At 38.1% G+C, this 55,669-nt stretch carries 58 protein-coding genes and 1 pseudogene; 52 read left to right on the top strand and 7 right to left on the bottom strand.

The features are described from left to right. Positions 1-104 precede the first annotated feature (104 nt). The 8 genes from I215_RS12305 (at position 105) to I215_RS12270 (ending at position 7,932) form a co-directional block, all read left to right on the top strand. A complete protein-coding gene (locus I215_RS12305) occupies positions 105-626 on the top strand; it encodes a DUF4136 domain-containing protein (RefSeq protein WP_008992302.1) in 522 nt (173 codons plus the stop codon). A gap of 83 nt (positions 627-709) precedes the next feature. Continuing rightward, the gene (locus I215_RS12300) at positions 710-2,065 is read left to right on the top strand and encodes a UDP-N-acetylmuramate--L-alanine ligase (RefSeq protein WP_008992301.1); all 1,356 of its coding nucleotides are present in this window, start codon (positions 710-712) and stop codon (positions 2,063-2,065) included. A 138-nt stretch (positions 2,066-2,203) separates the two neighbouring features. After that, positions 2,204-2,902 carry a RadC family protein gene (gene radC, locus I215_RS12295; RefSeq protein ID WP_008992300.1) on the top strand — a complete coding sequence of 233 codons (699 nt, stop codon included), beginning with the start codon at positions 2,204-2,206 and terminating at the stop codon, positions 2,900-2,902. A 49-nt stretch (positions 2,903-2,951) separates the two neighbouring features. Next, complete coding sequence (locus tag I215_RS12290; protein WP_237738962.1) at positions 2,952-4,217, top strand: polysaccharide deacetylase family protein; 1,266 nt, start codon at positions 2,952-2,954, stop codon at positions 4,215-4,217. Beyond that, entirely contained in the window at positions 4,201-4,893 is a 693-nt protein-coding gene (locus tag I215_RS12285; protein WP_008992298.1) for a YjjG family noncanonical pyrimidine nucleotidase, read from the top strand. Before I215_RS12290 ends, I215_RS12285 begins: the two co-directional genes overlap by 17 nt. 37 nt (positions 4,894-4,930) lie before the next feature. Then, a complete protein-coding gene (locus I215_RS12280; RefSeq protein WP_008992297.1) occupies positions 4,931-5,593 on the top strand; it encodes a hypothetical protein in 663 nt (220 codons plus the stop codon). Positions 5,594-5,678: 85 nt separating this feature from the next. Then, positions 5,679-7,100, top strand: coding sequence for a DUF5723 family protein (locus I215_RS12275; RefSeq protein ID WP_008992296.1), 1,422 nt, complete (start codon positions 5,679-5,681; stop codon positions 7,098-7,100). A gap of 13 nt (positions 7,101-7,113) precedes the next feature. Then, positions 7,114-7,932 (top strand): hypothetical protein, encoded by an 819-nt coding sequence (locus I215_RS12270; protein WP_008992295.1) that lies wholly within the window; start codon positions 7,114-7,116, stop codon positions 7,930-7,932. A gap of 20 nt (positions 7,933-7,952) precedes the next feature. On the opposite strand, the gene I215_RS12265 is transcribed toward I215_RS12270, so the two are convergent. Beyond that, a complete protein-coding gene (locus I215_RS12265; protein WP_008992294.1) occupies positions 7,953-9,230 on the bottom strand; it encodes a replication-associated recombination protein A in 1,278 nt (425 codons plus the stop codon). A 100-nt stretch (positions 9,231-9,330) separates the two neighbouring features. Here I215_RS12265 and I215_RS12260 point away from each other — a divergent pair, with 100 nt between their 5' ends. Beyond that, the gene (locus I215_RS12260; protein ID WP_008992293.1) at positions 9,331-10,134 is read left to right on the top strand and encodes a rhomboid family intramembrane serine protease; all 804 of its coding nucleotides are present in this window, start codon (positions 9,331-9,333) and stop codon (positions 10,132-10,134) included. Positions 10,135-10,157: 23 nt separating this feature from the next. Here I215_RS12260 and rlmB read toward each other — a convergent pair whose 3' ends face one another. The 4 genes from rlmB to I215_RS12240 all read right to left on the bottom strand — a co-directional run bounded on the left by rlmB (position 10,158) and on the right by I215_RS12240 (position 16,452). Beyond that, the gene (rlmB, locus tag I215_RS12255; RefSeq protein WP_008992292.1) at positions 10,158-10,895 is read right to left on the bottom strand and encodes a 23S rRNA (guanosine(2251)-2'-O)-methyltransferase RlmB; all 738 of its coding nucleotides are present in this window, start codon (positions 10,893-10,895) and stop codon (positions 10,158-10,160) included. Positions 10,896-10,963: 68 nt separating this feature from the next. Beyond that, positions 10,964-11,806 (bottom strand): hypothetical protein, encoded by an 843-nt coding sequence (locus I215_RS12250; protein ID WP_008992291.1) that lies wholly within the window; start codon positions 11,804-11,806, stop codon positions 10,964-10,966. A 35-nt stretch (positions 11,807-11,841) separates the two neighbouring features. Next, entirely contained in the window at positions 11,842-13,272 is a 1,431-nt protein-coding gene (locus I215_RS12245; RefSeq protein WP_237738961.1) for a SusD/RagB family nutrient-binding outer membrane lipoprotein, read from the bottom strand. 9 nt (positions 13,273-13,281) lie between these two features. Further along, the gene (locus tag I215_RS12240; RefSeq protein WP_008992289.1) at positions 13,282-16,452 is read right to left on the bottom strand and encodes a SusC/RagA family TonB-linked outer membrane protein; all 3,171 of its coding nucleotides are present in this window, start codon (positions 16,450-16,452) and stop codon (positions 13,282-13,284) included. Positions 16,453-17,843: 1,391 nt separating this feature from the next. On the opposite strand from I215_RS12240, the gene I215_RS12235 reads away from it, so the two are divergent. The 42 genes from I215_RS12235 to I215_RS12035 all read left to right on the top strand — a co-directional run bounded on the left by I215_RS12235 (position 17,844) and on the right by I215_RS12035 (position 53,798). Next, entirely contained in the window at positions 17,844-25,091 is a 7,248-nt protein-coding gene (locus tag I215_RS12235; RefSeq protein ID WP_083852507.1) for an Ig-like domain-containing protein, read from the top strand. A gap of 51 nt (positions 25,092-25,142) precedes the next feature. After that, positions 25,143-26,072, top strand: coding sequence for a PorP/SprF family type IX secretion system membrane protein (locus tag I215_RS12230; RefSeq protein ID WP_008992287.1), 930 nt, complete (start codon positions 25,143-25,145; stop codon positions 26,070-26,072). Between the two features lie 11 nt (positions 26,073-26,083). Further along, on the top strand, positions 26,084-28,012 hold the full coding sequence (locus I215_RS12225) for an OmpA family protein (protein WP_008992286.1): 1,929 nt from the start codon (positions 26,084-26,086) through the stop codon (positions 28,010-28,012). A 216-nt stretch (positions 28,013-28,228) separates the two neighbouring features. After that, positions 28,229-29,074, top strand: a complete 846-nt coding sequence (locus tag I215_RS12220; protein ID WP_008992285.1) for an immunoglobulin domain-containing protein — start codon at positions 28,229-28,231, stop codon at positions 29,072-29,074. Positions 29,075-29,104: 30 nt separating this feature from the next. Next, positions 29,105-29,986 carry a hypothetical protein gene (locus I215_RS12215; protein ID WP_008992284.1) on the top strand — a complete coding sequence of 294 codons (882 nt, stop codon included), beginning with the start codon at positions 29,105-29,107 and terminating at the stop codon, positions 29,984-29,986. Positions 29,987-30,064: 78 nt separating this feature from the next. Then, positions 30,065-31,237 carry a T9SS C-terminal target domain-containing protein gene (locus I215_RS12210; RefSeq protein WP_008992283.1) on the top strand — a complete coding sequence of 391 codons (1,173 nt, stop codon included), beginning with the start codon at positions 30,065-30,067 and terminating at the stop codon, positions 31,235-31,237. Positions 31,238-31,451: 214 nt separating this feature from the next. After that, positions 31,452-31,826, top strand: coding sequence for a 30S ribosomal protein S12 (gene rpsL, locus I215_RS12205; RefSeq protein WP_008992282.1), 375 nt, complete (start codon positions 31,452-31,454; stop codon positions 31,824-31,826). Positions 31,827-31,848: 22 nt separating this feature from the next. After that, positions 31,849-32,325 carry a 30S ribosomal protein S7 gene (rpsG, locus tag I215_RS12200; RefSeq protein ID WP_008992281.1) on the top strand — a complete coding sequence of 159 codons (477 nt, stop codon included), beginning with the start codon at positions 31,849-31,851 and terminating at the stop codon, positions 32,323-32,325. Positions 32,326-32,333: 8 nt separating this feature from the next. Beyond that, on the top strand, positions 32,334-34,463 hold the full coding sequence (fusA, locus tag I215_RS12195; RefSeq protein WP_008992280.1) for an elongation factor G: 2,130 nt from the start codon (positions 32,334-32,336) through the stop codon (positions 34,461-34,463). A 12-nt stretch (positions 34,464-34,475) separates the two neighbouring features. Further along, on the top strand, positions 34,476-34,781 hold the full coding sequence (rpsJ, locus tag I215_RS12190; RefSeq protein ID WP_008992279.1) for a 30S ribosomal protein S10: 306 nt from the start codon (positions 34,476-34,478) through the stop codon (positions 34,779-34,781). Between the two features lie 237 nt (positions 34,782-35,018). After that, positions 35,019-35,633 carry a 50S ribosomal protein L3 gene (gene rplC / locus I215_RS12185; RefSeq protein WP_008992278.1) on the top strand — a complete coding sequence of 205 codons (615 nt, stop codon included), beginning with the start codon at positions 35,019-35,021 and terminating at the stop codon, positions 35,631-35,633. Continuing rightward, the gene (gene rplD / locus I215_RS12180; protein ID WP_008992277.1) at positions 35,633-36,262 is read left to right on the top strand and encodes a 50S ribosomal protein L4; all 630 of its coding nucleotides are present in this window, start codon (positions 35,633-35,635) and stop codon (positions 36,260-36,262) included. The genes rplC and rplD overlap by 1 nt, the downstream gene beginning before the upstream one ends. Positions 36,263-36,269: 7 nt before the next feature. Continuing rightward, positions 36,270-36,560 (top strand): 50S ribosomal protein L23, encoded by a 291-nt coding sequence (gene rplW / locus I215_RS12175; RefSeq protein ID WP_008992276.1) that lies wholly within the window; start codon positions 36,270-36,272, stop codon positions 36,558-36,560. 13 nt (positions 36,561-36,573) lie between these two features. Next, positions 36,574-37,398, top strand: coding sequence for a 50S ribosomal protein L2 (gene rplB / locus I215_RS12170; RefSeq protein ID WP_008992275.1), 825 nt, complete (start codon positions 36,574-36,576; stop codon positions 37,396-37,398). Positions 37,399-37,409: 11 nt separating this feature from the next. Continuing rightward, the gene (gene rpsS, locus I215_RS12165; protein ID WP_008992274.1) at positions 37,410-37,688 is read left to right on the top strand and encodes a 30S ribosomal protein S19; all 279 of its coding nucleotides are present in this window, start codon (positions 37,410-37,412) and stop codon (positions 37,686-37,688) included. A gap of 9 nt (positions 37,689-37,697) precedes the next feature. Beyond that, on the top strand, positions 37,698-38,105 hold the full coding sequence (rplV, locus tag I215_RS12160; RefSeq protein ID WP_008992273.1) for a 50S ribosomal protein L22: 408 nt from the start codon (positions 37,698-37,700) through the stop codon (positions 38,103-38,105). Between the two features lie 12 nt (positions 38,106-38,117). Then, complete coding sequence (rpsC, locus tag I215_RS12155) at positions 38,118-38,837, top strand: 30S ribosomal protein S3 (protein WP_008992272.1); 720 nt, start codon at positions 38,118-38,120, stop codon at positions 38,835-38,837. Positions 38,838-38,857: 20 nt separating this feature from the next. After that, positions 38,858-39,277: a 50S ribosomal protein L16 gene (gene rplP, locus I215_RS12150; protein ID WP_008992271.1), complete on the top strand. Its 420-nt coding sequence runs from the start codon at positions 38,858-38,860 to the stop codon at positions 39,275-39,277. Positions 39,278-39,289: 12 nt separating this feature from the next. Next, on the top strand, positions 39,290-39,481 hold the full coding sequence (gene rpmC, locus I215_RS12145; RefSeq protein ID WP_008992270.1) for a 50S ribosomal protein L29: 192 nt from the start codon (positions 39,290-39,292) through the stop codon (positions 39,479-39,481). Between the two features lie 16 nt (positions 39,482-39,497). Then, positions 39,498-39,755, top strand: coding sequence for a 30S ribosomal protein S17 (rpsQ, locus tag I215_RS12140; RefSeq protein WP_008992269.1), 258 nt, complete (start codon positions 39,498-39,500; stop codon positions 39,753-39,755). 2 nt (positions 39,756-39,757) lie between these two features. Further along, a complete protein-coding gene (gene rplN / locus I215_RS12135) occupies positions 39,758-40,126 on the top strand; it encodes a 50S ribosomal protein L14 (protein ID WP_008992268.1) in 369 nt (122 codons plus the stop codon). An 11-nt stretch (positions 40,127-40,137) separates the two neighbouring features. Next, positions 40,138-40,452, top strand: a complete 315-nt coding sequence (gene rplX / locus I215_RS12130; protein ID WP_008992267.1) for a 50S ribosomal protein L24 — start codon at positions 40,138-40,140, stop codon at positions 40,450-40,452. Positions 40,453-40,454: 2 nt separating this feature from the next. Then, entirely contained in the window at positions 40,455-41,006 is a 552-nt protein-coding gene (gene rplE / locus I215_RS12125; RefSeq protein WP_008992266.1) for a 50S ribosomal protein L5, read from the top strand. A gap of 3 nt (positions 41,007-41,009) precedes the next feature. Further along, on the top strand, positions 41,010-41,279 hold the full coding sequence (rpsN, locus tag I215_RS12120; protein WP_008992265.1) for a 30S ribosomal protein S14: 270 nt from the start codon (positions 41,010-41,012) through the stop codon (positions 41,277-41,279). A 65-nt stretch (positions 41,280-41,344) separates the two neighbouring features. Then, on the top strand, positions 41,345-41,743 hold the full coding sequence (gene rpsH, locus I215_RS12115; RefSeq protein WP_008992264.1) for a 30S ribosomal protein S8: 399 nt from the start codon (positions 41,345-41,347) through the stop codon (positions 41,741-41,743). Between the two features lie 19 nt (positions 41,744-41,762). Further along, entirely contained in the window at positions 41,763-42,305 is a 543-nt protein-coding gene (gene rplF, locus I215_RS12110) for a 50S ribosomal protein L6 (protein ID WP_008992263.1), read from the top strand. A gap of 11 nt (positions 42,306-42,316) precedes the next feature. Next, positions 42,317-42,673 (top strand): 50S ribosomal protein L18, encoded by a 357-nt coding sequence (rplR, locus tag I215_RS12105; protein WP_008992262.1) that lies wholly within the window; start codon positions 42,317-42,319, stop codon positions 42,671-42,673. 6 nt (positions 42,674-42,679) lie between these two features. Continuing rightward, on the top strand, positions 42,680-43,204 hold the full coding sequence (rpsE, locus tag I215_RS12100) for a 30S ribosomal protein S5 (protein ID WP_008992261.1): 525 nt from the start codon (positions 42,680-42,682) through the stop codon (positions 43,202-43,204). A gap of 12 nt (positions 43,205-43,216) precedes the next feature. Continuing rightward, complete coding sequence (rpmD, locus tag I215_RS12095) at positions 43,217-43,396, top strand: 50S ribosomal protein L30 (protein WP_008992260.1); 180 nt, start codon at positions 43,217-43,219, stop codon at positions 43,394-43,396. 13 nt (positions 43,397-43,409) lie between these two features. Continuing rightward, positions 43,410-43,862, top strand: coding sequence for a 50S ribosomal protein L15 (rplO, locus tag I215_RS12090; RefSeq protein ID WP_008992259.1), 453 nt, complete (start codon positions 43,410-43,412; stop codon positions 43,860-43,862). Positions 43,863-43,875: 13 nt separating this feature from the next. After that, the gene (gene secY, locus I215_RS12085) at positions 43,876-45,231 is read left to right on the top strand and encodes a preprotein translocase subunit SecY (RefSeq protein WP_008992258.1); all 1,356 of its coding nucleotides are present in this window, start codon (positions 43,876-43,878) and stop codon (positions 45,229-45,231) included. A 2-nt stretch (positions 45,232-45,233) separates the two neighbouring features. After that, a complete protein-coding gene (gene infA / locus I215_RS12080) occupies positions 45,234-45,449 on the top strand; it encodes a translation initiation factor IF-1 (protein ID WP_008992257.1) in 216 nt (71 codons plus the stop codon). A gap of 3 nt (positions 45,450-45,452) precedes the next feature. Then, a complete protein-coding gene (ykgO, locus tag I215_RS15950; RefSeq protein WP_008992256.1) occupies positions 45,453-45,569 on the top strand; it encodes a type B 50S ribosomal protein L36 in 117 nt (38 codons plus the stop codon). Positions 45,570-45,571: 2 nt separating this feature from the next. Next, on the top strand, positions 45,572-45,946 hold the full coding sequence (gene rpsM, locus I215_RS12075; RefSeq protein WP_008992255.1) for a 30S ribosomal protein S13: 375 nt from the start codon (positions 45,572-45,574) through the stop codon (positions 45,944-45,946). A 14-nt stretch (positions 45,947-45,960) separates the two neighbouring features. Further along, positions 45,961-46,353 carry a 30S ribosomal protein S11 gene (gene rpsK / locus I215_RS12070; protein ID WP_008992254.1) on the top strand — a complete coding sequence of 131 codons (393 nt, stop codon included), beginning with the start codon at positions 45,961-45,963 and terminating at the stop codon, positions 46,351-46,353. An 81-nt stretch (positions 46,354-46,434) separates the two neighbouring features. Then, entirely contained in the window at positions 46,435-47,040 is a 606-nt protein-coding gene (gene rpsD, locus I215_RS12065; RefSeq protein ID WP_008992253.1) for a 30S ribosomal protein S4, read from the top strand. 21 nt (positions 47,041-47,061) lie between these two features. After that, positions 47,062-48,054 (top strand): DNA-directed RNA polymerase subunit alpha, encoded by a 993-nt coding sequence (locus I215_RS12060; RefSeq protein ID WP_008992252.1) that lies wholly within the window; start codon positions 47,062-47,064, stop codon positions 48,052-48,054. A 71-nt stretch (positions 48,055-48,125) separates the two neighbouring features. Beyond that, a complete protein-coding gene (gene rplQ / locus I215_RS12055) occupies positions 48,126-48,641 on the top strand; it encodes a 50S ribosomal protein L17 (protein ID WP_008992251.1) in 516 nt (171 codons plus the stop codon). 92 nt (positions 48,642-48,733) lie between these two features. Continuing rightward, entirely contained in the window at positions 48,734-49,855 is a 1,122-nt protein-coding gene (gene carA, locus I215_RS12050) for a glutamine-hydrolyzing carbamoyl-phosphate synthase small subunit (protein ID WP_008992250.1), read from the top strand. Continuing rightward, complete coding sequence (eno, locus tag I215_RS12045) at positions 49,852-51,141, top strand: phosphopyruvate hydratase (RefSeq protein ID WP_008992249.1); 1,290 nt, start codon at positions 49,852-49,854, stop codon at positions 51,139-51,141. The genes carA and eno overlap by 4 nt, the downstream gene beginning before the upstream one ends. 308 nt (positions 51,142-51,449) lie before the next feature. Continuing rightward, positions 51,450-52,733 (top strand): citrate synthase, encoded by a 1,284-nt coding sequence (locus tag I215_RS12040; protein WP_008992248.1) that lies wholly within the window; start codon positions 51,450-51,452, stop codon positions 52,731-52,733. A 150-nt stretch (positions 52,734-52,883) separates the two neighbouring features. After that, positions 52,884-53,798, top strand: a complete 915-nt coding sequence (locus I215_RS12035; RefSeq protein ID WP_008992247.1) for a dimethylarginine dimethylaminohydrolase family protein — start codon at positions 52,884-52,886, stop codon at positions 53,796-53,798. A 4-nt stretch (positions 53,799-53,802) separates the two neighbouring features. Here the strand turns inward: I215_RS12035 and I215_RS12030 are convergent, their stop codons facing one another. Beyond that, the gene (locus tag I215_RS12030) at positions 53,803-54,717 is read right to left on the bottom strand and encodes a LysR family transcriptional regulator (RefSeq protein WP_008992246.1); all 915 of its coding nucleotides are present in this window, start codon (positions 54,715-54,717) and stop codon (positions 53,803-53,805) included. 103 nt (positions 54,718-54,820) lie between these two features. On the opposite strand from I215_RS12030, the gene I215_RS12025 reads away from it, so the two are divergent. Continuing rightward, on the top strand, positions 54,821-55,249 hold the full coding sequence (locus I215_RS12025; RefSeq protein WP_008992245.1) for an aldo/keto reductase: 429 nt from the start codon (positions 54,821-54,823) through the stop codon (positions 55,247-55,249). Between the two features lie 16 nt (positions 55,250-55,265). Here the strand turns inward: I215_RS12025 and tnpA are convergent. Then, positions 55,266-55,592: pseudogene (gene tnpA, locus I215_RS15940) on the bottom strand (IS200/IS605 family transposase). Positions 55,593-55,669 lie beyond the last annotated feature (77 nt).

Raw genomic sequence — 55,669 nt, 5'->3', positions numbered from 1 at the left:
CAACTCGATGAAGCCCGAAGCCCATCATGTCATTAGCGTGTGGGTGGTTCACTAAGGTGAATGTTTTATATCGGTTAAAACGAAGTGCCTTAAAATTAAAAACGATGAAACCACATATTGTAATTATTGTTCTATGTTTTCTTGTTTCCAGCTGTGGGGTTCAGGTAGCCTATGATTATGACAGGAATTTTGATTTTTCAAAAGCACAGACCTATAATTACTTCCCTGCCATGAATAGCGGGATGAATCAATTGGATGAAAAACGTCTTCTAAGAAGTATAGATAGTTTAATGCATTCCAGAGGTTATCGCAGTAGTGAGTCTCCTGACTTGTTTATTAATATCAAAAGTTCTAATCGACCTAAACCAGTCAACAGCGCCGTTGGAATTGGAATAGGTGGAACCAACCGAAATATCGGTGGTGGGGTTTCCGTTGGAATTCCTATAGGTCAGCCAGACCAATACCGTCAAATCATCTTTGATATTATAGATGTTATGAACGATGAACTCATTTGGCAAGCCGTTAGCCAGAGTACTGTGTCGGAGTCAATGACTCCAAAGGCAAAAGAGGCTAAAATAAAATCCATAGTCAATAAGGTGTTCTCTAAGTATCCGCCACGTAAGTGAAATTGTTTTTTTGAACTCTTTGTCTAAGGGTCTTGAATGTGTATCTTTGTTTATTGAGAAAACATCAGTAGAATTCCGATACTTTGAAGATACATTTTATAGCTATAGGAGGTAGTGCTATGCATAATTTAGCTTTAGCATTACAACAAAAAGGACATCACATTACTGGTAGTGATGATGTTATTTATGAACCTTCTAAATCCCGTTTAGAAGCTGCTGGACTTGCTCCAGAGAGTTTCGGTTGGTTTCCAGAAAAAATAGATCATTCTTTAGATGCAGTTATCCTTGGAATGCATGCCAAGCTTGATAACCCAGAGCTTTTAAGAGCGCAGGAATTAGGTCTTGAGATCTATTCTTATCCAGAGTTTATTTATCAGCAAAGTAAGTATAAAACGCGTGTGGTTATTGGTGGAAGCCATGGTAAAACAACCATTACTGCGATGATTCTACATGTTTTGGATTACCATGATAAAGAGGTGGATTATATGGTTGGAGCTCAATTGGATGGTTTCGATACCATGGTAAAACTAACCGATGAAAATGATTTTATAGTCTTAGAAGGGGATGAGTATTTGTCTTCGCCTATTGATCGTAGGCCTAAATTCCATTTATATAAGCCTAATATAGCTTTACTCAGTGGTATTGCATGGGATCATATTAATGTATTTGAAACCTACCAAGACTATGTTGAGCAGTTCAAAATATATGTAGATTCGATCGTTGAAGGGGGAAGTATTACCTATAACATGGAAGATCCTGAAGTGGTCAAGGTAGTGGAGGAATCCGAAAATCAAATTCGAAAAATCCCCTATTACACACCTGAGCATTATATAAATGATGGAGTTACCTATTTAGAAACACCAGAGGGTGCTATGCCTATCGAAGTTTTTGGTAAGCATAATCTTAGCAATCTAGCTGGTGCCAAATGGATATGTCAGCATATGGGCGTTGACCAAGATGATTTTTACCAGGCAATTGCTAGTTTTAAAGGAGCCTCTAAACGATTAGATAAACTTGCTCAAAATAATAATACGGTTGTTTATAAGGATTTTGCCCATGCTCCAAGCAAAGTAAAAGCGACCTTAGGTGCTGTAAAAGAACAATATTCAAATAAGACTATTGTTGCCTGTTTAGAATTGCATACCTATAGTAGTTTAAATGCAACTTTTATAAAGGAGTATAAGGACAGTTTGAATGCTGCTGATACTGCTGTGGTATATTATACACCAGAAGCTTTAAAAATTAAAAAGCTCGAATCTCTTAGCATAGAACAAATCAAAGAGGCTTTTGGACGTGAGGATTTAATTATTTACACCGATCCTCAGGATTTTAGTGATTTCATATTTGACCTTGGACTTGATAACACGGCCCTTCTACTAATGAGTAGTGGTGCATATGGAGGTTTGGATATCGAAAAGTTAAAGGAAAGAGTTAAGTAAGATAAGAAATTAAAGAAGTCGATTCTATTTATAGCAATTAGGCTTTTATGCTAATAAAATGTAAAAAGTACTTTTTATTTGTTGATAACTAAGCTTGTACAAACTAAAAGGGAGATGGATCTTTAATAACTTTAGGACATGAAAGTGAATACTCCAAAAACTACAATCAAAAACTGGAGTGCAGATGATCGACCTAGAGAAAAGATGCTTTTGAAAGGTAAGGATGCGCTGTCAGATGCTGAACTAATTGCCATATTAATTGGTAGTGGAAATCGAAGAGAAAGTGCTGTTGATTTATCAAAGCGCATATTGACAACTTCGAGTAATAGTCTAAGTGTACTAAGTAGGCTGTCGGTTGAACAACTCATAAAATTTAGAGGTATTGGAAAAGCAAAGGCAATTGCTATTGTTGCGGCCTTAGAGCTTGGTAGAAGAAAACGGTTAGCAAAGGCTCTTCCAGATAATGGTTTATCACATAGTGCAGATGTCTTTGAATATATGCAACCTAGGATTGGTGATTTGTCCCATGAGGAATTTTGGGTTATTTATTTAAATAATTCCAATAAGGTGGTTAATACTGTTCAGCTCAGTAAAGGGGGGATTACAGGGACTTTGGTGGATATTAGATTGCTTTTAAAAGAAGCTGTGCTCACCAACGCCGTTGGTCTGATTTTGGCACACAATCATCCATCTGGAACCCTAAGACCCAGTGAGGCGGACAGAAATATTACCGAAAAAATAAATAATGCTTGTTATTCTATGGATATAAAAGTCTTAGATCACATTATTGTAACTGAAAAATCTTATTTTAGTTTCAAAGACGAAGGAATCCTTTAATATGTTATTAGTTTATACCTATAAAATCACGCCCAGGGTTAATTATATCATGAAGCATATCATTTCAAGAATGCTGAATGTGGATATACGCATTACCACCAAGGTGGAAGATTTTATCGCCCATAATGGTCCCAAGATTACCTATACTAGGCAACCACTGCAGAATGAATTTTTTATTAAAAGTCATGAACTGCTGTTCGAACAAGGTATATCGGATGTAGAAATCACCATATATGACTGGGAGGGTGTGCCGTGTTTTTTTCCAACCACTGAAAACTGTGCCCTTCCATTTGATGTTTTTGCTGCGAGCTTTTATCTACTTAGTCGGTATGAAGAATATTTGCCTCATGTTAAGGATGAGCATGGGAGATATCCTGTTACCGAAAGCTTGGCTTATCAGAACAATTTTCTAGAAATACCCGTCGTGGATCTTTGGGTGAAGCGCCTAAAAAGCGCTCTTCAAAGGCGTTTTCCTGAACTCCAATTAAAAAACAAGGAGTATCAGCAGACTTCAGTTATGGATATTGCTGTGGCCTATGCTTATCGTAAGAAAGGAGTTATCAGAACTATAGGCGCCACTCTTATTGATGTTTTTAAATTTAAGTTATCCAAGATACTTGATAGGTATTTGGTGTTGTTAGGTTTTAGGGAAGATCCATATGATTTTTTCTTTCGGGTAAATCAACTTCATAAGCAATACCAGTGTGAAGCGGTATTTTTCTTTTTAATGGCTGATTATTCGAATTACGATAAGAATATTTCGGTGATTAACTCTAGTTTTAAAACCTTAATCAAATCGGTGGCGGATTATAGCATCGTTTCACTTATGGCTTCTTATCGCGGTTTTGATGATTTAGCGGTTTTAAAAAAAGAGCGTAACCGGCTCATAAATACCATTAATAGGCCCGTTAAAAGGGTGCGTCAGCGCTTTAATCGACTGCATATTCCAGAGACTTATAGGCTCATGGTTGATGCTGGTTTTAATGAAGACTACACCATGGGTTATACCAACGAAGTAGGCTTTAGAGCAGGAACATGTAGTCCCTTTTATTTTTACGACATTAGTTTTGAAGAGCAAATTCCAATCCTTATCAATAGTTTTTGTGTTCAGTACACTAGTTTGTATAAGTTCAAAAGCGTTAGTAAAGCAGAGGAGAAGCTTCAAGAACTTTCTGAGCGGGTTCAAGAGGTTAATGGTGATTTCAATGTGGTATTTTCTAACGAGATCCTACAGCTTAATCAACGGAATTCTTGGAGGGACTTGTATATAAAATATTTAAAAATGAACCCTAATTATGATGAACAAGTCTCTTGATATAACCGATGTCTTTTTTGATTTAGATCACACACTTTGGGATTTTGAACGAAATTCCGAACTCACTTATCATAAAATATTTAAGAACTATAATCTGAAAATCCATCTTCCTGATTTCCTTAAGGTATACGTGCCCAATAACACCAAATTGTGGGGGTTGTATCAATTGGATAAAATCAGTAAAGAAGAGCTGCGTTATCAGCGGTTAAAAATGAGTTTTGATCAGATCGGATTATCGGTAACAGACCACGATATAGATTTGCTTGCGGATGATTATATTAAACACTTACCTAGCTTTAATCATTTATTTAAAGATGCCACAAACATTCTTCAATATTTAAAACCCAAATATAACCTTCATATTATCACTAATGGATTTGCGGAGGTTCAGGAGGGAAAACTGAAAAACTCTGGAATAGCTCATTACTTTGATGTAATTATGGATTCAGAAAAAGCAGGGGTTAAAAAACCAAATCCTTTAATTTTTCAAAAAGCTATGGATCTTGCTAATGCTGTCCCTAAGAAGTCAATTATGGTGGGTGATAATTATGAGGTAGATATATTAGGGGCCAAAAATGTAGGTATGCATACCCTGTATTTTAATCCTTTAAAACCAGAAACGGACGGGACCATTAATCAAATCAAAGGGTTGATTCAAATAAAAAATCACCTTTGATCTATACTAAAACAACCTACTTAGCCGTTATGTAATTATGAGAAAACTTGCCCAAAATCACCATTTTTATATCTTTCTCGCCGTTCTTCTGGTGTTAACTTCATGTGTCAAAGAAATGGACTTCGATGGAGTGAAAGATATTACTTTAGAGCCACAAATTGAGATTAAGTTGTTGAAGGGAGAATTCACCCAAGACTTTATGGTTCAGGAATTTGAGAAATACCTGCCATCTGGGGTGCCACTACAAGGGTATATTCCTGCTTCGATTAATTTTTCTTTACCAGAACCACATGAGAGACCTATCAGTTTAACTTCAGAAGAGCGTATTTTGGAGTATTTGGTTGATGGTACAAATGACGAAAGTGGCGAACCTACACCAGTATTGAAATTTGAATTCACAAACACTATCGACAGTTCTTTTGATTTTGATATTAAGTTGCTCGACAAAGATGGGGATCCAATAGAAGAGGATGGTGTAGAAGGAGATAGTGAAGTTCAAGCCTCTAGTGGTGGTGTCATTGAGAAATCAAATATCAGTTATTTTTATAGTGCTGAAAAGATCAAAAACGCAACAGATGTTTTCATAAGCTTTACAATGAGTACTGTCTCAGATCTCCACAAGGGGACGGATAATAGTTTGACTATTGATGCTAGTGGAGTCTTTAATTTTAATTATGATATAAGTAATGGATTACCCTAAATAACCGAATATTAGAACCAAAATTTCGATATAATTTCGAAAAAGAGTCGCCCTAACTCCTACTAGAATTTTAATTTGTATTATCATGCTAAACAAACGATCAATCGCTTGTGCTTTTGCCTTTATGTCTGTGGTAAGTCTATTTGCGCAAAATAAACAGCTTCTTTATAATTTTTCTGAGATACCACAATCATTAATGTTAAATCCCGGAGGTAAACAACCTGGAAGGGCCTATATTGGGGTTCCAATGTTATCTGGATTTCACGCAGGCGCTTCAAGCAGTGGGATTTCGGTCTACGATGCTTTTAAAGAAAATGGATTTGAAAATATGGATCGGCGATTGGATTATGTGATTAATAAGCTAGATCGCAATGATACACAAAGAGCTACTGAACAAATAGAATTTCTCAATGCAGGTTTTGAAATCGGTAACCTGTTTAATAAATATTTTTTAAGTTTTGGCCTCTATAAAGAAATTGACTTTTTTAACTATTGGCCAGATGATATGGCTTATTTAGCACATCACGGTAATAGAGTACCTGGAAGACGCTTTAATATGGCTGATGCGAATATTAAGGGGGAGGTTGTTACTGTATTACATGTAGGTTTACAGCACCAGCTCAACGATAAATGGACAATCGGTGGACGCCTAAAATTTTATTCTAGTAATATGGATGTTACTTCTACAAACAATAAAGGGTTTGTTGGAAGTGGTACGGAATCGGATCAAATTTTTAACGGTGATGCTGAGGTGCTTACCTCTAGTAATGCTAGATTAAAAGAAATCTATAGATATCTTCGAGATGATGTTTTTGACGGAGATATCAATCCTGTTCGTGATGCAATTGATATGCATAGAAAAGTTTACGCCGAGGGACCATTTATAACAGGTAATATAGGGGTGGGTATTGATCTAGGATTTACCTATGAGCCCAGTAGAAATTGGGCCTATTCTGCCAGTATAGTTGATTTGGGATTTATTAATCACAGCGATGATGTACTTAATTATGAGGTGACAGGTTCCTACGGCTTTGATGGAACGGGATCGGGGACCACAGCCGGTGATCTGCTGCAGGTTATTGAAGGTGATTTTGATAAAACCAACAATACAAATTCCTATACTACCATGCGTCCTGTAGAGTTTTATGCCTCAGCTATGTATCGTTTTGGATACTTTAGATCCAATAAACCATGTAATTGTCCTACAAGTAAAGAGCCGCCTTCTGCTATAGGATTGCAGTTATTTGCTGAGAAGAGACCACGAAATCCTGAGGTTGCTCTAACGGCCTTTTATTACCAAAAAATTTGGGAACCACTTAGAATCAAGGCAACATATACGGTAGATAAATATTCAAAAACGAATCTAGGCCTTGGATTGTCGTCACATTTTGCTAACTTTAACTTCTATTTATTGGCGAATAATTTATTGGAATATGGTAATTTAGCAGACGCCAATACATTATCCCTTCAGATGGGGTTAAATTATGTATTTCCAGTAAAAAGGTAAACCTGTATAAGTTATGAAGAAATTAATACTATTGGGACTGTTTTTAATTACAGCTTCCATCAGCGCTCAAGAAAGCCTAAATCAATACAAATACATTATCGTTCCTAAGAAGTTTGACTTTTTAAAAGAACCGAATCAATACAGGGTGAATACCTTTACCAAGTATTTATTTGAGAAAAATGGATTCACAGCTGTATATGATGATTCACAGCCTCAAGACCTACGCGTAAATCCATGTTTAGGACTAAAGGCTAATGTAGTGGATGAATCCAATCTTTTTACCACCAAGATGTTTATCACCCTTGAGAATTGCCAAGGCGTTACTGTATTTACATCAGCGGAGGGGAGAAGCAAGATCAAAGACTATGAAAAGGCCTATCACGATGCTATCGAAGAAGCCTTTGTTTCCATAGGTGCATTAAATTACTATCATGCTCCTGCTGAAAATAATATGGCCTTAATGCCAGCGGCTTCAGCTTCTACAAGTCCTATGGCTACTAAGGTTTCTGAAACTTCTGTAGCAACTCCTGTAGAGGATGCCAGTCAATCTGCTGAGAGTATGGCAAATTCAGCCTCATCTCAAGTAGAGGTTGCAACTGCTAGCACTGTTGATCAGTACAAAGATGTGCTATATGCACAACCAACATCAAATGGGTATCAACTTGTCGATAGTAGTCCAAAGGTTGTATTTAAACTAACCAAGACAACACAGCCAAATTACTTCCTAATTCAAGGAGGAAATGGTTTTGTATATAAGAAGGACGGTCAGTGGATTGCAGAATACTACGAAGGAGAGACTTTAAAACAAGAAGTTCTAAATATTAAATTTTAGTACTCAAATACAACTATGGGCTAGTACCCATATTTGTCTTTCCATCTTCTTTTCAAGAAATCACGCAGTGCATTTTCCCGTTGGTTGTTCCCTGGGCTATAAAAAGTAGTGTTGGAAATTTCTTTCGGGAGAAATTCCTGTTCCACAAAGTTATTATCATAACTGTGGGCGTATTTATATTCATCCCCATATCCTAAATCCTTCATAAGCTTTGTAGGAGCGTTTCTCAAATGTAAAGGTACACTAAGGTCACCTGTTTGTTTGACACATGTTATGGCCTTTCCGATGGCTTCGTAGGAAGCATTGCTTTTAGCTGAGGTTGCTAGATAAACTGCGCATTGGCTTAAAATAATTCGAGCTTCGGGATAACCTAGAGTAGTAACGGCCTGAAAAGTATTGTTTGCCATTATGAGTGCTGTAGGATTGGCATTTCCAATATCTTCAGAAGCTGATATTAACATGCGGCGAGCTATAAATTTCACATCTTCGCCACCTTCAATCATACGAGCCAGCCAATATAGTGCTCCGTTAGGATCACTACCACGAATGGATTTAATAAATGCAGAGACGATATCATAATGCTGCTCCCCAGTTTTATCATATAGCACAGTATTCTTCTGAATCTTCCTTGTGACTAAGTCGTCTGTGATTGTGATTTTATCTGATCCTTCAGAATTTATAAGTAATTCGAAAATATTGAGAAGTTTTCTTCCATCACCTCCGGATAAACGTAGTAGAGCTTCTGTTTCCTTTAGAGTGATTTCTTTTTTGGACAGCTCAGCATCCTGCTTTATTGCACGATGTAATAGCTGTTCTAAGTCTTGTTTCCCAAAAGCATTTAAAATATATACCTGACAACGAGACAATAGGGCCGGAATGACTTCAAAGCTAGGATTTTCTGTGGTGGCGCCTATTAAGGTCACCCATCCTTTTTCTACAGCACCAAGTAACGAGTCCTGTTGGGATTTACTAAAGCGGTGAATCTCATCAATAAAGAGTATCGGATTTTTAGTGGTAAATAAACCACCGCTTTGTTTAGCTTTATCGATCACTTCTCTGATATCCTTCACTCCACTATTAATGGCACTAAGGGTGTAAAATGGTCGTTTACTCTCCTGGGCAATAATATTAGCGAGGGTTGTTTTACCAGTCCCTGGAGGACCCCATAAGATTAAAGAAGGGATGTTGCCACTTTTGATTTGATGTGTCAGTGATCCTTCAGCTCCAACAAGGTGACTTTGGCTGATATAATCCTCTAGGGTTTTGGGTCTAATACGTTCTGCTAAGGGTTCATTCATATTTTCAAAATTACGGAATTTTACTAGGAAGTAAGACAGTCGGTTTCTGACAAATTATCAGTATTTTTAAATTGGACTTGTTTTTGAACAGTAGCATTTTATGGATAGATATGAACCTTTTAAACTTTCCCTTAATGTACTCATTTTCCCAATGCTATTCGGGATCTTGATCTGGAGTGTTTATTGGTTTGAGTTGACCTTTGGCTACGACTTCAACAAATGGGGAGTTTATCCTAGAACACTTTTAGGCTTAAGAGGGGTTCTTTTTAGTCCATTTATTCATAGTACGGTAGACCATCTTTATAGCAATACGCTGCCTTTAATGATTCTCAGCGCAGCACTTTTTTATTTTTATGAAAAAATTAGTTGGAAGGTGCTACTTTATGGTGTCTTATTTAGTGGTTTTTTAACCTGGGTCATAGGACGTTCTTCGTATCATATCGGTGCAAGTGGAATAATTTATGTCCTAGTAAGTTTTCTGTTCTTTAAAGGGGTTTTTGCAGGTAATCGGAGATTGATAGCCCTATCCCTTGTTGTAGTATTTGCCTATGGAAGTATGTTTTGGTATATGTTTCCTATCGAAGATAGAATATCCTGGGAAGGTCATTTATCTGGTTTTATATCTGGACTTCTTTTGGCGATTTATTTTAGATCTGCTGTATTACCTAAGGAGAAATATACTTGGGAAAATGAAGACTATAATGAATCAAATGACCCTTTTCTTAGGCAGTTTGATGAGAATGGAAATTTTATACCCTATAGTGAGTTACAAACTCTTGAGGAGAAAGAAATGGATACCCCAGAGGAAATAGAACAATCACCCAAAAATACCCAAGGAAGGTCAGATGAGTTTAAGATCATATATCACTATAAACCTAGCTCCACGGATAAGCGCGGCTCTTAATTAAAAAATATTGGTAAAGAGTCTTAAGACATGCGTTGTCTTAGAGTTTCATATAGGAATACACCACAAGCAACCGAAACATTTAAAGAACCAATTTCTCCAAGAAGGGGTAATTTAGCCTTTTGGTCAACTGCTTTTAATACTGATGGGGCGATACCCACATCTTCCGAACCCATAACTATTGCTGTCGGCGTCGTTAAATCTACGCTGTAGATGTCATTATCCGTTTTTTCTGTTGCTGCTACTACCTGAATTCCGCTAGCTTGCATGTGGAAAACGGCATCTTTAATATGGTCAATTTTACATATAGGAACTCTAAATACCGCGCCAGCAGAGGTTTTAACGGTATCTGCTGTCACTGAAGCGCTTCCTTTTCTTTGGATTATTATTCCATGAACTCCACAGCACTCTGCGGTACGAATAATGGCGCCAAAATTACGCACATCAGACAATTGATCAAGTAAAAGGAATAGGGGAGTGACATCGGATTCAAGGGTTTGATTAACCAGATCATCCAAATCGTAAAACTCGATTGGCGAAATATTGGCAACTACTCCTTGATGATTGTTTTTAGTTAAGCGGTTAAGTTTTTCAATAGGAACATAAGAACTGCCGATCTCATGTAGTTTTAAAAGGGAATTAAGCTGCTGAAATAAATTGCCCTGCAGTCCTTTTTGAATAAAAACTTTATCAATGGTCTTTCCTGATTGAATAGCCTCAATAACGGCTCTTATTCCAAAAATTTGATACTTGTCTTCCATGGGGTAAAGGTACATAAAAAAACCACCTCGAATTGAGGTGGTTTAATATAAGTTGGTTATAATTATTACTACTGTCTTGTATATGTGGCAGTGTAACCCCCAATACCGAAGAAAGTGTCGTCTAATTCTAAAGTTAGTACACCTGTTTCTTGATCCCAGGATCCTCCAACAATACAACCAATACCATTACTTCCACAGAAATCAGTAGTACCAGATACTTCACCACAAACTACAGAAATTGTACCTGCATTTGTAAGGGTTGTATTTTGAGTACAGTACTGTAACAAACCTCCATCTGCAGTTTCTAGATTCCAATTTCCATCTGGAGTTTTTGTTATTTTAACTGATGGAATTGTGCCTGTTGATCCTGCACCGCAATATGAATTTGTTACCGTGTAAGTCCCAGATAAATCAGCAAAACAGTTTACCTGAACATTAAAAGCATGGTTGTTGTATATGTAAGACTTCCCGTTAGCGTGATGTACCTTAACTGCAAATTTGAATATGTCACCGATTTTTAAATCATCTGCACTTATACCAGTACCTTCTGTAAACTGACTTAATTCAGTTAAGCTAACATCAAATGGTAAACTTTCATAAGTTGCAACTGAAGTTTCTTCACCACCATTAAATTGTTTAACTAATTCAAAATTTGATATAAGACTTTCGTCTTCTACAGAAGCCTTATCTACGTGCATCTCTAGTGTGCTTACAGTGAAATCTACAGGAGAATTGGCAAGATCCTCTGGATTTAATGGAACACCTTGGATTGCGCCCTCGCCTTCGATGGATATTTCCACTCCAGCAATTACCCTATTCTCGAAGATTGGATGCTCTTCACCATCTTTATCACAACTTGTTGTAAAGGAAGCAATGAAAAGTGAAGCTAAGAGTATATTTATTTTTTTCATTTTAGTTTATTTTAATTTAAACCTAGAGTATGTTATTAGTTTTTATCCCACCAAATCTTGGTTGTTAGCTTGTCTTCGCCTTGCTCAGCAATTGCAGCTTCCACATTTTCACCATTTAATGCTACTTCATCGTTAGGATAAGTGAATCTTGTAGGAATGCTACCAACGCCAGGTTGTGGGTCAATAGCTAAAGGTAAATTCGCTGGAATGTCAGTTCTACGCCATTCTGCATAAGATTCATAACCTTGCATGAATGTACCAACCCAAAGTTGTTCACCAATAGACTGTAGGCCATTATACGTTGGAGTATAATCACCTGGCTCTAATCCGTTTTGCTCCAATGAAGCATCGATTCCAGCTTGGAAATAAGTAGCAGCATCACCACTAGCTCCAAACCTTTCAATTGCCTCAGCAATCAATAAGTTTACTTGGACTGCATTGATAAAGTAGAGTTCAGCGTCACTAGCCATGTAATGGTCACCTATATTAGAAACGTATGCTCTAGGGAATCCTGAAGTTTCAGGATTCAGATAACCTGCAGGTTTTCCGATGTATTCCCCGTCTGGATTTGGTTCCGCGTATACTTCTAATCTTGGATCACTTTCCGCTTTCATGAACTCAACTAAGGATTCTCCAACACACCATTCTTCTTGGCGGCTATTAAGAGCAATTCCATAGACTGGGTTGATATTAGGTGAACTTTCTCCTGTATAGGAAATAAAAGCATTATCTGTTACACTTGTAATAAGATTTCCTGAAGCAATCATGGATTGTATCGCAGAAGCACTAAATAAATCAGTATCTGATACTCTCATCATAGCTCTGAATTTAACTGAAGTGGCGAATTTAATCCATTTAGATATGTTTCCACCATAAATTAAGTCTTGGTCACTATTAATAGTTCCACCTGCGTTGAACTTGGCAATAGCTTCATCCAAAAGCTCAAATATTCCAGCATATACGTCACGCTGACTGTCGTATTTAGGATTGTAGTTCCCATCACTAAGCCCCTTGTTAGCTTCGCTAAACGGGATGTTTCCAAATACATCTGTCAATGTTTGATAAGCAACTGCCTTAAGAGTTAAAGCTGTACCTTGGATAGCTGGGTTGCCAGCTTCTTCAGCCAATCTGTACATTTCATCAGCATCAGCTATAACATTTATATATAGATCGATCCAGAGGTTGTCAATCGAACCTGTACGAGGGAAGTATCTATCAGCATCGTTATATACAGGCTGGGATGTGTGTTGTACCCAGTTCGAAGCCGCTTCGTTTGCTAAGAAGTAATCGTATCGTCTATTTATTAACGTACGCTCTATTGCTCCAAGTTGTAGGTCTTCAGAGATGACGGTTGGTCTATCAGGATCTGTATTTATTTCTTCGAAATCGCTATCACAGCTAGTGGCGAAAATCATTCCACCCAAAATAGCCATAAAAGGAAGTGTTTTAAATATTTTTTTCATCATTTGTTTTCTTTAGAATTTAACATTTAGACTAACACCAATCGTGCGAGTTGATGGAGTTTGTGCGTACTCCAACCCTTGTTGTCCAACACCAACCCCGAATGCGGTTTCTGGATCAATGTGGGGAGCTTTTTTGTGAAGTATTGCTAGGTTTCTAATGTTAACCCCTAAATCAATAGATTGGATACCCATATCGCTAAATAAATGCCCTGGAAGGGTATAACCTACAGAAAGTTCTCTCCATTTAACAAAGGATGCATCATAGATGGATGATTCTGCAATGTTCTGGCTATATGCAGTAGAATAAAAGGCTTGAGCACTAGGTGCTATCACATTGTTAGGTACATAGCCTCCATTTCCGTCAGCCATAACACCGTCACCAATAATTCCAGATTCCCGTCCTTTTAAAGTTTGTTCTAACACACCAGTTAACATACCCCAAGTATTGGTTTGAGAATATACTTCTCCACCTTGTTTTATGTCGAATAATGTGCGGAAGTGAAACCCTTTATAAGAAGCGTTAATTCCTAGACCTCCAACCCAGTCAGGCTGAGAATTTCCTAGTATTTTATTTTCTCCTCTTACTGGTAATCCACCATCATAAATAATTTCTCCGCTAGCTTCGTCTCTAGCGAAGGATGGACCATATATGGCTCCAATAGACTCTCCATTTCGTGCTTGGGTATAAACATTCCATAAATTACCTCCGTCTAGATTAATTACACCATTACCTTCAATGTCTGACACTAGGTTGTCATTTTTAGCAAAGTTAATATCCAATCCTAAGTTAAATCCATCGGGATTTCTTAGGACATCAATTCCAGCTACTACTTCAAAACCTTTATTAGTAATAGTAGCAGCATTCTTCCATACTGATCTGAAACCAGATGAAGTAGAAACATCTAAAGGCATGATAACATCTTCAGCTTCTCTATGATAATAGGTGAGGCTTAAATCAAGACGGTTGTTGAATAATCTAGTTTCAATACCTGTTTCAATTGCAGTTTCTGTCTGTGCGGTAATATCTGAATTCCACGCAGTGTTGGGATACTGAGCAGTTGGAGTTTGTCCATTAAGCCCAGAAGATGCAAGGTTATACGCAGGATTTACATTGTATGGTGAAAGCGGTCCTGCACTACCTGTCTGAGCCCATGACCCTCTTAGTTTTAAGAAGTTTAACACATCTGACTGAATGTCGAACATTTGATGCGGTAAAACACTCAATGAAACTGATGGGTAGAAAATACTGTTGTTTTCTGTAGGTAGTACACTAGCCCAGTCATTTCTTCCAGAGAAGTTTAAATACACATAGTTATTATAACTCAATGATCCAGTTGTAAATATACTGTTGATTCTTTGTTCACTACTATCATCACCTAATTCTGCTGGTTGTGCCGAGTTTGCTATGTTGAATAAGCCGTTGATCACAAGATTTTGTGCTACAGCATCAAATAATCTGTAGTGACTTACCATTGTAGCACCACCCACAGTTAAATTTAGGTCAAATTGATCATTTGAGCCAAATGAATCCGTATAGGTAAAAAGGGCTTGAGAGTTAATTTCATATCTATTTCTCTCTGTCATTCTATAGTATCCATTTAGATTCTCTATAGTTCCAAAATGGTATTGTGTTTCTTGGATATCGTTGAAATAATCAATACCTGTTTGCATATCTAAACGAAACTTATCACTTATTTTATAACCAATGTTTGCCCCTCCCATAAATCTGTTTCTTTCCCATGGGTGAAGGTTATTATCAAGTGCCCAGAAAGGATTGTTGTTATATGCAGTGTTCCAGTTGATTGGCACCATTCTTGGATCTCCTGAGTTTGCCATGTTAATGGTTGGAAGATTTCTCCAATCCCTTAATATTCCCCAGTCTGTCTGACGAGCACTCCATACCAACTGTCCAATTTGATTCGCTGGTCCACCGTAGCCAACTCCATTTCTCTGGTCAGAATTACTTCTGATATATCTAACATTAAAACCAACCGACCATTTGTCACTTAAGTCAAAATCAACATTACCCCCAATATTGTATTTTCTCAAATTTGTATTGTAAACAATACCTTGAGCATCTGTTAATCCCATTGAAAAGCGATAGGAAGCTGAATCAGTACCTCCTGCAAATGAAACTGTGTTGTCAGTAGTTAAACCAGTTTGATAGAAATCATCTTTAACACTGTTTCCGTGTGAAACCCATGGCAGTGGTTGCGGGTTATTTGGATTTGCTATATAAGATCCGTATTGTACGAACTCTAAACCAGCATCTAAGCGTGGTCCCCAACTTTCATCAACACTTCCACTTCCATTACGTCCATCAATAAAGAAAAAATTGTCTGGATCATATCCCTGTCCATACGAGTTTTGATAGTCGGGGAAGATGTAAGGATTAGAGAAAGATACAGTGCTGTTGATTGAGATCCCTAATGCTTGATTCTTTTTACCAGATTTTGTGGTAATTACAATTACACCGTTAGTACCTCGCATACCGTAGAGTGCCGTAGCTTCACCTCCTTTTAATACGTTCATTGATTCCACATCTTGCGGGTTGATGTCTGCAAGACCATTAGGGACATCTGTTCCAGTATTACCACTATAGGTGTATGAGCCATTGTCCATTACGATTCCATCTACTACAATTAGAGGCTGTGAACTACCAAAAATTGTAGAAATACCACGAATAGTAATACGGGAAGAAGATCCTATATCCCCTGAAGATTGAGTGATATTTACTCCAGCAATTTTCCCAGAAAGTGAATTCACCACGTTTGTAGTTGGGACATCCGCAATACTTTCACTTCCTAATTGTTGGGATGAATAACCAAGTGATTTTTCTTCTCTAGTAATACCTAGAGCTGTCACCACAACCTCATCGAGTGCCTGAGCATCTAATCCCAAGGTAACATTTATGCTGCTTGCAGCACCAACAGTTCGTTCTTCTGTTGTTTGACCTACAAAGGAATATACTAATACATCTCCTGTGTTAGCTTGGATGGTATAGTTACCATCAAAGTCTGTTTGAGTACCATTAGAAGTACCTTTTACTAGGACATTCGCTCCAGGAAGCGGAAGACCATCTTGGTCTGTAACCACCCCTGTTACGGTTTTGTCTTGTGCAAAAGTAAATTGCACAATCAACGCTAGTAATAGCGTCAAAAATCCACTAAACTTTGTTCTCATTTTATAAATTTATTTGAATTAGCTAGTGCGAAAATGATAAATTCATGTTAATAATCCAATTTTTTTATCATAAAATGCTAATTCAATGTTAAGAAAAATTAAAAAATCAATAAGCGAGCCTTTAAATTAAATATAAAACTGAATAGACTAGTTTTTTTCTTAAATTGGTATTAATTTCATAATCCTTCGACATTACAAATTATATTAGGTTAGACTACTGGTGAGTTGAGAAGGTATTTAGTGTTGATTATATTATTGTGAACTTGATCAATGATAATCATTGGCTATTAATGAATTTCTTGCAATTAAATACGTAATGTGGGGTGCCTTTTTTAAGTTTAATTTTTATTTTCGATTATTTGATTTAAATAATCTTCTAGTTATCATCAAAACCGTTTCAAGTAGTTATCATCAAAACCGTTTCAAGCAGGCTAATGAAACTAATAAAGATTAACATTCAAATATATTTTACTTTAGAATCCTTCGAATTACACTTAGTAAGTAAAATTTATTTGGCTACTGTCATATTTACTTGGTCAGAATTTATCTAGTTAGACTTTGGTGTGTGTCTAAAGATGATTGATTTGAAAATGCTATTGATCTTAATAGCCTCCTTCAGAGTGCGGTCATAATACTAGGTGACATATGTGAAAAAGTTACTACTTAGTGTGGATTATTTGTTTTTTATTTTACCTTGGGATTTTGGCAATTCGCTTATTATAACCTTACAGGTTATTGTCCTTTAGACTATTAGGTTTTTAAAATTTTAATTTAATGTTTTTTGGTTTTTGTTAATATTTTAATTAAATTTCCTCACTGTTAAGTTTAATTTCCTATTTAGCGTAGGTTTTATATTGCAAAATATTTACTAACTTTTTGAAATATTATAACGAGAAACAACATACATTGATTTTAGAGTAAGTAATAATAATATTTTCTCCCCATTCCTCTTTTTTTAGACCTACATAATACTATAGTTGATCTTTGTCAAAAATGAATTTGACATCGATTTGATTTAGAACATATATGTTTTGATTTATAAACTTCCCTCAAGTTTACGTTAGGTTGTCGGTTAAACAACCTTAATTAAAATATTTATAAACTAGATTAATAGCCTATGTCAAAAACTACTTTCTCCACGCCTAAACGCGTTTTACATAACAATCAATTTTTTAGGAAGACATCTATGATTGATGGATCAAACTCTTTGCTACTCGCATTGAAGTAAGGCTTCACTACATAGATATTACCGACCTCTATCCATTTGCATGGTGTAGAACAGGATTAGTGTGCTCTTAGTTTAGCTAAAGAAATCATCATTAACTCCTGATTATTAGGTGATTCAGTTTATTTAACTGCGTCACCCTGGACATCAATTTTCAAATATATGCATGATGAAACAAAAACTACCATCTACATGTAGGGCTCCCCGTACCTTAGATTTTTATGACCCCGGCACTAATTCTTTAACCGGTATATTACCTTATAATTCAAGAATTCATTTGGGTTTCGACCCAAAACTATCCATTACATTACTATTAGCTTGTATTTTTAGTTTAGTGTTAGGGCTAAACACACTACAAGCTCAAATTGGTAATGCACCACCCAATGAACTTTCTCCTTGGACCACTGATACATATTCTGATTTGGTGGTCAATATTGTTGATGATGTATCTAGTACTATACCCGTTTGTCTAGGAGGTGTTAATAATGAGGAGAGGATTATAGATGATAATTTAGGTGAACCAGGGACTATAACCTTCGGTGCCGCATTATTAGGTTGTAACGCCACCTTGAGTGTGGCAGATCCAGTAAATGATTATCCTGCAGGAACCTGGGCTGGATTTCGTGTAGGTACAGGAGGTCTTTTAGGACTAAATGTCGGTTTAGAAATTACAATTACCACTTATATGGACGGAGTTAATCCAGTTCAAAGTCAAACCTTCGATGCTGGATTAATTAGTGCAAGTTTGCTTTCAGACAACATAGCAGATGTAGGATTCATAACTACTGGGGATTTCAATGAAATAAGAATCACTTATCAAACACTCGTTGGAGTAGCTCAATTAGCTGAAATATACCATGCAAGTATAGTTTCCTTTGAAGAAGGGCCTGCTTTAGCATGTAATACTACCACTTCAATGATGCGTCCTGCTTACCCAATGAGTATATCAGAGGACAATACAGATTTGGGTAGTATTCTAGCTATAAACGGAAGTTCTGCAAGTAATAATGTCATTGACAGCGATCCTAATAACTTTGCAACATTAGATTTTACTTTAGGGTCTGGTTCTCTTTCAGTCAAAGATGAAGTAACCGACTACGATGCAGAAACCTTTGCAGGTTTTGATATCGAATCCACTTCACTTCTAAGTGTTGGATTATTGGATGCTATTACAATAACAACCTACCTTGATGGAATTGAACAAGAAACTGCCGATGGAACTTCAGGCGGAATTTTAGCACTTAATACAAGTATTTTAAATTCTGGAAATGAAAGGAGTCAAATAGGTTTTATCACAAGCCAACCTTTTGATGAAGTTCAGATTACTGGATCAGCGGTAGCTCTTGGAAGTATGAATGTATATGGTCTTAGCTTAAAAGAGTTTTGCCCAGCTGATCCATCCGTATTGGCGTGTAACACTCCAGTGATGGCTACAGAACCAGACTTCCCTTTACTTATTAATGGTGTCAATACAGGGGTTAGCGGAATAGGCGTTGGTGATGTAACCAACATTAATGCTGTGATTGATGCTGATGACACGAATTTCGCAACCATTGACTTAGCTTTAGGCGTATTGGGAACAGCATCGTTATCTGTTCAAAATCCTCTTGATACGTATCCTGCCAATACCTATACAGGTTTTGATTTAGAAACTGGCGGTATTCTCAGCTTAGATCTACTCAATAATGTTACACTGACAACTTATTTGGAAGGCGTTGAACAAGAGTCTATTGATGGTAGTTCTGAGGCCTTGTTAGCGGTTAATAGCGGACTTCTTTTTGGAGATCCTGGCCGTTATCAAATAGGATTTGTTGCAAGTACTCCATTTGATGAAGTACAAATTTCGATGGAGCAAATAGCCGATGTTGATCTTGGGGTTACAAATATCTATGGAGTTATTCTTCAGACCTTATGTGAATCACCCATTACCTGTGATATTACTCCTCTTTCCAATCCAGGCCAACCAGTGATAATTAATAGTGCAGCAACCGGAGCCAGTGGCGTTGGTGGAGTAGGAACCTCTTTAGAAAATGTTCAAAATGTAATTTCAGAAGATATTACCGATTTTGCAACTGTAAGCCTTGGTGTTGGTGTTGGGGAGTCTGTATCAATTTCTGTTCTAAATCCGATCGGTGAATTCCCTTCAGGTAGCCAAGCTGGATTCCTGGTAAGAGATGTTAATGATTTCCTTGAGGTTGGATTGCTTGATCAGATCACCGTTTCAACTTATTTGGATGGAACTCAAGTCGACTCATTTTCAGGTGGTGGTCTGCTTTTACTCCAAGCGTTGGGGCTAATTAATTTAGATCTTATAAACGAACCAGGTTCAGAAGATTTTAGTTTTATTGGAGTAACTACAACTGGTGATTATGATGAAGTTAGACTAGAAATAGGAGCGGTAGTTACTGCGTTAAATGAAATGGAAGTTTATGGCGCGTATGTAAATCCTCGAACCATAGAGGGACTTGATAACAATCCTACAATCGCGATCACAAGTATAGGTGAGGATAATATTATTAATGCTACAGAAAGTGAAGGTTCAGTTATCATTGAGGGAACAACTGGAGGGGATGCCGCAGAAGGAGATGCAGTGGTAGTAACAGTCAACGGGGTTAATTATAACACTACTGTTCAATCTGGTGGCACTTTTACTGTTGATGTTCCAGGTAGTGGACTTGAGGCTGATGCTTCCTTAACTGTTACCGCTGTCATTACACATGTGGGAGGTGACTGTACCTCAACGGCGGAAACATCCTTAGCTTATACATTAGATCTTGATGCGCCGACAGTGCCAACGGTGGAGGAACTTATCACCAATGACACTACTCCTGAATTAACCGGTACAGCAGATTCGGTAGATGAATTAACCATCGAAGTTAACGGTATAACCTATAGCGAAGTAGGCGGAGATGTTATTGACAATGGAGACGATACCTGGACACTTCAAATTCCTGATGGAAATGAAATTCCAGAAGGTGTTTACGATGTGGTGGCTACCGCGACTGACGCCGCTGGAAACACTGCTGTGGATGTTACCGTGGATGAACTCACCATTGATACCACGGATCCAACGACTCCTACGGTAGATGAACTTGTCACCAATGATACTACTCCCGAATTAACCGGTACAGCAGACTCGGTAGATGAATTAACCATCGAAGTTAACGGAATAACCTATAGCGAAGTAGGTGGAGATGTTATTGACAATGGTGACGATACTTGGACACTTCAAATCCCTGATGGAAATGAAATCCCAGAAGGTATTTACGATGTGGTGGCCACCGCGACTGACGCTGCTGGAAACACCGCTACTGATGGAACAGTTGATGAACTCACCATTGATACCACGGATCCAACGACTCCTACGGTAGATGAACTTATCACCAATGATACCACGCCCGAATTAACTGGTACAGCAGATTCAGAGGATGCATTAACCGTAGAAGTTAATGGAGTGACCTACGTTGAATCAGATGGGTATCTTACAGATAATGGTGATGGCACCTGGGTGCTACAAATCCCAGTTGGAAATGAAATTCCTGAAGGGGTGTATGATGTGGTTGCCGTAGCTACGGATATAGCAGGTAATACTGCATCTGATACTTCGCTCGATGAACTTACTATTGACACGACTAATCCTACAGTACCAACTGTAGATGAACAAATTACTACGGATACCACCCCTGAGATTACCGGGACAGCGGATTCAGAGGATGAGTTGACCATAGAGGTGAATGGAATAACGTATACCGAGGGTGATGGAAACCTTATTGATAATGGTGATGATACCTGGTTGTTACAAATCCCTGATGGAAATGAGCTTCCAGATGGCATTTATGATGTGGTAGCGACGGCGACAGATATAGCTGGTAACGCATCTTCGGATGATACAATAGATGAACTTAGGATCGATACTACAGCACCTACTGTTCCGACAGTAAACGAGCATATCACAAATAGTAATACGCCATTGTTAACGGGAACGGCAGATTCCATAGATGAATTAACCGTAGCGGTTAATGGTGTAACGTACACAGAAGGGGATGGAAGTCTTACGGATAACGCAGACGACACTTGGTCGCTCCAAATTCCCGATGGAAACGAAATTCCTGATGGCGTTTACGATGTGGTTGCTACCGCAACTGATCTAGCAGGTAATATTTCTACTGATACCACTGTAGATGAGCTAACAATTGATCAAAACGCTGTTACCACGCCAACAGTTGATAAATTGGTGACTAATAATCGAACCCCTGAAATAACAGGGACAGCAGATTCCGAAAATGATCTCACAGTAGCTGTAGATGGTGTTACTTATACCGAGGGAGATGGAAATTTAATTGATAATGGTGATGATACTTGGACACTACAAGTACCTTCTGGAAATGAAATAGCAGACGGGGTATACGATGTGGTGGCTACCGCTACCGATGGAAGTGGAAATACTTCTTCCGATACTACCACAGATGAATTGACTATTGATACCGTCGGGCCAACAATACCTACTGTAAATCCAGTAGTTACCAACGACACAACCCCTGAAATTACTGGAACGGCAGATTCCATTGATGCATTAACTGTAGCTGTAAATGGAGTTACTTATACCGAGGGAGATGGAAGTCTTTTTGATCATGGTGATGATACTTGGTTCCTACGTGTGCCTATTGGTAATGAAATTCCAGATGGTATTTATGACGTGGTTGCCACCGCTACTGACATGGCTGGAAATAATTCCATTGATGCCACCGTTGATGAATTAACCATCGATACGGTAGCACCAACCCCACCAACGGTAGAGGCACAAGTGACCAATAATCAAACCCCTGAAATTACTGGAACGGCAAGTTCAATTGATGAACTATCAGTTGCTGTCCATGGGGTAGTTTATGCTGAAGGGGATGGTAATTTAACAGATAATGGAAATGATACTTGGACACTTCAGATCCCAGCAGGGAATCCTATACCAGAAGGGATATACAATGTAGTTGCAACGGCAACAGACGCTGTGGGGAATACCTCTAATGATACTACTACGGACGAATTGACTATTGATCTTACGGCTCCTACGGTGCCAACAGTCAATCAACACACTACCAGTAATCATACCCCACTACTGTCTGGAACAGCTGATTCAGTAGACGATCTGACCGTCGAAGTGAATGGAGTGACCTACACAGAAGGTGATGGAAGTTTAACGGATAACGGAGATGGAACCTGGGCACTTCAAATTCCTGTTGGAAATGAAATTCCAGATGGGGTCTATGATGTCGTTGCTACAGCCACTGATGTAGCAGGTAATACTTCTAATGATGCCACGGTTAATGAATTAACCATTGACCCTGCGGCACTAACTACTCCAACGGTAGATAAAGTTATAAGTAATAGTTCAACTCCAGAAATAACAGGAACAGCAGATTCAGCAGATGATCTAACTGTGGAAGTTGATCAGGTAACCTATGCTGAGGGCGATGGTAATTTAACTGATCACGGTGATAACAGATGGACACTCCAAGTTCCAGACGGAAATGAAATTCCAGATGGCATTTACGATGTAGTGGCCACGGTTACTGATGGCGGTGGAAGTTCTTCTACCGATGTCACCACAGATGAATTAACCATTGATACAGTAGCTCCAACAGCACCTACTGTGGATGTCTTAGTTACCAATAGTCCCACTCCAGAAATAACTGGAACAGCAGATTCAGTAGATGAATTAACTGTGGGAGTTAATGGAGTTGTTTACACAGAAGGAAATGGTGAATTAACAGACAATGGGAATAATACCTGGACACTTAAGGTGCCTTTGGGTAATGAAATTCCAGATGGTGTTTACGATGTGACGGCTACTGCGATGGATACTGCTGGAAATGTATCTACAGATGATACAGTGGATGAATTGACGGTAAATTCAGCTTCGCCTAACACACCGACAGTGAATACAATAGCAACACCAGACCCTACACCACATATCACTGGAACAGCTGATTCAGAAGATGATTTAACTGTAGAGGTAAATGGAGTTGTATACACGGAAGGCGATGGTAATCTAACGGATAATGGAGATAATACATGGATGCTTCAAGTTCCAGACGGAAATGAAATTCCAGATGGTGTTTATGATGTTATTGTAACGGTAATAGATCAGTTCGGAGGAACCGCAAATGATACTACCACCGACGAGCTGACAGTAAATTCAGCTTCGCCTAACACGCCAACTGTGAATCCTATAGCAACGCCAGATCCAACACCACAAATCACAGGAACAGCTGATTCAGAAGATGATTTAACTGTAGAGGTTAATGGAGTTGTTTACACGGAAGGTGATGGTAATCTAACCGATAACGGAAATAATACCTGGACGCTTCAAGTTCCTGATGGAAATGAAATCCCAGTTGGTACTTATGATGTTGTGGTCACGGTCACAAATGACACAGGAAATACTTCAACGGATACCACTACGGATGAGTTAACTATAGATTCTAGCGCTCCGACCACTCCAACAGTGGACCCAATAGCGACGCCAGATCCAACACCTCAAATTACTGGAACAGCCGATTCAGAAGATGATTTAACTGTTGAAGTTGATGGGGTAGTTTATACAGAAGGCGATGGGAATCTTGTCGATAACGGGGATGGTACTTGGACTCTTCAAGTTCCTGATGGAAATGAAATCCCAATTGGTACTTATGATGTTATAGTTAAAGTAACAGATGATAGCGGTAACACTTCAACGGATGCCACTACAGATGAATTAACCATAGAAACTCCACCAGTGTCTGATATCAGTATTACCAAAGTAGCTGATCAACTGAATCCACTTGTAGGTGATTTAATCAAGTTTACTGTAACGGTAAGCAACGGTGGGGCAACGGAATTCAGTGAATTACTTATTGATGAGGTAATAACTAGTGGTTTCACCTATCAAAGACATACTGCGTCCATCGGAAATTATCAGCCAACAGTAGGACAGTGGAAATTAGAGGAACTTGCTGCAAACCAAACAGCAACCTTGGAAATCTGGGTTGAAGTTAATCCAACAGGTAACCATACTAACATTGCTTCAATTCGAAGCTCAGTACCTCAGGATGACACTTCAAATAATTCCGATGAAGTGACTATAGAGCTAAATTGTTTACAAGTGTTTAATGAATTCACGCCGAATTTTGATGGCTACAATGATTACTTCAGGATAGAATGCATTGAGCAATATCCTAACAGTGTTTTAAAGATCTTTAATCGATACGGAAATAAGGTATACGAGGTTGTAGGATATCAAAATGACTGGACAGGAATAGCCAATGTAAATGGTGCAGTTAACAGAGGGAAAGAGCTCCCTGCTGGAGTTTACTATTACTCACTTGTTGTGAGAGAAATAGGAGTAGATAAATCTGGATGGTTATATATCGCCAAATAACTAAAAACGTATTAATCATTCATTTAAAAATGCTTATTAAAATATAAACTCATGAAAATTATAAACACATATACAACAAACGCACTGTTACTGTTATTAGCATTTTTCGCTAGTGTGGAACTAGTTTCGGGACAGCAACAACATCAGTTTACTCAATATATGTACAATCCGTTGAGCTTGAACTCAGGATATGTCACGGACAATAGACTAGAGGCTGGACTTATTCACCGTTCACAATGGGTAGGTATAGATGGAGCTCCATCCACACAATCTTTGACAATTGCAGGTAGAACTGGTCGAAGAATTGGAGTAGGGCTCACGATGATCAATGAGAACATTGGACCTTCTAATGATCTCGATATCAACGGGGTGTTTTCCTATAGTATTCCGCTTTCTTACAGAATGAATTTGTCATTTGGGATGAATTTTGGAGTAGACATTTTAAATGTAGATTGGTCTGAGGGTTCCTATGCGAACCCTAATGATCCAATCCTCAATAATAACTTGTCAAACGTTACGCCAATTATTGGGGCTGGAGCTTATTTATATGGAGATCGTTGGTATGTTGGGCTTTCCACGCCTAATTTTATAAAGACAGAAACCTTTGATAATGACCAAGAGCTTGTGATCGATAAGACCACTCAGTTCTATTTATTAGGGGGGTATGTCTTTGATATATCACCTGATTTTAAACTCAAGCCATCCACTTTGCTTAAATACAATGATGGAGCTCCAATTACAGTAGACTTGTCTTTAAATGTGCTTTTACAAGAACGATTTACAGCTGGTGTATCCTATAGATTTAACGATGCGCTTAGTGCCTTGTTAGGGTTTCATATATCTAGGAGTTTCTTTGTGGGCTATGCCTATGATTACTCCACTACGGAACTCAATAAGTACAATGACGGTTCACATGAAATCATGTTGAAATACACTTTGCCACTGTTTGATGCACGTGCAAGATCACCAAGATTCTTCTAATACCAAAGACGATGAGAAAATTTTTAATATTAATTCTATTTATACAACTAGGCCTGTATGGGCAAAATAGTAGTTGGAAAGCCGATCAATACTTTGAAGATTTCCATTTCAAAGAAGCCGCAGCAATGTATGAGAAATCTATTGCTGAAGCCGATGCCATTGATGAAATTACTCTTGAAAGACTAGGAGATAGTTATTTTAATCTCAATGATTATCAAAGAGCCTATAAATGGTATGAAGAGCTTTATCACCTCAAGCACGGGGATATTAAGGAAAGCACATTGATCAAATATGTTCAAAGCGCCAGAGCTAGTAGAAAATACGATAGAGCGGATAAGTTAATTACGGAGTTTTATGCTGATAATTACGATCGCTTAGAGGTAATTGCTACCCAGAAGCGACATTTGGATAAGATAAAAGAAAGTGATTCTTTGTATAAGATCTACAATTTGGATATCAATACAAATAAATCAGATTTTGCACCTGCCTATCACGGTGATTATTTGTTATTCACCTCTTCAAGGGATACTTCCGTTACAAAGGACCGTTATTATCAGTGGAACAATCAACCATTTTTAGACCTTTATATCGCAGAGCGAAATAAGCAAAATGGTGAGCTTAGCAAGCCAAAAAAATTTGGGGCAAATACTCGTACTAATTTTCACGATGCAACACCAAGTTTTAGCAGGGATGGCAAATTCGTTTATTTCACTAGAAACTATTCTAGTAAAAAACATCTTAAAGCAAACAATGACGGAGTTTCCAATATTGAAATTGTAAGGGGTTATGTCAGCGGAAATCAAATCACTAATATTGAGTCGTTAGCTTTTAATGATAGTGATTATTCCTGTGGGCACCCCGCGGTATCGGCAGATGGTAAGTATCTTTATTTTGTATCTGATATGCCTGGGGGCTTTGGATCTTCCGATATTTATGTAGCAGAGATTTTCCAGGATGGGATGGCAGATAATCCCGTGAATCTTGGTCCGACGATCAATACTGCTGGAAGAGAAATGTTTCCATTTGTCACCGATAGCGTTTTGTATTTCTCCTCTGATTCACATTATGGATTAGGTGGACTCGATGTCTTTTCTAGTGTAATGACTTCCAATACTACTTTTGAGGTTCCTTTAAATATGGGACCTGCACTGAATAGTAATATGGATGATTTTAGTATGATTTTAGATCCGAAGGAAAATACGGGCTATTTTGCATCCAATCGAAGTCTAGGAAAAGGAGATGATGATATCTATTTCTTTAAACGGAAAGAACCTATGCAATATCAACTTTTCTCTGGTAGGGTGCTTGATAAGAAAACAGAAGAGCCTATTGCTCTTGCCGACATTGTGGTGGAAGATATATTAAATGACACTGTATATACAAATGCTCAGAGTGACCAGGATGGCTACTATCAGCTCAGATTGCCTTTTAAAAGAACGCACGAATTAACCTTTTCAAAGCCGCAATACACCTCAGAAACGCTATTGGCAAAAACTAATGATCAGCCCGATAAAGAATTAACAGATAACAATGTTTATCTGACCTCTCTTGAGAGCTTAACGGTCAAAGAAGGTGATCTATTAAAGATCGATGTTGATCCTATTTATTTTGAATACGACAAGTCCGATATTACCCCTAAGGCTGAATTAGCTTTAGAAAAGGTGTTCTACGTCTTAAAGGAATTTCCAGAGATGAGAATTCTCATAGAGTCTCATACAGATAGTAGGGGATCGGATGACTATAATCTAAGTCTTTCCAATGCAAGGGCAGAGAACACCAAACGTTATCTGATTGCCAATGGGGTTGATAGATCAAGAATAGAAGGCGCGAGAGGTTTTGGAGAAAAAAGACTTCTTAACAAATGCTCTAACGGGGTCAAATGTAGCGATGGAGATCATGCATTAAACAGGAGATCGAATTTTATCATTATTCAAGAATAAACTAATTAGAGAATTCTTAAATGATGAAAATTAAAAAATAAGCGATATGCGCTTCTATTATGTAATGTAGTTTTTGTTACCTCATATCATTTTTTGAGAGTAATTGGTTGTCTTTCAGTAGTATGGTTAACCTAAACAATACCTATTACGGAAGGCAACCTTTTATTAGGAAAACCGCAGTGCATTTTGAAACCTCCCTTAAAACCTTTTTAAAAGATGAAGTCAGTTTGTCTTGCTTTAATTATTGTTTCAATTTTTGCTGTAAGTATTCAAACTACTTATAGCCAGAGGGTGTATGCGAATTTTGAAGAAGACAGCTATACCATATTATTAGCAAATGTAATTAATCCAAGTTTTGCTTCAGATCCTGATCTAACTAATTATTCGAGATTACAAGTAAACGTAGGATTAATAGGTTCTATTGGGACTGCCAGGCAAAACTTACAATTTACAGGTACACTTAAGCCAGAGCCAACTGCTCCAATAATGATAAGGTTTAGGTACGGAGGAGCGCTTCTAGGTCTTTCCAATGTTTTTAATGTTCAACGTACTGATGGTGGATTGAATCAGACTGAGGGAGACATATATACTGGTTCAACATTGTTAGGACTATTAGGGTTGGATGAAGCTGAGGACTCTGGGGAAGTTATTGTTCCAATACCAGCTACTAGCGTTCCTACTGATGGAGTGCAAATTAGATTAAGCGCTCTTATTGGTATAGGTCCTTTTGCGGAATTGTTCTACGCCTTTTTTATCACACCACCTACCGTGGAATTTACTACAGTATATGTATGTCAAGGTGAGTCCGCTTTGATTAGTATTTCTAATTTCCAGTCAGGTTATACTTATAGAGTTTATGACGCTCTTACCGAAGGTAATCTTATCTATAGTGGTACCACGGATGTACTTTCAATTCCAGAGGAAGATTTGACTACTGGAACTTATTATTTAGAAGCTGTGGAAGGAGGTACAGCGTTTACCTCTTCTAGAACAGCATTTGACATTGTGATCTATCCCAAACCGGGATACCCAGAAATTGATTTAAACGTCAATGAAAATTAAATAAACTCAATAAATTCAAAATCTATCATTATGAGAACAAGTACCATCTTATTCAGTCTTTTAGCGGCCGCGCTATTATTTGTAATTGCACCGGCTAGCGCGCAAGCCCCAACCTTTACTTCGCCCATTAGTACACCTGCTGATTTAGACGTAGGAACTATAAGTAGCGATGCAACTGATGTGACCATTGTAGATCAGGCAGTGTTGTTTTACAATCCTACCACAAACGGTCCTTCTATTACTTTGAATGCTTCTACAGATGATGGAGCTGGAAATACATTTTCTTCTTATGAGTGGAATACGGTCTCTTTTGATGGAACCGAAACTCTTATCACTGGTGAAACTACGATAAATCTAACTGCTACTGGGTTAGCTCCAGGATATCATAAATACAGAGTTTATGGTTTGGTGGATAATGGTGATGGAACGGTAACTTGTCAATCTAGCCAGTATGAGGATATCATTTTATTTGTATTGCCTGAGCTTGAGGTGACCTCCGCAGCGGCACTCAATGGAAATCCAGCAGGATATTGTGTGGATGATATTCCAGCAACTCCAATCCAGTTGTCAGTAGATAATATTACAGCAGACTACACAGGTAATTCAAATGGTTATACTAATCCAGCTGGAAGTGATTTTACAGTTAATTATAATTGGTATGCCAATTTAGATGGAGGTACGGCTAATCCAATTGATCTTGGGGACACTGCAACCTATGATGTTACTCTTGCTGAGGAGGGAACCTATACATTTTATGTCGAAGTTACCTATGCCGTAAAAGCAGATGATGGAACCAGAGAATACGTGGTATTTACCGATGCAGTTGACGATGAAACTGGAAACCCATTAGAAGTAGTAGTTACTCCAATACCTGGTGCACCTACCATTACTATAGGTTCCGCTACAGAATAAACTTAGCCTAGTATTAAACTTGAATGAGGAGGGTACTTAGTTGCCTATAGGTTTTATGAGTCTTTACATTAAAGGAGTATGCAGGGCAATTGTTTTTATAATTATCTCAGAATAGCTCTGGGGTTTATGATGGTCTTTGTTGCGGTTGTCGGGGATGTTTATGGGCAATCCAACATGCAACAAGTTCAAGTAAACCCTGGAGAATCTGTACGTTTAAATGTCTTCTCAGAAGGAGCCACCAGTTATGTTTGGTTACAAGATGATCAAATTATTGACCATGCTACAGATTCCTATTATATGGTTACAGAGCCAGGGATATATAGCGCCATTGCATATAATGATTTTCAATGTGCCTCGGTGCAATCCAACCTTGTTGAGGTAATCTTTCGAGCTACAGACACTGAGCATAGTATCGAGCATTTCTGTGAGCTATCAACTCCCACTGTTTTAGATATTGATATCGGCGTGGATGATTTGATTTGGTTCTCGGACAAGGGAGGGCAAAACAGCCTGTCAGCTGATGCGCCACTAATAGATGGTGTAACATATTATGCAAAGAGTATGTCAACTGGCTTAAATTATTCCGTACAAATCATTATGGATGCTTGTCTGGATATCGCTATTGATAAAAGCGTTGATGCGGTAGAAGCTGCCATGGATACTCAAGTAAACTTTACCATAATTGTTAGCAACAATTCAAAAGTAAAGGGCGAGAATCTCGTTATTAAAGAACAGCTTCCAGACGGATACCTCTATGAGGATCATCAGTTGACTTCTGGTCGCTATAGTAGTGTATCTGGTTTATGGGAAATCGTAGAGTTAGCCCCAGAGGCTAGTGAGCAGCTAAAACTTCGAGCCCGCCTTGTGGAGGGTCAGGTTTATCAAAACACGGCAGAGTTGATACATTCAGAGCCAGAGGATTTTAAAGCCAGTAATAATGTATCAAGCGCATCAGTAGAGGCAACATGCGTAAAGGTTTTTGAGATCTTCACACCTAATAATGATGGAAATAATGATACCTTTGTCATTCGCTGTATAGAACAGTATCCGAATAATATATTAAAGGTCTATGATAAAGATGGATCTTTGGTATACTCAAAACAAGGCTACGATAATAGTTGGAGGGGATACAGTAATTCAAATTGGACCCTTAATAAAAGTGATCCCTTACCAGCAGGAGTTTATTTTTACATTTTAGATTTAGGAAATAATACAAAAGCAACCACGGGGTGGATATTCTTAGGATACTAATGAAATTGTCGATTTTTCCATTTTATACAAAATCGTACTTCATTGATACCGAAGAGATTTTATTGAAAATTAATCAATTATGCGTTTGATTTATAAATAAATATATTTACCTTTGCCACCCTTTTAAATCAAAAGTGTGTCTAGTCGATAACTGGAAACCATTGATTTATAGGGATTTGATTAATAAAAAAACATAATTATTGTTAAGTAGATTATGCCAACAATTTCACAATTAGTACGAAAAGGAAGAACCACACTTACTAAGAAGAGTAAATCGGTTGCTTTGGATTCGTGTCCTCAAAGAAGAGGGGTTTGTACGCGTGTTTATACTACTACACCTAAGAAGCCTAACTCTGCAATGCGTAAAGTTGCAAGGGTTCGTCTTACCAATGGTAAAGAAGTGAATGCTTACATTCCTGGAGAAGGACACAATTTACAGGAGCACTCGATAGTATTAGTTAGAGGCGGAAGGGTAAAGGATTTGCCAGGAGTTAGATATCACATCGTTCGCGGTGCATTGGATACTGCTGGAGTTCAAGGAAGAACGCAACGTAGATCAAAATACGGTGCAAAACGCCCTAAAAAGTAATTAAAACTTTTAAAAAGAAGAAATGAGAAAAAGACAGGCCAAAAAGAGACCTCTTTTACCAGATCCGAGATTTAACGATCAGCTAGTTACACGTTTTGTTAACATGATGATGTGGGATGGTAAAAAGTCTGTAGCATTCAAGATTTTCTACGACGCAATGGATATTGTGGAGGAGAAAAAACAAGATGAAGAAAAAACTGCTTTGGAAGTTTGGAAAGATGCGTTGTCAAACGTAATGCCACATGTTGAGGTGAGAAGTCGTCGTGTGGGTGGTGCCACATTCCAGATTCCTATGCAGATCAGACCAGATAGAAAAGTATCAATGGCTATGAAGTGGTTGATTAGTTATTCTCGTAAGAGAAATGACAAATCAATGGCTCTTAAATTAGCTTCTGAGGTGTTAGCGGCTTCTAAAGAAGAAGGTGCAGCAGTTAAGAAGAGAGTTGATACTCATAAGATGGCTGAAGCAAATAAAGCATTCTCACACTTTAGATTTTAATACGTAAGATGGCACAAAGAGATTTAAAATATACAAGAAACATAGGAATTGCAGCGCACATTGATGCTGGTAAGACAACAACCACAGAGCGTATCTTGTTCTACACAGGGGTATCTCATAAAATTGGAGAAACTCACGACGGTTCAGCAACGATGGACTGGATGGAGCAAGAGCAAGAGCGTGGAATTACTATTACTTCAGCAGCAACGACTTGTACTTGGAATTTCCCTATGGAGAATGCGGAGCCAACTCCGGATACACACAGTTATAACTTTAACATTATCGATACTCCCGGTCACGTGGATTTCACCGTTGAGGTGAGTCGTTCATTACGTGTATTGGATGGGTTAGTTTTCTTGTTTAGTGCAGTTGACGGTGTTGAGCCTCAATCTGAAACTAACTGGAGATTGGCAGACCAATACGATGTGCCTCGAATTGGGTTTGTTAACAAAATGGACCGTCAGGGATCTAACTTCTTAAGCGTGGTTAACCAGGTGAAAGAAATGTTGGGTTCTAATGGAGTTCCAATTGTTTTGCCAATCGGTGACGAAGCTGATTTTAAAGGTATCGTTGACTTAGTAAAAAACAGAGCTGTAGTATGGCATGAAGATAACTTCGGTTCTACTTTTGACGTAGTGGATATCCCTGCTGATATGGTAGATGAGGTGAAAGAATACAGAGCAATGCTTATCGAGCAAGTTGCTGAGTATGATGAAGCCCTTATGGAGAAGTTTTTCGAAGACGAAGACTCTATTACAGAAGAAGAAGTACACGCTGCTCTAAGAGCTGCTGTTATGGATAGAGCTATCATCCCAATGGTATGTGGTTCTTCCTTTAAAAACAAAGGAGTTCAATTCTTATTAGACGCAGTTTGTCGTTATTTACCTTCACCAGTAGATAAGGAAGGTATCGTAGGTACACACCCTGACACTGGAGAAGAAATCGTACGTAAGCCAAGTGTTGATGCGCCATTTGCTGCATTGGCTTTCAAAATTGCTACCGATCCTTTCGTTGGTCGTTTAGCATTCTTCCGTGCATATTCAGGTAGATTAGATGCTGGATCTTATGTGTTAAACAACAGATCTGGTAAAAAGGAGCGTATTTCACGTATCTACCAAATGCACTCAAACAAGCAAAATTCTATTGACTTTATTGAGGCTGGAGATATTGGAGCTGCAGTTGGATTTAAGGACATCAAAACTGGTGATACCTTATCTGATGAAAAGTCACCAATCGTATTGGAAAGCATGGATTTCCCTGACCCAGTAATCGGTATTGCAGTTGAGCCTAAAACAAAGGCTGATGTTGATAAGATGGGTATGGCACTTGCTAAACTATCTGAAGAAGATCCAACATTTACTGCAAGAACAGATGAGGCTTCAGGTCAAACAATCATCTCTGGTATGGGTGAGCTTCACTTAGACGTTATTATCGATCGTCTTAGACGTGAGTTTAAGGTAGAAGTAAACCAAGGACAGCCACAAGTTGAATACAAAGAGGCTATTACCCAAAGAGCAGAACACAGAGAAGTTTACAAAAAACAATCTGGTGGACGTGGTAAATTTGCTGATATCGTATTCGCTCTTGAACCTGCGGAAGAAGGTAAATTAGGTCTTGAGTTCGTATCTGAGATCAAAGGAGGTAACGTACCAAAAGAATTTATCCCTTCTGTAGAGAAAGGATTTAAAGAAGCGATGAAAAACGGACCTTTAGCAGGTTACGAAGTAGACGCTATGAAAGTTACTTTACTTGATGGTTCTTATCACGATGTGGATTCCGATCAATTATCATTCGAATTGGCTGCAAAACTAGGATTCAGATCTGCTGCTAAAGCTGCAAAATCTGTGATCATGGAGCCAATTATGAAATTAGAAGTATTAACTCCTGAGGATTACATGGGAGATATCGTAGGTGACCTTAACCGTCGTCGTGGTCAAGTTAATGACATGAGCGACAGAGCAGGTTCTAAGGTGATCAAAGCTATTGTGCCACTTTCTGAAATGTTCGGTTATGTAACTTCGTTACGTACCCTTTCTTCAGGTCGTGCGACTTCAACTATGGAGTTCTCACATTACGCTGAAACACCATCTAATATTGCAGAAGCTGTTATTAAGGAAGCAAAAGGAGTTGAAGCTTAAACTTTTAAGAAAATGAGTCAAAAAATTAGAATAAAACTAAAATCATACGATTACAATTTAGTAGATAAATCTGCTGAGAAAATCGTAAAAACGGTAAAAAGTACCGGAGCTGTAGTAACAGGTCCAATACCTTTGCCAACACATAAAAAGATTTTTACTGTATTGCGTTCTCCACACGTAAATAAGAAATCAAGAGAGCAATTTCAATTGAGTTCTTATAAGAGATTACTTGACATTTACAGTTCTTCATCAAAAACTATTGATGCTTTGATGAAACTTGAATTGCCAAGTGGTGTAGAGGTGGAGATTAAAGTATAATCTTTATAAGGGACTAAGAAGTTCTTTTGAACTTTACAGACCAGTGTGGTTTCACTCAAAGATTTTGAGTAAAGACATGTCCTAAGCGTTACGCGAAGGAAAAACGGATAAAAATACATTTCAGGGTTGGAAGTATTTTTTCAGCCCTGAAGTTTTTTTAATAATTGAATAATTAATTAAGTATTAACAATGTGGTCGAAGGTTATTTAAAACCGGAGATCCTTAAACGTAAATTAAATGTCTGGGTTAATAGGAAGAAAAATTGGTATGACCAGCATTTTCGATGAAAACGGGAAAAACATCCCATGTACAGTAATCGAAGCTGGACCATGCGTAGTTACCCAAGTCAGAACTCTAGAAGTTGACGGGTATGAGGCTCTTCAGCTTGGTTTCGATGACAAGGCAGAAAAACGTGCTAACAAGGCCGAAGTAGGTCATGCAAAAAAAGCAGGCGTTTCTCCTAAGAAGAAAGTTGTTGAATTCCAATTTGAAGGTGATTACAAATTAGGAGACACTATTACTGTTGAGGAATTTGTAGAAGGTGAATATGTTGATGTTACTGGTACATCAAAAGGTAAAGGATTCCAAGGAGTTGTTAAACGTCATGGTTTTGCCGGAGTTGGTCAATCTACTCACGGTCAGCACAACCGTTTAAGAGCGCCAGGATCTATTGGTGCAGCATCCTATCCTGCTCGTGTATTCAAAGGAATTCGCATGGCTGGACAAATGGGATCAGAGAAAGTAACAGTTGATAACTTGCAAGTGTTGAAAGTAGTTCCAGAAAAAAATCTTTTAGTAGTTAAAGGATGTGTACCTGGTCACAAAAACGCTTATGTAATCGTTAGAAAGTAATGGAAGTAGCAGTTTTAGATATTAACGGAAAAGAAACTGGAAGAAAGGTTAAGCTTTCTAAATCAGTTTTCGGTGTAGAGCCAAGCAATCACGCTGTATACTTAGACGTGAAACAATTTTTGGCGAATCAGCGTCAAGGGACTCATAAGTCTAAAGAAAGAGCTGAGATCGCTGGTAGTACACGTAAGATTAAAAAACAAAAAGGAACAGGAACAGCTAGAGCGGGGAGTATCAAATCTCCAATCTTCAAAGGTGGTGGTAGAATTTTTGGACCAAGACCTAAAGATTACACGCAAAAGCTTAACAAAAACGTTAAGCGTTTAGCTAGAAAATCTGCCCTTAGTTTGAAAGCACAAGACAAGTCAATCATTGTTGTTGAGGACTTCAATTTTGAAACTCCAAAAACAAAAGAATTCACTAATGTTTTGAAAGCTTTAGGGTTAGAGAGTAAAAAATCCCTGTTCGTGTTGGGAGATTCAAATAATAACGTATATTTGTCGTCACGCAATTTAAAGACTTCTGAGGTCGTAACTACTTCAGAATTAAATACTTACAAAATTGTTAACGCAAATAGTATTGTTCTTTTTGAAGGGTCTATAGAAGGAATTGAGTCGAATTTAAGTAAATAAGAAACCAATGAGTGTGTTAATTAAACCAATTATTACCGAAAAAGCGACCGCTGATAGCGAGTTGAATAATCGTTATGGTTTCATTGTTGATCCTAGAGCAAACAAAATCCAAATTAAGGATGCTGTAGAGGCTACTTATGGTGTTTCTGTTGAACAAGTTCGAACAATGAATTACGGACCAAAAAGAAGCGTTCGTTACACAAAAACGGGTATCCAGAACGGTAAAACTAACGCTGTTAAAAAAGCAATTGTTAGCGTAGCCGAAGGGGATATTATTGATTTTTATAGTAATATATAACTAAAGACGAGAGATGTCAGTTAGAAAATTAAAACCGATAACTCCTGGTCAGCGATTTAGAGTAGTAAGCGGATTTGACGCGATTACTACTGATAAGCCGGAGAAAAGCTTGCTTGCTCCGATAAAAAAGACAGGAGGTAGAAACAGTCAAGGAAAAATGACCATGCGCTATTTAGGTGGTGGTCATAAAAGAAAGTATCGTATTATCGACTTTAAGAGAGCTAAAACAGGAGTTGAGGCTACAGTTGAATCTATCCAATACGATCCAAACAGAACAGCATTTATCGCATTGATAGTTTACACAGATGGAGAGAAGAGCTATATCATAGCTCCAAACGGTCTTCAAGTTGGACAAAAAGTTCGATCTGGAGCTGAAGCTACTCCAGAGATTGGTAATGCAATGCCTTTAAGTCAGGTTCCTTTAGGTACAGTTATTTCATGTATTGAACTACGTCCAGGACAGGGAGCTGTTATGGCTCGTTCTGCTGGTGCTTTCGCTCAGCTTATGGCTAGAGAAGGTAAGTATGCGACAATTAAACTTCCTTCTGGTGAAACCAGATATGTTTTAGCAGATTGTTTTGCAACAATTGGAGCAGTATCCAACTCGGATCACCAATTGTTAGTTTCTGGTAAAGCGGGTAGAACTCGTTGGTTAGGAAGAAGACCTAGAACTAGACCTGTAGTGATGAACCCAGTCGATCACCCAATGGGTGGTGGTGAAGGTAGAGCATCTGGAGGTCACCCAAGATCTAGAAATGGTGTTCCAGCTAAAGGTTACAGAACCAGAGCTAAAGCCAAAGCGAGTAATAAGTATATTGTAGAACGTAGAAAGAAATAAAGTATTAAGAGATGGCACGTTCACTGAAAAAAGGACCTTACGTTCACTATAGTTTAGAGAAAAAAGTTCAACAAAATGTTGAATCAGGTAAGAAGTCAGTTATTAAGACTTGGTCTAGGGCATCTATGATTACCCCTGACTTTGTTGGTCAAACAATAGCTGTGCATAATGGTCGCCAATTTGTTCCTGTATACGTTACAGAGAATATGGTAGGTCATAAATTAGGAGAATTTTCACCAACAAGATCTTTTAGAGGTCACGCTGGTGCGAAAAATAAAGGTAAAAAATAATAAGTAGCCATGGGAGTTCGTAAAAGATTAAGAGCAGAGCAAATAAAAGAGGCTAAGAAAAGCTTAGCATTTGCAAAGTTGAATAACTGCCCAACCTCTCCAAGAAAAATGAGGCTAGTTGCTGATTTAGTTCGTGGTAAGGATGTTGAAAAGGCACTTGCTATTTTGAAGTTTAGTCAAAAGGAGGCATCGCGTCGTTTGGAGAAATTGGTAGTTTCTGCAATTGCAAACTGGCAATCCAAAAATGAAGATGCTGATCTTGAGGCAGCAGAATTATTTGTTCAGGAGATCAAGGTGGATAGTGGAAGTATGTTAAAAAGACTTCGCCCAGCACCACAAGGTCGCGCACACAGAATTAGAAAACGTTCCAACCACGTAACGGTGGTAATCGGAGCTAAAAATAACACACAAAGTTAATAGATAGATAGTATGGGACAGAAAACAAATCCAATCGGTAATCGCCTAGGTATCATCAGAGGTTGGGAGTCCAACTGGTACGGAGGTAATGACTATGGAGATAAACTTGCTGAAGATGATAAAATCAGAAAGTATATCCATGCTCGTTTGTCTAAAGCTAGTGTGTCTAGAGTAATTATTGAGCGTACTTTAAAGCTTGTAACCGTTACTATCACCACCGCCCGTCCTGGTATTATCATCGGGAAAGGAGGTCAGGAGGTAGACAAGTTAAAAGAAGAGCTTAAGAAAATTACTGACAAGGAAGTTCAAATCAACATTTTTGAAATCAAAAGACCTGAGCTTGATGCAAATTTAGTTGCTGCTAGCATTGCTCGTCAAATTGAAAATCGTATTTCATACAGACGTGCAATCAAAATGGCTATTGCTGCAGCGATGCGTATGAATGCTGAAGGTATTAAAGTAATGATTTCTGGTCGTTTGAACGGTGCTGAAATGGCACGTTCAGAGCACTATAAAGATGGACGTATTCCTTTGTCGACATTTAGAGCTGACATTGATTACGCTTTACATGAAGCTCATACTACCTATGGTAGATTGGGAGTTAAAGTGTGGATCATGAAAGGTGAGGTTTATGGTAAGAGAGAGCTTTCTCCACTTGTAGGAATGTCCAAAAAACAATCTGGCAAACAAGGAGGAAATTCAGGAGCAAGAAAATCTCGTCGTAGAAAGTAATTTTTTAAAGTAAAAGAAAAATGTTACAGCCGAAAAGAACAAAATACCGCAAGCAGCAGAAAGGCCGTATGAAAGGTGTTTCTCAAAGAGGACACGAACTTTCAAACGGTATGTTTGGGATAAAATCAATAGATTCTTCATTCATCACAGCGCGTCAAATTGAAGCAGCTCGTGTTGCCGCAACTCGTTATATGAAAAGAGAAGGGCAATTGTGGATCAAAATTTTCCCAGATAAGCCTATTACCAAAAAGCCTCTTGAGGTTCGTATGGGTAAAGGTAAAGGTGCTCCAGAATATTGGGCAGCGGTAGTCAAACCAGGTAGAATTATGTTTGAAATAGGCGGAGTGCCTATGGATGTTGCTAAAGAAGCATTGCGTTTAGCAGCTCAAAAGTTACCTGTTAAAACGAAGTTTATTGTAGCTAGAGATTATTCAGCTTAATCAAAAGAGATTATGAAACAATCAGAAATTAGAGAATTATCTACAGCTGAGCTACAAGAAAAGCTTGGTGTTGTTAAAAAGCAATATGCAGATCTAAAATTGGCTCATGCTGTTTCGCCATTGGAAAATCCACTTGAATTGAGAAGTACAAGAAGAACTGTGGCAAGATTAGCAACTGAGCTTACTAAAAGAGAATTACAATAATTCGATTCTGCTAAAGATGGAAAATAGAAATTTAAGAAAAGAGAGAATAGGAGTTGTTACAAGTAACAAAATGCAGAAATCAATAGTGGTTTCTGAAGTTAAACGTGTAAAACACCCTATGTACGGTAAGTTCGTGTTAAAAACCAAGAAATACGTTGCGCACGACGAAAAAGACGATTGCAACATCGGTGATACTGTAAAGATCATGGAAACAAGACCTATGAGTAAAACCAAATGTTGGAGATTAGTTGAAATTATTGAAAGAGCGAAATAATTATGGTACAGCAGGAATCAAGATTAAAAGTAGCAGATAACACGGGAGCTAAAGAAGTTTTAACTATCCGTGTTCTAGGAGGTACTAAAAGAAGATACGCTTCTGTTGGTGACAAAATTGTCGTTACCATTAAAGATGCCACTCCAAACTCTAACGTTAAGAAGGGACAGGTATCTACAGCAGTTGTAGTTCGTACCAAAAAAGAAGTGAGAAGACCTGATGGTTCTTACATTCGCTTTGATGATAATGCTTGTGTGCTCTTGAACCCAACAGGTGAAATGCGTGGTACACGTGTTTTCGGTCCTGTGGCTAGAGAATTGCGCGATAAGCAATTTATGAAAATTGTATCATTAGCACCTGAGGTGCTTTAATTCATCTGAAAATGATAAAACTAAAGATCAAATCAGGAGATACTGTTAAGGTTAACGCCGGAGAGAACAAAGGTGCTCAAGGGAAGGTCCTTAAGGTAGATCGTGAGAAAAATAAAGCGATTGTCGAGGGAGTTAATATGGTGAAAAAACACCAAAAGCCTAGCGCTAACAACCCTCAAGGAGGAATCGTTGAAAAAGAAGCTTTTATCCATATTTCTAACCTATCATTACTTGATCCAAAATCTGGAGAGCCAACAAGAGTTGGTTTTGAAGTAAGAGATGGTAAGAAAGTGAGATTTTCTAAGAAATCTAATGAAGTAATTTAATTATGGCTTACGTTCCAAGATTAAAACAAGAGTATAAGGAAAGAGTAATTTCTGCTCTTACAGAAGAATTTGGGTATGCAAATGTTATGCAGGTTCCTAAATTAGAGAAAATTGTTATTAGCCGTGGAGTTGGTGCAGCTGTTGCAGATAAAAAGTTGATCGAATACGCAGTAGACGAGTTGACAAAAATATCTGGACAAAAAGCTGTTTCTACTATATCTAAAAAAGACGTTGCGTCTTTCAAACTTCGTAAAGGGATGCCAATTGGGGCAAAAGTAACCTTAAGAGGTGAGCGTATGTTCGAATTTTTGGATAGATTGATTACTTCTGCCTTACCACGTGTAAGAGATTTTAATGGTATCAAAGCCAATGGTTTTGACGGAAGAGGAAACTATAACCTTGGGGTAACCGAGCAAATTATTTTCCCTGAAATCAATATCGATAGGGTGCATAAAGTTTCAGGTATGGATATTACCATCGTAACTTCAGCTCCAACCGATAAGGAAGCAAAATCATTATTAAGCGAATTAGGATTACCTTTTAAAAAGAATTAAGACATGGCTAAAGAATCAATGAAAGCCCGTGAAAGGAAAAGAGAAAGAATGGTAGCAAAGTATGCTGAGAAAAGGAAAGCTTTAAAAGAAGCTGGAGATTACGAAGCACTACAGAAACTTCCTGCTAACTCATCTCCAGTACGTTTACACAACCGTTGTAAACTAACTGGTAGACCTAAAGGGTACATGCGAACTTTCGGTCTTTCTCGAGTAACATTCAGAGAAATGGCAAATCAGGGATTGATCCCAGGTGTAAAGAAAGCTAGCTGGTAATTAAAAATTTTTAACTGGTTGTAAGTTCGGAATTATCCGAAAACTATGACCGCAAATAAATATAGATGTATACAGATCCTATAGCAGATTATTTAACAAGAATTAGAAACGCGAACAGCGCTGGTCACAGAGTGGTAGAAATACCTGCTTCTAACCTTAAAAAAGACATTACTAAAATATTATTCGAACAAGGATATATTTTAAGTTATAAATTTGAGGACGACAAAGTGCAAGGTACAATCAAGATCGCTTTAAAATATGACAAGTTCACAAAAGAGCCTGTTATTAAAAACCTAAAGCGTGTTAGTACACCGGGATTGCGTAAGTATGTCGGAAAAGACGAACTACCACGAGTTCTTAACGGACTTGGTATTGCTGTTGTGTCAACTTCTCACGGAGTAATGACCTCTAAGCAAGCTCAACAAGAAAGTGTTGGTGGAGAAGTATTGTGTTACGTTTACTAATATATAAAGACAAGAAGAAATGTCAAGAGTAGGTAATAGTCCCATAGCGATTCCAGAAGGAGTTACTATAGATATTAAAGACGACGAAGTTACCGTAAAAGGTAAACTAGGAGAACTTAAACAAACTATTTCTAATATCGCTGTAAAAGTGGAAGATGGAACGGTTGTTTTAGAGCGTCCAACAGAAGATAAAAAAGATAAATCCAAACATGGTCTTTACAGATCTTTGATCAACAATATGGTCATTGGCGTGTCTGAAGGCTTTACGAAAGAACTAGAATTAGTTGGTGTTGGGTATAGAGCTAGCCACCAAGGTCAAAAATTAGATTTGGCTGTTGGTTTCTCTCACAACATTGTTATGGATTTAGCTCCTGAAATTAAAGTAGAGACGGTTTCGGAAAAAGGTAAAAACCCGATTGTAAAGTTGACCTCTACCGACAAACAATTAGTTGGTCAGGTTGCTGCGAAAATCAGATCTTTCCGTAAACCTGAGCCTTACAAAGGTAAAGGAATTAAGTTTGTAGGAGAAGAACTAAGAAGAAAAGCAGGTAAATCAGCTTAATAACTAGCATTATGGCATTATCAAAGACTGAAAGAAGACAAAGAATAAAAAACAGAATCCGCAAGGTGGTTTCTGGAACAGAAGCTAGACCTAGATTAGCTGTTTTTAGAAGTAATAAAGAAATTTACGCTCAATTGGTAGATGATGTAACTGGAAAAACTTTGGTTGCAGCATCATCAAGAGACAAAGAAATTAGTTCTGAGAAAGGTACTAAATCAGAAATAGCTACCCTAGTTGGTAAAGCTATTGGGGAGAGAGCTAAGAGCGCCGGATTTGAAACTGTTTCTTTTGACAGAGGTGGTTATTTGTATCACGGTAGAGTTAAATCATTAGCAGAGGGTGCTAGAGAAGCAGGACTTAAATTCTAAGAAAATATGTATCAAGATTATAAAAACGTAGAATTAGTAAAGCCTGGAGGACTTGAGCTTAAAGATCGTCTGGTAGGTGTACAAAGAGTTACTAAAGTTACTAAAGGAGGTAGAGCCTTCGGTTTCTCTGCAATTGTAGTTGTAGGAGATGAGAACGGTGTAGTTGGTCAAGGATTAGGGAAGTCTAAAGAGGTAGCTGATGCTATTTCTAAAGCGGTAGAAGACGCTAAGAAAAACTTAGTTCGTATCCCTCTTAACAAAGGTACATTACCTCATGAACAAAAAGGAAAATACGGTGGTGCTCGCGTTTACATCCAGCCTGCCTCACACGGTACCGGGGTTATAGCCGGTGGTGCTGTTCGTGCGGTATTGGAGTCAGTTGGGGTACAAGACGTACTTTCTAAGTCTCAGGGTTCATCTAACCCGCACAATGTAGTTAAAGCTACTTTTGACGCTTTATTGCGTCTAAGAGATGCTAAAACTGTTGCTGCGCAAAGAGGAATTTCTCTAGAGAAAGTTTTTAAAGGATAAATCAAGGGTATCATGGGAAAAATTAAAGTTACACAAGTAAGAAGCAAAATAAAACGTCCTGAATCACAGAAGAGAACGTTAGAAGCGCTAGGCCTAAAGGGTATTGGTCAAGTTGTGGAGCATGATGCAACACCAAACATCCTTGGTATGGTAAAAAAAGTAGAACACTTAGTTTCTGTAGAAGAAGCTTAATAACAAAATAGTGATGAATTTAAGTAACTTACAACCCGCTAAAGGTTCAGTACATAAAGACGGAAAAAGAGTCGGTCGTGGTCAAGGCTCCGGTAAAGGTGGTACAGCCACCCGTGGACATAAAGGAGCTAAGTCACGTTCTGGTTACTCTAAGAAGATTGGTTTTGAAGGAGGTCAGATGCCACTTCAAAGACGTGTTCCTAAATTTGGATTTAACAACTTCAATCGTAAAGAATACGTAGGTATCAATTTAAATAAGTTACAAGAATTGGTTGATAAAGGTGTTGTAAAAGACACTGTTGATTTAGATGTTTTAGTAAGCAACAATGTTGTAAAATCAACTGACTTAGTTAAAATACTAGGTGGAGGAGAACTAAAAGCTAAATTAAAAATATCAGTACATAAATTTACCGCCAGTGCAAAAGCAGCTATTGAAGCAGCCGGAGGTGAAGCAGTAAGTTTATAACCAACACGTAACCATGAAGAATTTTATAGAGACATTACGCAATATCTGGAAAATCGAGGAACTAAGATCTAGAATCATAGTAACTCTAGGGCTTTTATTAGTTTACCGTTTTGGAGCTCAGGTTGTTTTACCAGGTATTGATACACAACAATTGGCAGAATTATCCTCCAGAACCGATGGAGGTGGTCTATTGGGAATACTTAATGCATTTACAGGTGGAGCATTTGCGAATGCTTCCTTCTTTGCCTTAGGTATTATGCCCTATATTTCCGCTTCTATTGTGGTGCAGTTAATGGGACTTGCTATTCCTTACCTTCAGAAGTTACAAAAAGAAGGTGAGAGTGGTAGAAAGACCATTAACCAAATTACCCGTTGGTTAACCATTGGGATCTGTTTGGTTCAAGCGCCAGCCTATTTGTATTCTCTAGGGTCTCTAGGAGTTCCAGACAGTGCATTTATTGTAGGTAAAGGACTGGACTTTATGATTCCTGCCGTACTTATTTTAGTAACAGGAACCATTTTTGCCATGTGGTTGGGAGAAAAAATTACCGATAAAGGAATTGGTAACGGGATCTCGCTTCTAATCATGGTAGGTATTATTGCAACGATGCCACAGGCGTTTGTTCAAGAATTTGTTTCCAGAACTTCCGGGTCAAATGGTGGACTAATGCTAATTCTAATCGAAATCATTATTTGGTTTGTCATCATACTTGCGTGTATTATGCTTGTTATGGCGGTACGTCAAATCCCTGTTCAGTACGCACGTCGTACTGCTTCAGGAGGATACGAAAAGAATGTATTTGGTTCTAGACAGTACATACCACTTAAGTTGAATGCCTCTGGTGTAATGCCTATTATCTTTGCACAGGCCATTATGTTTGCGCCTGCATATTTAGGGAGAATAGGACCTTTACAGGACACTGGAGCAGGGCAATGGTTGCAAACTGAGTTTAGTAATATCTTTGGTTTGTGGTACAATATTGTTTTTGCAGTATTAATTATAATATTTACGTACTTTTACACCGCAATTACAGTACCTACTAATAAGATGGCTGATGATCTAAAAAGAAGTGGTGGATTTATTCCAGGGATTCGTCCTGGTAAGGAGACCGCCGATTATTTAGATAAGATAATGTCTTTGATCACCTTCCCTGGTTCATTGTTTTTGGCACTTATAGCAGTATTACCTGCCATAATTCTGTCATTAATGGGAGTTCAACAAGGATGGGCACTGTTCTACGGTGGAACCTCACTACTAATTATGGTAGGGGTTGCTATCGATACAATGCAACAGGTGAATTCATATTTGCTAAATCGCCATTATGACGGTTTAATGAAAACAGGTAAAAATAGAAAAGTTGTAGCTTAATTATGGCAAAGCAACCAGCAATAGAACAAGATGGAAGCATCATAGAAGCATTGTCAAATGCAATGTTTCGAGTAGAATTAGAAAATGGTCACATAGTAACGGCTCATATCTCTGGAAAAATGCGTATGCATTACATTAAATTGTTACCTGGAGATAAGGTTAAACTTGAAATGAGTCCTTACGACCTTACAAAAGCAAGAATTACTTATAGATATTAAGAGATGAAAGTAAGAGCATCCGTTAAGAAAAGGAGTCCCGAGTGCAAAATTGTGCGTAGAAAAGGGAGATTGTATGTAATTAATAAAAAGAATCCTAGATTTAAACAAAGACAAGGGTAGTTATGGCTAGAATCGCAGGAGTAGACTTACCAAAGAACAAAAGAGGGGTTATTGGATTAACTTACATCTTTGGAGTAGGAAAAAGCAGAGCTAAAGAGATCTTAGAAAAGGCTCAAGTTAGCGAAGATACAAAAGTTAACGATTGGTCAGATGATGAGATCGCTCGAATCAGAGAGGCTGTATCATTCTTTAAGATCGAAGGAGAACTTCGTACAGAGGTCCAGTTAAACATTAAGCGTTTAATGGATATCGGTTGTCAAAGAGGTATTCGTCACAGAGCAGGTCTTCCACTTAGAGGACAACGCACTAAGAATAACTCTAGAACAAGAAAAGGTAAAAGAAAAACTGTTGCTAACAAGAAAAAGGCAACTAAATAATTCGTAGCTTAATTATGGCAAAGTCAAATACAAAAACTGCTAAGAAACGCAAGGTTGTAGTAGAATCTGTAGGAGAAGCTCACATAGCTGCATCGTTCAACAACGTTATCATCTCCTTGACCAATAAAAAAGGAGATGTTGTTGCTTGGTCTTCAGCAGGTAAAATGGGATTCAGAGGTTCTAAGAAGAACACCCCTTACGCAGCTCAAGTTGCAGCAGAAGATGCTTCAAAAGTAGCTCATGAGGCGGGTCTTAGAAAAGTAAAAGTGTACGTAAAAGGACCTGGTTCTGGTAGAGAATCAGCAATCCGTTCCATCCACAATGCTGGAATTGAAGTAACTGAGATTATCGACGTTACTCCACTGCCACACAACGGATGTCGTCCACCTAAAAGAAGAAGAGTTTAATTAGATTAATGTTAACTGAAGGTTTTTACGATTATCGAAGGATAGCCTTAATTCATAATCACCTTCAAAATAACTAAAGACATGGCAAGATATACAGGTCCAAAAACAAAAATTGCCCGTAAGTTTGGAGAAGCAATTTTCGGAGATGACAAATCTTTCGAAAAAAGAAATTACCCTCCAGGGCAGCACGGAAACAACCGTAGAAGAGGTAAAAAATCTGAGTATGCAATCCAGTTAATGGAGAAGCAAAAAGCGAAATACTCCTACGGTATTCTAGAAAAACAATTTAGAAACCTATTTGAAAAAGCCAATGCTAACAAAGGTGTAACTGGTGTTGTACTATTACAACTTTGTGAGTCTCGTTTGGACAACGTCGTTTATAGAATGGGTATTTCTCCATCTAGACGTGGGGCAAGACAATTGGTTTCTCACAGGCACATTACCGTAAACGGTGAAATCGTAAACATACCGTCTTATCAATTGAAACCTGGTGATGTAGTTGGAGTAAGAGAAAAATCAAAATCGTTAGAAACAATCGAAAGATCGCTTTCTAACAACAGTACTGTTTACGAATGGTTAACATGGAATAGTGAGAAAATGGAAGGAAGCTTTGTAGCGATTCCAGAACGTATCCAGATTCCTGAAAACATCAAAGAGCAATTAATCGTCGAGTTATACTCTAAATAATAATTAGACAGCAGTCGTACTATGGCAATACTAAATTTTCAGAAGCCCGATAAAGTTATAATGATCGATTCAACCGATTTCGAAGGTAAGTTTGAATTCAGACCTTTGGAACCCGGATTTGGATTAACCGTTGGTAACGCATTACGAAGAGTTCTTTTATCTTCATTAGAAGGTTACGCAATAACCTCTGTTCGTATGGATGATGTAGAACACGAGTTCTCTACCATCGATGGAGTTGTTGAGGATGTAACTGAGATCATCTTAAACTTAAAGCAAGTTCGCTTTAAAAAACAGATTGACGATATAGATAACGAAACCGTTTCTATGTCTATCTCAGGTAAAGAGCAAATCACGGCTGGGGATTTCCAAAAATTTGTTACAGGATTCCAGGTTTTAAACCCGGATCTTGTTATCTGTAACTTGGATGCGAAGGTGGCAATCAATATGGAAATCACCATAGAAAAGGGAAGAGGGTATGTGCCTGCAGAGGAAAACAAGAAAGCAAATGCGCCTCTTGGAACGATCTTTACAGACGCAATCTACACTCCTATTAAGAATGTAAAATTCAGCATCGAGAACTACCGTGTAGAACAAAAGACTGATTACGAAAAATTAGTTTTCGAAATCATCTCTGACGGATCTATACATCCAAAAGATGCCTTGACAGAAGCTGCCAAAATATTAATCCATCACTTCATGTTGTTCTCTGACGAGCGCATTACACTTGAAGCTGATGAGATTGCACAGACAGAAACTTATGATGAAGAATCACTTCACATGCGTCAGTTGTTAAAAACTAAGCTTGTTGATATGGATCTTTCGGTACGAGCACTGAACTGTTTGAAAGCAGCTGAAGTAGATACTTTGGGAGACTTAGTATCTTATAATAAGAACGACTTGATGAAGTTCAGAAACTTTGGTAAAAAGTCACTTACAGAACTTGAGGAGCTTGTTGGAAATAAGGGACTTAGTTTTGGAATGGACCTAGCCAAATACAAATTAGATAAAGATTAGTAACAACTCAATCTTCATATTTTGCTCCCTAGAATGGGTTTGAGCAAGATGAAGGTTTAAATTTTAATGTCATGAGACACGGAAAGAAATTTAATCACTTAGGTAGAAAAACTGCACATAGAAGAGCTATGTTGGCTAATATGGCGTGTTCTTTAATCGAGCACAAGCGTATTAACACTACCCTTGCCAAAGCAAAAGCTCTAAAGCAGTTCATCGAACCTTTAGTGACAAAATCCAAAGAAGACACTACACACAACAGACGTATTGTTTTTAGTAAAATTAGAGATAAATACGCTGTAACGGAGTTGTTCAGAGAGGTTGCTCCTAAAGTGGGTGACAGACCAGGTGGATATACCCGTATCATTAAGTTAGGAAACCGTTTAGGGGATAACGCTGATATGGCAATGATCGAACTTGTAGATTTCAATGAACTCTACAATGCTGGTAAACCTGCTAAGAAGAAGTCTACTCGTAGAGGTAGAAGTAAGAAGGTAGAAGAGACTGCAGTTGAAACTCCTCAGGCGGAAGTTGCCCCTGAGAAGAAAGCTGATAGTGCAGAAGAAAAACCTGAAACTTCACAAGAATAGTGATTAATGTTATCATAACATATCAAAAAGGATAAACGCTTTAGTTTATCCTTTTTTTTGTGTTATTTTGTAAAACTTTTGTAAGTAAGCTCATGAAGTATCAAACAAGAAAAAAAGCTATGATTTTGTTGGCCGACGGAACCGTGTTTTACGGTAAAGCCGTGGCAGGAAAAGAAGGAAGTTCCTTTGGGGAAGTTTGTTTTAATACCGGTACTACTGGTTACCAAGAGATCTTTACAGATCCTTCTTACTTTGGACAAATCATGGTTACTACAAATGCTCATATTGGAAATTACGGAGTCAAAGAGGACGAAGAGGAATCCGATAGCGTAAAAATTGCTGGTCTGGTATGTAAGAATTTTAGCTACGTTCCTTCCAGAGCCGGAAAATCAGATTCATTAGAAAACTATTTAGACCAGAACAATGTGATGGCAATTTCAGATGTAGACACAAGAGCTTTGGTGCGCTACATCAGAGACAACGGAGTGATGAATGCTGTTATTACCACTGAAATAGATCAATTAGAAGCACTTAAAGAGAAACTCAATGCTTTCCCAGCGATGGAAGGCCGAGAACTTGCCTCTGAAGTTTCTACCAAAGAACCATACTTTGTTGGGGACCCTAATGCAAGCTTTAAAGTGGCCGCTGTTGATTTTGGTATCAAAAAGAATATTTTGCGCAATTTAGCCAAGAGAGATTGCTACATTAAAGTATTCCCGTACAATGCCACCTTGGCAGATCTCAAAGCTTTTAATCCAGATGGATATTTCCTGTCTAATGGACCTGGAGATCCAGAGCCTTTAACCAAGGCAATAGAGATGATTAAAGAAATCCTTGCTGAGAATCTTCCGTTATTTGGAATATGTTTAGGTCACCAATTAATCGCTCTATCACAAGGTATCCCTACCTATAAAATGCATAACGGTCACAGAGGTATCAACCACCCAGTGATGAATCACTTAACTGGTAAAGGGGAAATCACCTCACAAAATCACGGATTTTCCATAAATAGAGAAGCTGCACAGGCCAATTCAGCAGTTGAAATTACCCATTCACATCTCAATGATCACGAAGTGATGGGGATTCGCTTAAAGGATAAAAACTGTTTTTCTGTACAATATCACCCAGAAGCAGGTCCAGGGCCAAATGACGCCACCTATTTATTCGATCAATTTATAGAGAATATTAAACAACATAAACTAGAAACAGTATGAGTATTATTGTAGGCGTACATGCGCGACAAATTTTGGATTCTAGAGGAAATCCAACCGTAGAAGTAGATGTAATAACCCAAAACGGGATTGTAGGACGTGCTGCTGTTCCATCAGGAGCATCAACTGGAGAGCACGAGGCTGTTGAGCTCAGAGACGGTGGTAGTGCGTATATGGGGAAAGGAGTTACTGAAGCCGTAGAAAACGTTAATACATATATCTCTGATGCTATCGAAGGTCTTTTGGTATTTGAGCAAAATTATATCGATCAGAAAATGATTGAGCTCGATGGAACCCCTAACAAATCAAGATTAGGAGCCAATGCTATATTAGGTGTTTCTTTGGCAGTAGCTCAAGCTGCGGCTAAGGAATTAGAGATGCCATTATACCGTTATGTTGGAGGAGTTAGTGCTAATACGTTGCCTGTACCAATGATGAATATCATCAACGGAGGTTCGCATTCTGACGCACCTATCGCTTTCCAAGAATTTATGGTGATGCCTGTTAAAGCAAAAAACTTCTCACATGCCATGCAAATGGGTACAGAGATCTTCCACAACCTTAAAAAAGTACTACACGACAGAGGTCTGAGTACTGCAGTTGGAGATGAAGGAGGATTTGCACCGACATTAGATGGTACTGAAGATGCACTTGATACTATCTCTAAAGCTGTTGAAAAAGCGGGATACAAACTTGGTGATGAAATTATGATCGCTATGGATTGTGCTGCAGCAGAATTCTATGAGAACGGTAAATATGATTACACGAAATTCGAAGGAGAAAATGGAGCTGTACGAACCTCAGAAGAGCAAGCGCAGTATTTGGCCGATCTTTGTGCTAAGTATCCAATTATCTCTATAGAAGACGGAATGGATGAGAATGACTGGGAAGGATGGAAAGTCCTTACAGAAAAAGTAGGTGATAAGGTGCAGCTGGTAGGAGATGATTTATTTGTTACCAATGTTGAGCGTTTGTCAAAAGGAATCGAGAATGGAATCGCAAATTCTATTCTTATCAAGGTAAATCAAATCGGAACCTTAACTGAAACCATCGCAGCTGTAAATATGGCTAAAAATGCTGGTTACACCTCTGTGATGTCTCACCGCTCTGGAGAGACTGAGGATACCACTATCGCAGATCTAGCTGTAGCACTAAATACTGGGCAAATTAAGACTGGTTCAGCTTCTCGTAGTGATCGTATGGCTAAATACAACCAATTGCTTCGCATTGAAGAACAATTAGGAGAAACAGCATACTATCCTCAAGGGAAAGCTTTTAAAGTGAAATAATTTCACCGAATCATCCATATAGGATTATGAAAAAACCTCACCATAAGTGAGGTTTTTTAGTATTCGATACTTTGGGTTTTAAACTGGCTATAGGTCTTTATTACTATGGATTTGAAAAATATTAATCTTGCAGAAAATAAGCGGTAAAATTGAGGTATTGTCAAAATAGTTACAGTAATAATAATGCACTGTTAATTTAGGGATATTTTAACTTGAAATCGGACTAAAAAGCCTTCTTTCCAATCAAAAATTAGCCGTAAATTTCGTATTTTCGCAACACGCGTTAAATTGTAAATCAAATACATATTATGTCAGATAAGGCTACTTTAGAATATAAGGGTAAAAAAATTGAATTTCCAGTTATAGAGGGAACAGAAAATGAGTTGGCAATAGATATCAAAGCATTGAGAGCCTCGACAGGGATCATTACTTTAGATCCTGGATATAAAAATACCGGATCCTGTGAAAGTGCCATTACCTATCTTGACGGAGAAAAAGGTATTTTGAGATACCGTGGTTACAAAATAGAGGATTTAGCAGAAAAGGCCGATTTTCTAGAAGTAGCCTATTTGTTAATCTTTGGAGAATTACCAACCAAAGAGCAACTGAATAAATTTCACAATGATATCAAGGAGCACTTAGAGGTTGATGAAGATATAAAGAAGATCGTTGACAGCTTTCCTAGGACAGCACACCCAATGGGCGTATTATCCTCTTTAACTAGTGCATTGACTGCTTTTAATCCTTCTGTTGTGGATATCAATTCGGAAGAAGATATGTACAATGCAGTGGTGAAAATAATGGGTAAATTCCCTGTACTAGCTGCGTGGACTCTTCGAAGAAGGAATTCAAAACCTTATGATTACGGAGATAGTGAACTGGGCTATGTGGAGAACATCCTTTGTTTGATGTTTAAAAAGCCAAACGAAAAGTATAAAATAAATCCAAAGGTAGTAGATGCCTTAGATAAATTATTAATACTACATGCTGATCACGAGCAAAACTGTTCGACTTCTACAGTTAGAATTGTTGGATCTTCTCACGCCGGATTGTTTGCTTCATTATCCGCAGGAGTTTCGGCCCTATGGGGGCCACTTCACGGAGGAGCTAACCAAGCGGTTATCGAGATGCTAGAAAGCATCAAACAAGATGGTGGTGATACAGCTAAATACATGGAAAAAGCCAAAGACAAGGAAGATCCTTTCCGTTTGATGGGCTTTGGACACCGCGTATATAAGAATTTTGATCCAAGAGCAAAAATTATCAAAAAATCAGCTGATGATGTGCTTGCGGATTTGGGTGTTAACGATCCAGTTCTAACCATTGCCAAGAGCCTTGAGAAACAAGCTTTGGAGGATGATTATTTTGTTAAGAGAAAACTCTATCCAAATGTAGATTTCTATTCAGGAATCATTTATAGAGCTCTAGGGATCCCTACAGAAATGTTCACTGTAATGTTTGCACTGGGTAGACTTCCAGGTTGGATTGCCCAGTGGAGAGAAATGAGACTCAAACAAGAGCCTATTGGAAGACCAAGACAAATCTATGTTGGCGAAAACCAGAGAGAGTTCGTCAGCTTAGACAAACGTTAATAGAACCAGTTATTATAAGTAAGGGTGTATTAATTCGTTAGTATGCCCTTTTTTATGTTTTAAAATTAGGTTAATTTGCGGCACCACTAACGGGGAGAAGTTTTTCACTTTCCCTTCTGCAGTGAATAAATATGTATTAAAACAATCGGTATGCTAAAACTCCATGTAACAGATGAGACTTCCCACCTAAAAGAGGTAATTCTGGGGATTGCTAAAGATAATGGTCCTGTACCAGCTCTTGAGGATGCCTATGATCCAAAATCTATCGAACACATTAAGGCTGGTACGTATCCAAAGGAGTCAGATATGATTAAAGAAATGGAGGCCTTTAATGCTGTATTTGAAAAATACAATGTCAAGGTACATCGTCCAGAGATTCTAAAGGATTGTAACCAAATATTCTCCAGAGATATTGCCTTTGTAATTGATGATTATTTTTTTAAATCCAATATACTTCCCGATCGAGAAAAGGAATTAGATGCGATACAGTACATCATCGATCAAATGGATCCTTCTAAAGTAATACGCCCACCTGGGGAAGTTCATATCGAGGGAGGTGACATTATGTTGTGGGGTGAACATATTTTTATTGGAACTTATAAAGGTGCTGATTATCCAGATTATATCACAGCTAGAACCAATATGCAGGGCGTGAATTATATAAAGGAAATGTTTCCAGGTAAAATTGTTAAAGAATTTGATCTTCAAAAATCAAATACCATTGCTAAAGACAATGCCTTGCATTTAGATTGTTGTTTTCAGCCCGTTGGCAAAGACAAGGCAATCATTCACAAAGAAGGTTTTAGAGACCTTAAGGACTATTCTTATTTAGTGAATATATTTGGGAAGGAGAATTTGTTTCATATCGATAAGGATGAGATGTATCACATGAATAGCAATATCTTTTCTATTGCTCCTGATGTAGTAGTTTCTGAGAAAAACTTTACCCGATTGAATCAGTGGCTTCGGTCAAACGGTATTACTGTTGAGGAAATCCCGTATGCAGAAATTGCTAAGCAAGAAGGGCTGTTGCGATGCTCCACTATGCCATTAATCAGACAATAGCTGTTTAAGGGAGGATTTCAGGTTCCCACTTTTGTTTAAAAAGGTTTTGAAGTTGTTGTAATTCCTTTTGATAGATGGTTTTTTTTCGAGTGCCAAAGTATAAGGTGTTTTCCCAAGGCTCGCTGCCTTTCCAAATTAGATTGATAGCCCCAGTGGATAGCGCCTGACGGCAAAGAAAATCAGGAACTACTGCCAAACCTTTGTTGTAACTAAGGCAGCGAATGATAGAACTGATATTGGGAACGATATAATTAGGGCTAAAATCGGGATGCTTATTGAAGTTTCTCAACCAAAAATCTTTCAAATGCTCCATATCCCCAGCCGTGCCATACCAAAGCTGCTGTTTTAGTAGGTTCTGTATCTTGGAATTATCGCCTTTTTCAATTAAAGAGGTTAATTCTAATGTATCCGTTTTACTTCCTGCTACCAGTATAATTCGCTCTTTGGAAAAAGGCTCATATAACAAATTCTTTTGGTTACCCTTTTGTGGGGTGACAATCATATCCAATAGACCATTGTCTAAATCCGATTGCATTTGCGGGTACAAGCCAAATTTTAAAATAAGATTAAATGGCAGTTCAGCAATGTGCTCCTCTAAGGTGTATTGGAAAGTTTCAAAACACATCCCTACGCTTATGGTAACTCTCTGTTGTTGGGAACGCTTATGAAAGTGCTGCTCCACTGTTTCTAGTTTCTCTAAGGGCTGGGCTATGCAATTGTACAGAATTTTACCTTTTTCCGTTGGAATCATCCTGCGTGGCGAACGATCAAATAATTTATAGCCTACATAGGCCTCAAGAGAGTTTAAGTGAAGACTCACCCCGGGCTGAGAAATAAATAATACTTTGGCTGCCCCTGAGAGTGTTCCTGTTTCGTATATAGATTTAAATGTCCTAATCCATTCTAAATTCCATTGCATATCTATAAGTTTTGTTATACAAATGTATAATTTATATTATTTTAATAATACTATTTTCCTTCGCAAATTTGTACCTATAAGAAATTTTAAAAAAAGTAGAGTTATGCAGTACAGAAGGTTAGGAAACTCAGGGCTACAGGTACCTGTTTTAAGTTTAGGCACTGCCACCTTTGGTGGCACGAATGAATTCTTTCAACGTTGGGGTCAAACTGATGTAAAACAGGCTTCTCGTTTAATTGATATTTGTTTAGAAAGGGGCGTTAATTTCTTTGATACCGCGGATGTGTATTCAGGTGGCGCTTCAGAAAATGTATTAGGAGCAGCAATAAAAGGTCGTCGTGACAAAACCATCATTTCAACCAAAGGTTCTTTTAAAATGGGAGAACAGGTCAATCAAAGAGGCTCCTCACGATATCATATTACTAGAGCAATTCATGCTAGTTTAAAACGCTTAAATACAGATTATATAGATGTGTATTTTATAAATCGGCGCGTAAAACCCACTGATGCCTATAGGCTCGGTGGGATGTAAGTGACAAAGGTAGTAATTAACCTTGGCTTAAAATGTATTGACGTATTGTTTCTGTTGATGCTTCACCTATTGTACTAACGAAGAAACCGTTTGACCAAAGTAAACGCTGATACCAATACTATTGACCTAATGTGGTATGATGTAACAACCATAACTGCCGTGTAGATTCTTGTTTTAACCTATGAACAATTTGAGAAACGGATAACCTTGGAATGTAACGAATGAGAAAATGGATGTGGTTAATATCACTTTCGAAAACTTCTATTTTAAAATCTGAATTATCGGCTATGGATTGAAAAGTGAATTTTAAATAGATACGGAATGTTTCACAAAATATTTGCACTTCTGTAAAATAATTTGTACTTCTACAAAAGTTTAGACTATTTAACAATAGAATGAAGTTAAAACACAAATCATATC

This window comes from Galbibacter marinus, assembly GCF_000300875.1.
Lineage (GTDB): Bacteria > Bacteroidota > Bacteroidia > Flavobacteriales > Flavobacteriaceae > Galbibacter > Galbibacter marinus.
Note: the sequence above shows the minus strand (reverse complement) of the source record. Positions and strands in the feature narration are given on the sequence as shown.

What these genes read in the sequence shown, in the direction of transcription:
- rplO (WP_008992259.1), top strand. Translation starts at nt 43,410, where the DNA reads ATGAATTTAAGTAACTTACAACCCGCTAAAGGTTCAGTACATAAAGAC.
- rlmB (WP_008992292.1), bottom strand. Translation starts at nt 10,895, where the DNA reads ATGGAAGACAAGTATCAAATTTTTGGAATAAGAGCCGTTATTGAGGCT.
- rplR (WP_008992262.1), top strand. Translation starts at nt 42,317, where the DNA reads ATGGCATTATCAAAGACTGAAAGAAGACAAAGAATAAAAAACAGAATC.
- I215_RS12275 (WP_008992296.1), top strand. Translation starts at nt 5,679, where the DNA reads ATGCTAAACAAACGATCAATCGCTTGTGCTTTTGCCTTTATGTCTGTG.
- rpmD (WP_008992260.1), top strand. Translation starts at nt 43,217, where the DNA reads ATGGGAAAAATTAAAGTTACACAAGTAAGAAGCAAAATAAAACGTCCT.
- I215_RS12225 (WP_008992286.1), top strand. Translation starts at nt 26,084, where the DNA reads ATGAGAAAATTTTTAATATTAATTCTATTTATACAACTAGGCCTGTAT.
- I215_RS12030 (WP_008992246.1), bottom strand. Translation starts at nt 54,717, where the DNA reads ATGCAATGGAATTTAGAATGGATTAGGACATTTAAATCTATATACGAA.
- I215_RS12265 (WP_008992294.1), bottom strand. Translation starts at nt 9,230, where the DNA reads ATGAATGAACCCTTAGCAGAACGTATTAGACCCAAAACCCTAGAGGAT.
- rpsS (WP_008992274.1), top strand. Translation starts at nt 37,410, where the DNA reads ATGGCACGTTCACTGAAAAAAGGACCTTACGTTCACTATAGTTTAGAG.
- I215_RS12240 (WP_008992289.1), bottom strand. Translation starts at nt 16,452, where the DNA reads ATGAGAACAAAGTTTAGTGGATTTTTGACGCTATTACTAGCGTTGATT.
- carA (WP_008992250.1), top strand. Translation starts at nt 48,734, where the DNA reads ATGAAGTATCAAACAAGAAAAAAAGCTATGATTTTGTTGGCCGACGGA.
- I215_RS12230 (WP_008992287.1), top strand. Translation starts at nt 25,143, where the DNA reads ATGAAAATTATAAACACATATACAACAAACGCACTGTTACTGTTATTA.
- radC (WP_008992300.1), top strand. Translation starts at nt 2,204, where the DNA reads ATGAAAGTGAATACTCCAAAAACTACAATCAAAAACTGGAGTGCAGAT.
- rplD (WP_008992277.1), top strand. Translation starts at nt 35,633, where the DNA reads ATGGAAGTAGCAGTTTTAGATATTAACGGAAAAGAAACTGGAAGAAAG.
- I215_RS12305 (WP_008992302.1), top strand. Translation starts at nt 105, where the DNA reads ATGAAACCACATATTGTAATTATTGTTCTATGTTTTCTTGTTTCCAGC.
- rpsE (WP_008992261.1), top strand. Translation starts at nt 42,680, where the DNA reads ATGTATCAAGATTATAAAAACGTAGAATTAGTAAAGCCTGGAGGACTT.
- rplN (WP_008992268.1), top strand. Translation starts at nt 39,758, where the DNA reads ATGGTACAGCAGGAATCAAGATTAAAAGTAGCAGATAACACGGGAGCT.
- I215_RS12060 (WP_008992252.1), top strand. Translation starts at nt 47,062, where the DNA reads ATGGCAATACTAAATTTTCAGAAGCCCGATAAAGTTATAATGATCGAT.
- I215_RS12245 (WP_237738961.1), bottom strand. Translation starts at nt 13,272, where the DNA reads ATGATGAAAAAAATATTTAAAACACTTCCTTTTATGGCTATTTTGGGT.
- I215_RS12260 (WP_008992293.1), top strand. Translation starts at nt 9,331, where the DNA reads ATGGATAGATATGAACCTTTTAAACTTTCCCTTAATGTACTCATTTTC.
- ykgO (WP_008992256.1), top strand. Translation starts at nt 45,453, where the DNA reads ATGAAAGTAAGAGCATCCGTTAAGAAAAGGAGTCCCGAGTGCAAAATT.
- rpsJ (WP_008992279.1), top strand. Translation starts at nt 34,476, where the DNA reads ATGAGTCAAAAAATTAGAATAAAACTAAAATCATACGATTACAATTTA.
- rplB (WP_008992275.1), top strand. Translation starts at nt 36,574, where the DNA reads ATGTCAGTTAGAAAATTAAAACCGATAACTCCTGGTCAGCGATTTAGA.
- rpsG (WP_008992281.1), top strand. Translation starts at nt 31,849, where the DNA reads ATGAGAAAAAGACAGGCCAAAAAGAGACCTCTTTTACCAGATCCGAGA.
- rplF (WP_008992263.1), top strand. Translation starts at nt 41,763, where the DNA reads ATGTCAAGAGTAGGTAATAGTCCCATAGCGATTCCAGAAGGAGTTACT.
- I215_RS12290 (WP_237738962.1), top strand. Translation starts at nt 2,952, where the DNA reads ATGAAGCATATCATTTCAAGAATGCTGAATGTGGATATACGCATTACC.
- I215_RS12040 (WP_008992248.1), top strand. Translation starts at nt 51,450, where the DNA reads ATGTCAGATAAGGCTACTTTAGAATATAAGGGTAAAAAAATTGAATTT.
- secY (WP_008992258.1), top strand. Translation starts at nt 43,876, where the DNA reads ATGAAGAATTTTATAGAGACATTACGCAATATCTGGAAAATCGAGGAA.
- I215_RS12235 (WP_083852507.1), top strand. Translation starts at nt 17,844, where the DNA reads ATGATGAAACAAAAACTACCATCTACATGTAGGGCTCCCCGTACCTTA.
- rpmC (WP_008992270.1), top strand. Translation starts at nt 39,290, where the DNA reads ATGAAACAATCAGAAATTAGAGAATTATCTACAGCTGAGCTACAAGAA.
- rpsL (WP_008992282.1), top strand. Translation starts at nt 31,452, where the DNA reads ATGCCAACAATTTCACAATTAGTACGAAAAGGAAGAACCACACTTACT.
- I215_RS12215 (WP_008992284.1), top strand. Translation starts at nt 29,105, where the DNA reads ATGAGAACAAGTACCATCTTATTCAGTCTTTTAGCGGCCGCGCTATTA.
- rplP (WP_008992271.1), top strand. Translation starts at nt 38,858, where the DNA reads ATGTTACAGCCGAAAAGAACAAAATACCGCAAGCAGCAGAAAGGCCGT.
- rpsC (WP_008992272.1), top strand. Translation starts at nt 38,118, where the DNA reads ATGGGACAGAAAACAAATCCAATCGGTAATCGCCTAGGTATCATCAGA.
- rplE (WP_008992266.1), top strand. Translation starts at nt 40,455, where the DNA reads ATGGCTTACGTTCCAAGATTAAAACAAGAGTATAAGGAAAGAGTAATT.
- rpsQ (WP_008992269.1), top strand. Translation starts at nt 39,498, where the DNA reads ATGGAAAATAGAAATTTAAGAAAAGAGAGAATAGGAGTTGTTACAAGT.
- I215_RS12210 (WP_008992283.1), top strand. Translation starts at nt 30,065, where the DNA reads ATGCAGGGCAATTGTTTTTATAATTATCTCAGAATAGCTCTGGGGTTT.
- rpsH (WP_008992264.1), top strand. Translation starts at nt 41,345, where the DNA reads ATGTATACAGATCCTATAGCAGATTATTTAACAAGAATTAGAAACGCG.
- I215_RS12035 (WP_008992247.1), top strand. Translation starts at nt 52,884, where the DNA reads ATGCTAAAACTCCATGTAACAGATGAGACTTCCCACCTAAAAGAGGTA.
- I215_RS12250 (WP_008992291.1), bottom strand. Translation starts at nt 11,806, where the DNA reads ATGAAAAAAATAAATATACTCTTAGCTTCACTTTTCATTGCTTCCTTT.
- rplC (WP_008992278.1), top strand. Translation starts at nt 35,019, where the DNA reads ATGTCTGGGTTAATAGGAAGAAAAATTGGTATGACCAGCATTTTCGAT.
- rpsN (WP_008992265.1), top strand. Translation starts at nt 41,010, where the DNA reads ATGGCTAAAGAATCAATGAAAGCCCGTGAAAGGAAAAGAGAAAGAATG.
- eno (WP_008992249.1), top strand. Translation starts at nt 49,852, where the DNA reads ATGAGTATTATTGTAGGCGTACATGCGCGACAAATTTTGGATTCTAGA.
- rplW (WP_008992276.1), top strand. Translation starts at nt 36,270, where the DNA reads ATGAGTGTGTTAATTAAACCAATTATTACCGAAAAAGCGACCGCTGAT.
- infA (WP_008992257.1), top strand. Translation starts at nt 45,234, where the DNA reads ATGGCAAAGCAACCAGCAATAGAACAAGATGGAAGCATCATAGAAGCA.
- rplQ (WP_008992251.1), top strand. Translation starts at nt 48,126, where the DNA reads ATGAGACACGGAAAGAAATTTAATCACTTAGGTAGAAAAACTGCACAT.
- I215_RS12280 (WP_008992297.1), top strand. Translation starts at nt 4,931, where the DNA reads ATGAGAAAACTTGCCCAAAATCACCATTTTTATATCTTTCTCGCCGTT.
- rplX (WP_008992267.1), top strand. Translation starts at nt 40,138, where the DNA reads ATGATAAAACTAAAGATCAAATCAGGAGATACTGTTAAGGTTAACGCC.
- I215_RS12270 (WP_008992295.1), top strand. Translation starts at nt 7,114, where the DNA reads ATGAAGAAATTAATACTATTGGGACTGTTTTTAATTACAGCTTCCATC.
- I215_RS12285 (WP_008992298.1), top strand. Translation starts at nt 4,201, where the DNA reads ATGAACAAGTCTCTTGATATAACCGATGTCTTTTTTGATTTAGATCAC.
- I215_RS12025 (WP_008992245.1), top strand. Translation starts at nt 54,821, where the DNA reads ATGCAGTACAGAAGGTTAGGAAACTCAGGGCTACAGGTACCTGTTTTA.
- rpsD (WP_008992253.1), top strand. Translation starts at nt 46,435, where the DNA reads ATGGCAAGATATACAGGTCCAAAAACAAAAATTGCCCGTAAGTTTGGA.
- I215_RS12220 (WP_008992285.1), top strand. Translation starts at nt 28,229, where the DNA reads ATGAAGTCAGTTTGTCTTGCTTTAATTATTGTTTCAATTTTTGCTGTA.
- rpsK (WP_008992254.1), top strand. Translation starts at nt 45,961, where the DNA reads ATGGCAAAGTCAAATACAAAAACTGCTAAGAAACGCAAGGTTGTAGTA.
- rplV (WP_008992273.1), top strand. Translation starts at nt 37,698, where the DNA reads ATGGGAGTTCGTAAAAGATTAAGAGCAGAGCAAATAAAAGAGGCTAAG.
- fusA (WP_008992280.1), top strand. Translation starts at nt 32,334, where the DNA reads ATGGCACAAAGAGATTTAAAATATACAAGAAACATAGGAATTGCAGCG.
- rpsM (WP_008992255.1), top strand. Translation starts at nt 45,572, where the DNA reads ATGGCTAGAATCGCAGGAGTAGACTTACCAAAGAACAAAAGAGGGGTT.